This window comes from Vibrio sp. B1Z05 (assembly GCF_052955985.1).
Map to the genome: position 1 here is coordinate 634384 of NZ_CP130464.1, position 57671 is coordinate 692054.

The 57671-nt window shown below is 42.9% G+C and carries 32 protein-coding genes; 16 read left to right on the plus strand and 16 right to left on the minus strand.

The genetic code is table 11. The features are described from left to right. Positions 1 to 262: 262 nt before the first annotated feature. The 4 genes from QV280_RS15730 to QV280_RS15745 all read right to left on the minus strand — a co-directional run bounded on the left by QV280_RS15730 (position 263) and on the right by QV280_RS15745 (position 4782). Positions 263 to 1279 (minus strand): DUF6929 family protein, encoded by a 1017-nt coding sequence (locus QV280_RS15730; RefSeq protein WP_152819997.1) that lies wholly within the window; start codon positions 1277 to 1279, stop codon positions 263 to 265. A gap of 697 nt (positions 1280 to 1976) precedes the next feature. Continuing rightward, positions 1977 to 3008 carry an HlyD family secretion protein gene (locus tag QV280_RS15735; protein ID WP_152819998.1) on the minus strand — a complete coding sequence of 344 codons (1032 nt, stop codon included), beginning with the start codon at positions 3006 to 3008 and terminating at the stop codon, positions 1977 to 1979. Positions 3009 to 3011: 3 nt separating this feature from the next. After that, positions 3012 to 3584, minus strand: coding sequence for a magnesium transporter (locus QV280_RS15740; RefSeq protein WP_253912526.1), 573 nt, complete (start codon positions 3582 to 3584; stop codon positions 3012 to 3014). A gap of 226 nt (positions 3585 to 3810) precedes the next feature. Then, entirely contained in the window at positions 3811 to 4782 is a 972-nt protein-coding gene (locus QV280_RS15745; RefSeq protein WP_023403960.1) for a polysaccharide lyase family 7 protein, read from the minus strand. 384 nt (positions 4783 to 5166) lie between these two features. On the opposite strand from QV280_RS15745, the gene QV280_RS15750 reads away from it, so the two are divergent. The 3 genes from QV280_RS15750 (at position 5167) to QV280_RS15760 (ending at position 9438) form a co-directional block, all read left to right on the plus strand. Then, positions 5167 to 5547, plus strand: coding sequence for a DUF2750 domain-containing protein (locus QV280_RS15750; protein WP_152819999.1), 381 nt, complete (start codon positions 5167 to 5169; stop codon positions 5545 to 5547). A gap of 216 nt (positions 5548 to 5763) precedes the next feature. Further along, on the plus strand, positions 5764 to 7644 hold the full coding sequence (locus QV280_RS15755; protein ID WP_152820000.1) for a polysaccharide lyase family 7 protein: 1881 nt from the start codon (positions 5764 to 5766) through the stop codon (positions 7642 to 7644). A 228-nt stretch (positions 7645 to 7872) separates the two neighbouring features. Further along, positions 7873 to 9438 (plus strand): polysaccharide lyase family 7 protein, encoded by a 1566-nt coding sequence (locus tag QV280_RS15760; protein WP_023403957.1) that lies wholly within the window; start codon positions 7873 to 7875, stop codon positions 9436 to 9438. Positions 9439 to 9674: 236 nt separating this feature from the next. Here the strand turns inward: QV280_RS15760 and QV280_RS15765 are convergent, their stop codons facing one another. Continuing rightward, complete coding sequence (locus QV280_RS15765; protein WP_152820001.1) at positions 9675 to 10565, minus strand: LysR family transcriptional regulator; 891 nt, start codon at positions 10563 to 10565, stop codon at positions 9675 to 9677. A gap of 166 nt (positions 10566 to 10731) precedes the next feature. Between QV280_RS15765 and QV280_RS15770 the strand changes: the two genes are divergently transcribed. Beyond that, positions 10732 to 11544, plus strand: coding sequence for an SDR family NAD(P)-dependent oxidoreductase (locus QV280_RS15770; RefSeq protein WP_152820002.1), 813 nt, complete (start codon positions 10732 to 10734; stop codon positions 11542 to 11544). Between the two features lie 211 nt (positions 11545 to 11755). After that, positions 11756 to 12631, plus strand: a complete 876-nt coding sequence (locus QV280_RS15775) for a radical SAM protein (RefSeq protein WP_152820003.1) — start codon at positions 11756 to 11758, stop codon at positions 12629 to 12631. An 85-nt stretch (positions 12632 to 12716) separates the two neighbouring features. On the opposite strand, the gene QV280_RS15780 is transcribed toward QV280_RS15775, so the two are convergent. Beyond that, on the minus strand, positions 12717 to 13553 hold the full coding sequence (locus QV280_RS15780) for an MOSC domain-containing protein (protein WP_367869546.1): 837 nt from the start codon (positions 13551 to 13553) through the stop codon (positions 12717 to 12719). A gap of 315 nt (positions 13554 to 13868) precedes the next feature. Between QV280_RS15780 and pyrC the strand changes: the two genes are divergently transcribed. Next, entirely contained in the window at positions 13869 to 14900 is a 1032-nt protein-coding gene (gene pyrC, locus QV280_RS15785; protein ID WP_152820004.1) for a dihydroorotase, read from the plus strand. 71 nt (positions 14901 to 14971) lie between these two features. On the opposite strand, the gene glpK is transcribed toward pyrC, so the two are convergent. Further along, positions 14972 to 16486 carry a glycerol kinase GlpK gene (gene glpK / locus QV280_RS15790; RefSeq protein WP_152820005.1) on the minus strand — a complete coding sequence of 505 codons (1515 nt, stop codon included), beginning with the start codon at positions 16484 to 16486 and terminating at the stop codon, positions 14972 to 14974. Positions 16487 to 16947: 461 nt separating this feature from the next. Here glpK and glgC point away from each other — a divergent pair, with 461 nt between their 5' ends. After that, positions 16948 to 18165: a glucose-1-phosphate adenylyltransferase gene (gene glgC, locus QV280_RS15795; protein WP_152820006.1), complete on the plus strand. Its 1218-nt coding sequence runs from the start codon at positions 16948 to 16950 to the stop codon at positions 18163 to 18165. Positions 18166 to 18185: 20 nt separating this feature from the next. On the opposite strand, the gene QV280_RS15800 is transcribed toward glgC, so the two are convergent. Further along, positions 18186 to 18539 (minus strand): DUF3024 domain-containing protein, encoded by a 354-nt coding sequence (locus QV280_RS15800; protein WP_023403092.1) that lies wholly within the window; start codon positions 18537 to 18539, stop codon positions 18186 to 18188. 155 nt (positions 18540 to 18694) lie between these two features. Here QV280_RS15800 and QV280_RS15805 point away from each other — a divergent pair, with 155 nt between their 5' ends. Continuing rightward, entirely contained in the window at positions 18695 to 19516 is an 822-nt protein-coding gene (locus tag QV280_RS15805; RefSeq protein ID WP_023403091.1) for a phosphate ABC transporter substrate-binding protein, read from the plus strand. A gap of 79 nt (positions 19517 to 19595) precedes the next feature. Here the strand turns inward: QV280_RS15805 and QV280_RS15810 are convergent, their stop codons facing one another. The 3 genes from QV280_RS15810 to QV280_RS15820 form a co-directional block, all read right to left on the minus strand. Then, positions 19596 to 20282, minus strand: coding sequence for a MaoC family dehydratase (locus tag QV280_RS15810; protein ID WP_023403090.1), 687 nt, complete (start codon positions 20280 to 20282; stop codon positions 19596 to 19598). Positions 20283 to 20685: 403 nt separating this feature from the next. After that, a complete protein-coding gene (locus tag QV280_RS15815; RefSeq protein WP_152820007.1) occupies positions 20686 to 23046 on the minus strand; it encodes a Lon protease family protein in 2361 nt (786 codons plus the stop codon). Positions 23047 to 23241: 195 nt separating this feature from the next. Further along, the gene (locus QV280_RS15820) at positions 23242 to 42975 is read right to left on the minus strand and encodes a retention module-containing protein (RefSeq protein ID WP_253912527.1); all 19734 of its coding nucleotides are present in this window, start codon (positions 42973 to 42975) and stop codon (positions 23242 to 23244) included. Between the two features lie 533 nt (positions 42976 to 43508). Here QV280_RS15820 and QV280_RS15825 point away from each other — a divergent pair. Continuing rightward, positions 43509 to 43736 carry a hypothetical protein gene (locus QV280_RS15825; RefSeq protein ID WP_023403087.1) on the plus strand — a complete coding sequence of 76 codons (228 nt, stop codon included), beginning with the start codon at positions 43509 to 43511 and terminating at the stop codon, positions 43734 to 43736. Between the two features lie 105 nt (positions 43737 to 43841). On the opposite strand, the gene QV280_RS15830 is transcribed toward QV280_RS15825, so the two are convergent. Continuing rightward, positions 43842 to 45335 carry a DASS family sodium-coupled anion symporter gene (locus QV280_RS15830; protein ID WP_367869547.1) on the minus strand — a complete coding sequence of 498 codons (1494 nt, stop codon included), beginning with the start codon at positions 45333 to 45335 and terminating at the stop codon, positions 43842 to 43844. 431 nt (positions 45336 to 45766) lie between these two features. Here QV280_RS15830 and QV280_RS15835 point away from each other — a divergent pair, with 431 nt between their 5' ends. Next, positions 45767 to 46066 carry an isoamylase early set domain-containing protein gene (locus tag QV280_RS15835; RefSeq protein WP_261824343.1) on the plus strand — a complete coding sequence of 100 codons (300 nt, stop codon included), beginning with the start codon at positions 45767 to 45769 and terminating at the stop codon, positions 46064 to 46066. A 107-nt stretch (positions 46067 to 46173) separates the two neighbouring features. Here the strand turns inward: QV280_RS15835 and QV280_RS15840 are convergent, their stop codons facing one another. The 3 genes from QV280_RS15840 to QV280_RS15850 form a co-directional block, all read right to left on the minus strand. Beyond that, on the minus strand, positions 46174 to 47466 hold the full coding sequence (locus QV280_RS15840) for a cytochrome-c peroxidase (protein ID WP_152820008.1): 1293 nt from the start codon (positions 47464 to 47466) through the stop codon (positions 46174 to 46176). A 121-nt stretch (positions 47467 to 47587) separates the two neighbouring features. After that, a complete protein-coding gene (locus QV280_RS15845; protein WP_152820824.1) occupies positions 47588 to 48331 on the minus strand; it encodes a sulfite exporter TauE/SafE family protein in 744 nt (247 codons plus the stop codon). A 257-nt stretch (positions 48332 to 48588) separates the two neighbouring features. Next, positions 48589 to 49149, minus strand: a complete 561-nt coding sequence (locus QV280_RS15850; protein ID WP_152820009.1) for a hypothetical protein — start codon at positions 49147 to 49149, stop codon at positions 48589 to 48591. 360 nt (positions 49150 to 49509) lie between these two features. Between QV280_RS15850 and QV280_RS15855 the strand changes: the two genes are divergently transcribed. Then, complete coding sequence (locus tag QV280_RS15855) at positions 49510 to 50418, plus strand: dienelactone hydrolase family protein (RefSeq protein WP_152820010.1); 909 nt, start codon at positions 49510 to 49512, stop codon at positions 50416 to 50418. Positions 50419 to 50577: 159 nt separating this feature from the next. Here the strand turns inward: QV280_RS15855 and QV280_RS15860 are convergent, their stop codons facing one another. Further along, a complete protein-coding gene (locus tag QV280_RS15860; RefSeq protein WP_152820011.1) occupies positions 50578 to 51582 on the minus strand; it encodes an extracellular solute-binding protein in 1005 nt (334 codons plus the stop codon). Positions 51583 to 51859: 277 nt separating this feature from the next. On the opposite strand from QV280_RS15860, the gene QV280_RS15865 reads away from it, so the two are divergent. The 5 genes from QV280_RS15865 (at position 51860) to QV280_RS15885 (ending at position 57522) form a co-directional block, all read left to right on the plus strand. Next, positions 51860 to 52957, plus strand: coding sequence for an ROK family protein (locus QV280_RS15865; protein ID WP_152820012.1), 1098 nt, complete (start codon positions 51860 to 51862; stop codon positions 52955 to 52957). Between the two features lie 154 nt (positions 52958 to 53111). Beyond that, positions 53112 to 54119: an ABC transporter ATP-binding protein gene (locus tag QV280_RS15870; RefSeq protein ID WP_152820013.1), complete on the plus strand. Its 1008-nt coding sequence runs from the start codon at positions 53112 to 53114 to the stop codon at positions 54117 to 54119. Beyond that, a complete protein-coding gene (locus QV280_RS15875) occupies positions 54116 to 55855 on the plus strand; it encodes an ABC transporter permease (RefSeq protein WP_152820014.1) in 1740 nt (579 codons plus the stop codon). The genes QV280_RS15870 and QV280_RS15875 overlap by 4 nt, the downstream gene beginning before the upstream one ends. Positions 55856 to 55922: 67 nt before the next feature. Continuing rightward, the gene (locus QV280_RS15880; protein WP_152820015.1) at positions 55923 to 56645 is read left to right on the plus strand and encodes an inositol monophosphatase family protein; all 723 of its coding nucleotides are present in this window, start codon (positions 55923 to 55925) and stop codon (positions 56643 to 56645) included. A 34-nt stretch (positions 56646 to 56679) separates the two neighbouring features. After that, on the plus strand, positions 56680 to 57522 hold the full coding sequence (locus tag QV280_RS15885; protein ID WP_152820016.1) for a glycerophosphodiester phosphodiesterase: 843 nt from the start codon (positions 56680 to 56682) through the stop codon (positions 57520 to 57522). Positions 57523 to 57671 lie beyond the last annotated feature (149 nt).

Below are 57671 nucleotides of genomic sequence, written 5' to 3' on the forward strand. Positions count from 1 at the left end.
TTAGATGAGTTGAATTCGGATAGTTTACTGTCTAGCAAACTCACCTTAATAAGGTTTGAATCGATACTGTGGCAGATTTACAGCTTTTCCAAGATAAAATGTTGAGTCCACAACCGTGTAGGGCCAGAACATCACGCATAATAGAGCGTTTCCAGTTCTTATTTGAAATAGATTTATTGGAAGGATTAAACTTTTTTACAAACAAAAAAATGAAAGCCTGATGAGTCTCCTCATCAGGCTTTATCGTTCTACTCGCTAAAAATTATAAAGCGGCAGGCTTATGGATAGTGAAGGTAAAGAACTGGCTTGTACCATTGTCATTATCGCTCACTACGTAACCCGATGCTTGCTCGCTAGTTTGCTCAGCAACCGCAATAGATTCCGCTTTCGTGATCACTGGTTTGCCAGCATTTTGTATCAACTGGCTATATGGCGTAAGATCAAGACTCTCTTTATTGTTAAGTGCATCGATAGGTAGCACACCAACAAAACTGCCTTGGATCTCACCATCATTAACGCTACTTGAATTATTACCTTCAACCGAAGCTGTATAAATCAAGCTGTTACTACTTTGCCAAAAATCAGCACCAGATAAGCACGCTTGCACACCGTTGATGCTAGGCAATGTAATTTCCACAACATCCAACGAAGGAATATTATCGATCTTACCTTGCAGATAATTCAACATATCAGCAGTTTTCATTGTGAAGATTGCATTCTTACCTTCATTACCACGGTTGAAAATGTAAGTTTCATCTGCAGAATTCGCAATGCCTTCAATGTTTATTTTTTCTTCGTCTGTGAAACCCGCAGCACTGTGTAAATCAGTATAGAATTGAGACAGCGATAACTTGATGTTATCCCCGCCATCAGCTGGGATTAGATACGCATTTTCACGTAACACTTTTTTGCTGCCAGAACCAACCACAAAGTAATAAGGTTGATTGTTGTAATTTAGCAGCGTCATTGACTCGAAATCAGGTTTTGTTGCGTGAGCTACGCGATTGTCTTGATTGACTGGGAAGTTGTCGATAAGCGCTTTGCTATCAATAGAAAAGTCATCAGCCACATCAAATAACCATGGTGAGTCATCACCTGAAACAATAATTTTACTATTGTTTACCACCATTGCAGAACCAGAAGAGAGATTTGGGTTGATGGTGGAATTGCCGATCACAAAGTCAAATGACTCTGTTTGCGCTGGAGTTTGAGAGCAGCCACTAACAGCAATAGCAACAGCGCTTAGAAGGCTCGCTGCGACATAGTTTCTTGTTTTCATTTTATTGTTTACGTCCATGATATTTAAGAACTTTTAATATATACCCCACTAACAGCTCTTACAGTAATGGAAACAAAGATTGTGTAGATCACGACTTTTCAACGTTGGCGCTTAAGGTTTTTTCCTTGCTTAGTCGCACTACATATCAATGGGGTCAGGTCTTGAATTTTGCAAAGAAAAAAGATGTTTCCCACATTCCTATCATTAAAAAATGATAGGTCATACATGAGCTTGTGATAGCAAGCTTAGGGGCAATTTCGAGTGAGACTCTGACGACCAATCAGCAACGGATAATTTAGAATGACGCGAAAAATCATTCCAAATACTTGCGTTTGTAATAACATTTGGCAGAACACATTTACTACAGTTCCCTACACAAACAATGCAAATAGTCGCAAGTTATGGGAATCAGCACTTATTCATATGTACATATCGATGGGGTCAGGTCTTGAATTTTGCAAAGAGAAAAGATGTTTCCTGCATTCCTATCATTACAAATGATTGCCCATGTATAAGCTTGTGATAGCAAGTTTTAGCGCGGAAATTAATTTGCAAACATACCCCTCCCCACCAATCGGTAAAGAAAGCATAGATTCGATAAATCCATGCTTTCTTTCAGTGCATCTACTTAATCTTAGATACTAACCATTACAATGAGTGTTACACCTTTAGAGGTTCAACATGCGATGACCTGTTATTACATGGCTGACAAGTAGGCTTTATACGCCTTTAACCGCACGGTCGCAGCGCCAATGATATCCATAAAGCCAAGCATTGGGTGCGGTTTTTCCGCTGACACCCAGCCAGAGCCTGTCGAACCAATTGGAATGTTATACCCTTGCGGCTCTTCAAATTCGATGACAATGGTACGCCCGTGGGAATTCATATTGTTACCTACGTGCTGTCTAACATGTTGGCTACCCTGACGCACTTGCACTTGCGCTTCACCAGTGCCGGTAGTCACACTATGCACTCGTCCGCGGAAAATCTCCCCAGGATAAGCGTCCACATAGAACTCAGCAAACTGACCTTTTTTAATACCTCGATAAGTTTGATCTGGGATTCTCATCTCAACAAACTTTTTCTCGGTGGAATACAAATGCATGTTACCGGTGCGAGTACCGCTGGTAATGTTGGTGATCGACAACTGCCCATCAAATGGCGCACGTACTTCACGGCGCTCATGTTCCCATTTGGCGGTCGCCATTTGTGCTTCAATATTCATGATCTGCGCATGTGCGGCGGCGATGTTCGCTTCTGCGGTTTCGATGCGCGTGCGAGTGTCGTCTCTCTCCGACTCTTGCGCAAAATCTTTTAGCTTTTCTAAACGCTGCAGAGTTTTTCTATCGTTTTGTTGCTGGCGTCTCAAAGACAAAATTTCAGCTTCACTGGCCTTTTTCTGTGCCTGCAAGCTATCCATTTTGGATTCGGTATCTTCCGAGCGAAGGGTGTAAATAAGATCGCCCTTTTTCACCATCTGGTTATGAGTGACATACACCTCATCCACTTCTTGTCCAAGTAACGGGCTTAAGACCGCATGTGGCGCTTTCACCGTAGTACTATCGGTTAAATCTGCTGGTGACCAAAAACGGTGCGCAACAAATAACGCGGTGGCAATCAACATGCCTGTGCCCACCATTAAGGTGGCATTGCGTAACGTCCATTTAATAAAGCCTATCTTGACTAAAATCCAACATATAAGAATGTAAGGCAACATAATCTCTTTCATTGCTTACTCTCCTGACTTTTCATTTTGCATTGACGTTTGTGCTTGTGCTTGTGCTTGTGTTTGCATTGAAGTTTGCGCAGGCATGTTCTTTGAGCTAGCCGTGCCGTTACGAATAATTTTAGAAATGGATTCACCAATCACATCCCAACGGGTAAAGGCGATGATGACAGCTAATACCCACCACGCTTTATTGATGAACAAACCACAAAGAGAAAGAGCAAATACGATTTGAGTATGCGCACTCGACATATTCGAGGCTTTATGTACTGCAATTTCATGCAATTGCCACAATAAATACAGCACGTAAATGATCACAGAGACAGTGACGAAAAAGACAAATCCCATAAACACTTCTGAGTCTAATAATTTGACTATGTTTGGAAGCCCATTACTAAAATATTCTGCGGGTAAGTCCGTGCCATGAATGGCACCTAGATGAGACAAAGCAACCGACGCTCCGCCGATAACGGCAAACACCATAATGGCTTTAACAATATAAGTAACAACAGACAGAGCGCTCCTTGCGAGTTTTCTCCCAAGACCGTCACTGGTAGGAGGTAAGGATGCATCAGACATTGATTTTCGCTTCTTAGTTGTGAGTTCCCAGTCATCTTAATAGAAGGATTCAATGATTGTGGAATATGCCATATTCCTAAAAAGTGCTAGGCAAAAAAAATCCCTTACATAAGTAAGGGATTTGAATCTCTAAAACGAGTTTAAAACATGGTCAAAACATAGCTAAAACACAGTTAAAACATCGTTAAATCATAAACATAACCGCAAGTTGCGAGTGATGTTCTGATTAGTGAGTTACGTTAAGCTTGTAGAAAGTCGCTTGTGCGTAGTCGTCTGCATCGCCTGTTTTGTTTTGGTTGTAAACGCCCGCTTTAAAGTACATGTATTGACCGCCTTCACCGAAGCCACTCTCAGACATGTCGACTGTTTTAACAAGGTCTTTTTTACCATCACGCATGATAGTTACAGAAAGCTCGTTACCTTTAACTTGGATACGGTAGCTGAATTTCTCGTTAAGTTTGATACCGTCTGTAGGCTCTGTTGGTGTTGCATCTTGGTGCCAGTAATCAGGTAGTGAGTTACCGATGATGTTGTGCCAAGTTTCTTTACCAAACGCTTTACGTGGTTCGTGCGCAAAGTAGATAGAACCAGTTTCGTTTTGTGGCAATTTACGGTAGTACAAACGAATTGGTTCGTTGTTGTTTGAGTGGATTTGACCGATGATCACACGACCAACCTGCCAGTTTTTACCTGTAGTTGTTACGTGGTTAACGGCTAGAGTTGCTTCTAGAGTACCGTCAACACCGCCAGCTACTTTTTGGTCTGCTTGAGGAGCCGTTGAGAATACCCAGTTGTTACCGCCAACACCTTTCGTTTTGTATTGAGTGTTACCACGGCGAATCATTTCACGTAATTCTGAACGAGTATAAGTAGTGTTTTTAGATGTTTTAGCACCTTTTACTGGCGCTTTAAATACCATGCCACCATCTTCTGCCAAGTAGAAGTAATTCGCATCAGAGTAACCTGCTGCTAATTCTTTTTCTTTAATTTGGTCAGATTTGCCATCGCCATCAGAATCGATAGGCACACTTACTGTCCAACCTAGTAGGTCAAAGTTGTCTGAAGGCGCTTTAGTTTTTGGCGCATTGTTAGGCGCTACATTTGAACATGCAGTCATTGTCAGCGCAGCGACTAAGGCAACAGCACCGAAAACCGCTTTCTTGCCTTTAGAAGTACCCAATGTTTTTAAACTCATCATTGTATTTACACTCTATGTAATATTGTATTACCAAGAATGTTACCACTGATGTCAGGCTATGACCTCTTGTAAATCTGTGATTTGGATCATATTTTGAAGAGTAAAGCTAGCTATCAAACCCATATACATTCAAGTTTTAAATATTTACATTTCAATAAATAAGTAATTTGTATGATTAATATGCACATGCGTTATTTCATCGATTTACTCAATATTCGACATATTTAACGTTAAATGTGTTCCAAGGGCTATAAATTAGCCAATATATTGTCGGCTTTGATTATACTATTTAGTTTCTTAGGATCGGGACTGGATATAAAAATACAACAGCAATAAAAATCGCTATAATACCCGTCATCAACATCATGCTTATCAAGGGCTTTTATGACACAGTCAAACACACCTAATGTTCCAAATGATCCATCAGAACGTTTTAATCTTTTTTTTAAAGCGGCTGCAACCGATAAAAAAATCTGGTTGCTAATTGATGAGCACGGTAGCGTGATGCTCAATACCGAAGATGAGGAATGTGTTCCTGTCTGGCCATCCGAAGAGCATGCATTGATGTGGGCTACTGGTGAATGGGAAGGTTTCACCGCCGAGCCTATCTCTATTGCCAAATGGAAAAGCCGTTGGACGCATGGCTTAGAAGATGACGAGCTTTCGTTGGTGGTTTTTCCTGATCAAGACGGCGAAGGTATTGTGCTCTACCCAGATGAATTTGAAATGGAATTGACTAAACGCGAAGCTAAACTTAAAAAATAACCTCGCCTTTCCTCTTATACTAATACAACATCATTCTATAAATGCGCTTCATTATTAATAATGAGGCGCATTTTTATTTGTTTCTTTCTTGCATCACGATCGCATTTTTAATAACAACTGCATGCATGAGCTCACAGTTTCTATGACACCAATTTGACATAAAATATGACAAATCCGATGCTTTGCTTTTAATATTTTAATTAATTCAAAGTAATAATGATTAAAACACTCTTAGTTTTAGCCTTAGCCGCAATCATTAGCGGATGTGGCAGCAGTGACGATTCTTCTCAACCACCCGCTGTGGACCCAAACCCTCCCGGTGACGTTGATCCGACCCCACCAGATTCAGATGATGGTGATGATAACGACGACAATGATAATGACGACGGCAACGGCGGAGATAACGGCGGTGATAACGACAACGGAAGTGGCGACGAGGGCGATGATGACAGCAGTGACGATCATATCGCGCCCTATGACCTCACCAAATTCCAACCAATCCTGTCTAACTCAGATCTGCAAATGTCCGATCCTAAAGGCGCCGAATCTAATAAAGAGAGCATTATAAAAGACGGTAACTTCCACGGTTACTTTGACGACTATTTTTACGCAGAGCAAAGCTCGCAAAATTTAGTATTCAAAATGTCTAATTACCTCATGCGCAGTGAAGTTCGCGAGCTAGAAAATTTTGACGTTGATGCCGAGGGCATTAAACGCACTTTATATGCAGAAGTCAGCCTTCCTAATATAGAGCAAGCCATGTCTAACTCTTCTTCAAGCAGAGACCAAATGACATTCTTGCAAATCCATAACAAAGGCACCGCAAGTGATGGCACAGGCTACATCCCTCACCCATTGCTAAGAGTGGTGTACGAAACCGAACGTGATGGTAACTATGGCCATTATTGGGCGGTCATCAAAAATAACGCTGTTGATTGTAAAGGCGACGCTGCGATACCAGATGACGCTCGCTGTGATGATGCTTATGATCATATCGATCTCGGTGAAGCCAATACCGACCAATTTACCGAATTCCAATTGGCGATACAAAGCAGTCGTCTTTCTATTCGAGTAAATGGTATTGAAAAAGCGGATCTGGATATCGACTACTGGGCGCACTTACTAAGCTACTTTAAAGCCGGCGTTTATAACCAGTTTGAAAACGGTGAATCTGAAGCTCACTTTAAATCTCTAAAAGTCATTGAACAGCAAGTGGATACCGACACCGAGACCACTTACCAATGGAACATCGACGAATGGAAAATCACCATTCCTGCCAGTAAAGACGATTGGTACGGCGAAGGTGGCAGTAGCGCAGCAGAACTGTTCCCTGCCCGTTGTGGTTATTCTGACCGAGATGAACTGGCTAACGATGAAGACATTTATCACGCCGATCAGGACATGACCTACTTCTCCGTGGAAAACGGTCGCATGCACTTTCGAGCAGATATGGGCTACGGTTCAACAACAGAAAACTCAAGCTACATTCGCTCTGAATTACGTGAGCTTTATATGAGTGATGAAGACACCACTTGTAGCAGCAGTAATGAAGATTCGAGCTGGTATCTTGACGATGACAGAACTGGCGCATCTACGCACACGCTTAAAGCACTATTAAGAGTTGAAGAGCATCCTGATCTAAGCCAACCAAAAGTTATTCTAGGGCAAATTCACGGCTGGAAAATCAGTCAAGCCTTAGTCAAATTATTGTGGGAAGGTGACAATCGACCAGTGCGAGTCATTTTAAATGATGACTATGAAACAAATAACTCAAGCTGCGGTCACTGTGAACCGTTTAGCGTTGATCTGGGCACATATAAAGCAGGAGAAGAATGGGGTTACACCATTCGCGCCAATCAAGAAGGTATCTATCTTGCAACCTATGATGCAGATGGCGGCAATTTGAAGTCGCATACCATCCCTTGGGGCGAAGAGTATGTTGATAATGACGGTGATAAAGTGGTTTTGTCTGCGGATTGGGCATCTCCAGATATCGCTTTTTACTTCAAAGCTGGCATATACCCGCAATTTTCACCTAATTATTCTGGTGAAATTTTCGACGTTAGCTTTAGTTACTTAGACATAGATCACTATTAGAAACACTCAAGTCGATCTTGATCGCACTTATTAATACATCTTTACATTTGTATTATTAAATTATGTATTATTTACAACACAGAACGAATGACGAACATCGTTCTATCTAGATTTAAAAGATATAGAAATCATCAAGTCGTATTTTCTATATCAAAAACAAATGCAGTTAGTAACTGTTTTATATTACAAATAATATCGTTGGTTTATACAACATTAGGTGAATGGTAAATGAAACATATATATCTAAAAAGCTTGTTAGCAACTTCTGTCTTATTAGCAGTAGGCTGTACTTCAGCACCTTCAGCTCCAAAATTTGACAACAACAAAGAGACAGGCGTAGCACTTCTTACTCCAGTTGCTATCACAGCAAGTAGCCACGATGGTAACGGTCCTGACCGTTTATTCGACCAAGACTTAACTACTCGTTGGTCTTCAGCTGGTGACGGCGAGTCAGCAACATTAGACTACGGTTCAGTTCACGAATTTGACGCAGTTCAAGCGGCATTCAGTAAAGGTAATGAGCGTCAAACTCGCTTTGATATCCAAGTATCTGTTGACGGTGAAAACTGGACAACTGTACTAAAAGACCAAATCAGTTCTGGTCAAGCAATTGGTTTAGAGCGCTTCCAGTTCGCACCAGCTGTTAAAGCACGTTACGTAAAATACGTAGGTCACGGTAACACTAAAAACGGTTGGAACAGTGTAACTGAACTAGCTGCTGTTAACTGTAACATCAACGCATGTCCTGCTAACCAAATCATTACTCCAGCAGTTGTTGCTGCAGAGAAGTCAATGATTGCTGAAATGAAAGCAGCAGAGAAAGCACGTAAAGAAGCACGTAAAGACCTTCGTAAAGGTAACTTCGGCGAAAAAGCAGTTTACCCTTGTGAAACTACAGTAACATGTCTACGTACTGAGCTTCCTCCAACACCTGCTCTACCAGCAACACCTCTAGCAGGTAATGCACCAAGTGAAAACTTTGACATGTCGTACTGGTACCTATCTCAACCATTCGACCATGACAAAAACGGCAAACCTGATGATGTTTCTGAGTGGGACCTAGCAAACGGTTACCAACACCCAGAAGTATTCTACACAGCTGACGACGGCGGCATGGTATTCCGCGCTTACGTTAAAGGTGTTCGTACTTCAGAAAACACTAAATACGCTCGTACTGAGCTACGTGAAATGCTACGTCGTGGTGACAAATCTATCCGTACTCAAGGCGTGAACAAAAACAACTGGGTATTCTCAAGTGCTCCAGAAGCTGACCTAAAAGCAGCTGGCGGCATCGATGGTGTTCTAAACGCAACACTGAAAATCGACCACGCTACTACTACTGGTAATGCTAACGAAGTAGGTCGCTTTATCATTGGTCAAATCCACGATAAAAACGATGAGCCAATTCGTCTTTACTACCGTAAACTTCCAAACCAAGCAACTGGTGCGGTTTACTTTGCTCACGAAAGCCAAGGCGCAACTAAAGAAGATTTCTACCCTCTAGTGGGTGATATGACTGCTGAAGTTGGTGATACTGGTATTGCTCTAGGTGAAGTGTTCAGCTACCAAATCAAAGTTGTGGGTAACACTATGACTGTTACTCTATCTCGTGAAGGCCATGACGACGTAGTTCAAGTTGTTGACATGACTAACAGTGGTTACGACGAAGGCGGCCGTTACATGTACTTCAAAGCCGGTGTTTACAACCAAAACATCAGCGGCGACCTAGATGATTACGCTCAAGCTACTTTCTACAAACTTGACGCATCTCACGACCAATACAAAGCTAAATAATATTTATCTTCGTATAATCTGAAATATTAATGCCGCTCACAATGTGAGCGGCATTTTTTTATTCTATCCACACTAAATAATATACAAGCCCTTTCACGGTCCAAGGTTTAATAATAAAACCTCAAATCACAGATAACTATCTGTGTGGTTATATACAGGAATCGATATTCATATTTCATTGGCTATTTACGTATTATATTTCTTACAATTAACCGTGATAACAGCCATATTATATCTCAATCCCAATATGGCGGATTTCCATAAAACTGAGCAATATAATCAATAAACACGCGCACTTTGGGAGCTAATTGTTTTGAACTGGGGTAAACAACCCAAATGGCAGAGTCATCCACTAATGGATAATCCGCTAACACTTGCACTAGACGCCCATCATTTAAATGTTCATACGCAATCCAAGTGGCGCACATGGCAATCCCCATGCCATTTACCGCAGCATCACGCACCGCTTCCCCATGATCCACCTTGATTTTTCCTTTTACTTTGACGCTAACAGGACCATCGCTTTGTTGAAAAACCCAAGATTCTAGCCCTGCATGATTGATGCACATATGTTGGTATAGATCGGATGGCGTTTGTGGCGTGCCATGTTCAGCAATATAGTCAGGAGATGCGCACATAATGCGTTTGTCGGTGGCGATTTTTTTCGCTATCAATGTTGAGTCTTTCAATTCGGCATTGCGAATGGCTAAATCAAAGCCTCCATCAATGAGATCAATCATGGAATCCGTTAAACGAATATCAACTGATAAGTCAGGATACTGTGCTAAAAAACCTTTTAACGGCGAAATTAAGTGCATTCGGCCAAAAGACGCAGGAGCTGTAATCCTCAATGTGCCTTTTGGGCACACCTTGCCTGAGCCAACCGTCGCTTGCGCCGCATCGACATTGTCGATAATTTCTTGAGCATAAGGCAGTAAGGTTTGCCCTTCTTCGGTTAAAGAAACTTTACGAGTTGTACGATGAATTAAACGAGCGCCCATGCTTTGTTCAAGTTTACTAATGTGCATACTGGCAACAGGTGCGGATAAGCCCAACTCCTTACCTGCAAGACTGATGTTGTGAGTAGAGGCGATCCGCACGAACAATCTCAGATGATCGATATTCATTTAAGCTAATCTCTTAATTTCAATTTATTATTAGCAGTATAGTGATGAATACTAGTGATAAGCACCCTTAGGCGCAAATCAGTTTTAAGTTTTTATTAATAATCAAAAGCACCTATTGTTTAGTATGATTAAAACTTAACACACCCTAATTTGCGGAGAGTCGCTCATGAAAAAAACCATTCTAATAACAGGTTCAACCGATGGCATTGGCTTTGAAACGGCTAAAAAGCTGGTGGCGGATGGACACAATGTGTTGATTCATGGTCGTAACAAGCAAAAACTGGCTAAAGTACAAGCAGCATTATCTGAACTATCGGAAACTGGCAGTATTGAAAGTTATCTTGGCGATCTTTCTAATCTCGAAGACACAAAGGCGCTCGCAAACGCCATTAAGCAAAAACATCAACATCTGGACGTACTCATCAACAACGCTGGCGTTTATAACGTACCAACAATTACCACTTCAGAAAATTTAGACACTCGTTTTGTGGTAAATACCATAGCGCCATACCTATTAACTCAATCACTTTTGAACCTATTTGACCCAACAGGGCGCATCGTAAACCTCTCTTCTGCCGCGCAAGCACCGGTTAATCTAAACGCTTTAGTCAGTGCTGACGCACACGAAAGCGATGGTGCTGTATACGCTCAAAGCAAATTAGCCATTACTATGTGGTCTGCTGATCTTGCGCTTAAATTAAAAGAGCGTGGGCCTAGCGTTGTCGCAGTCAATCCAGCCTCATTTCTTGGCAGTAAATTGGTAAAAGAAGCGTATGGCGTTACGGGCAATGACCTGAGTATTGGCGCAGATATTTTGTATCGCGCAGCTCTATCAGAGGAGTTTGCTAACGCATCAGGTTTGTATTTTGACAATGATATTGGTCGCTTCGCATCGCCTCATCCACATGCCAGTGATACTCAAAAAAATGCACAATTGGTCGCGGTAATTAAAAAACTATTAACCGATAAATTAAAGTAATCTCCTACTCTTATTACAAAAACAACGAGCCTAGCTTTGCCCCGCACCTTTGCCCTGTATAGCTAGGCTTTTTCTATCCACTGCATCATTAATAAACCTTATTATTAATAAATTCTTAATTCTGATTAAGGATAAATCGCCATTATCAATCTCATGCCACACAGTTAAGCTTACCCACCTCAACAATCACTAAAATCTAAAAAGGCTTAACATGCATTACGAAGGTAAAATCTATCGCCCTTGGATGGAAGCTGACAGTATTCTCATTCAAACCACCCTAGGTTGCAGCAATAATCAATGCACCTTTTGCACTATGTTCGATGACAAAAGATTCAAAGTTCGTGAACTTGACGACATATTCAAAGACATTGCCGAAGCTCGTCGCCTGTACCCTAAAGTGGAATCCATCTTTCTAATTGATGGTAATGTCATGGCAATGCGCACCGAAAAGTTAATCGCGATTCTCGATCAAATAAAAGTGACTTTTCCTGAGCTTAAAAACTTGGCTCTGTATTCGGGATTCAATGACTTCCGCCGCAAGAGTATTTCTGAATTAAAAGAGATCCGCTCTGCCGGATTAACTACCGCCTACTCTGGCCTTGAGTCGGGTGACCCTATTGTGCTGGAACGCATTAAAAAAGGAATGACCCGTGAACATGCGATTAAAGGCATGGAAATGGCAAGAGAAGCAGATATCAAAGTATTAGCGTCATTCATTTTTGGTCTAGGTGGCCGTGAGCGTTCAAAAGAACATGCGATCAACACCACCAGCTTACTGAACATCATGCGCCCTGATGCGATTGCACCTATGGCGCTGGCCATTCAACCGGGCAGTGAATTAGAGCAAGAACTGCATAATGGGCAATTTAGTCTACCCAGCCCATTACAAATTTTGGAAGAAGAAAAATACCTATTGGAAAATATGGATGATTTCCCTTGTTTCTATTGGGGCGATCACGGCAACAATATCGCTAGCATGCGTGGTGAGTGGCCTGCCGCCCGCCAACCGTTTTTGGAGCATATTAACAAGCACATTAGCTTAAACCCGATGACCAAGAAAAACGTCATTGAGACCTATGCTTGGTAACATGCTTTAGTAAACGAAAGCAATAAACAAAAACCGCTTTAACACTACAAAGCGGTTTTGTTTTCACGCTCAACTTACGAATAATCTATCCGCGCGTATCTGTATAAGTAATAGCAGTGCGGGTTTCTAGCACTCGAAGCTCATCCCCTACTTCAATCACACCCTCATTGAGTGCAATCAAATTCATGCCAAAGAAAATCGCCCCTTTTTCGTCGGCTCTAAATTTAGCTAAGGTTGCAGTGGGCTCTTTGGCAGCCATTTTTTCGCCTGTCTTTGGATCAACTGAGGTTAATACACAGCGCTGACATGCCTTGCCTACTTTAAATTCTACCTCGCCAATGGCGATTTTTTCCCAGCTGTCTTCGGCAAAAGGTGGTACACCCTCTATCACCAAGTTGGTGCGAAACTGCGACATTGATTGTGGATGTGAAGCACTGCGGTTTAACTCATCCAGAGAACCTTGAGAGATCACCAATAACGGATAGCCGTCGGCAAAGCTGACTTTAGTTGCCAGTTTTTCACGATAGCGATTAGATTCTTCACCGCAATACAATAGCAATGCTGGCGTACCTAATACGTTACTAAACCACTGGTTAGCGGTGTCTGTGGTGGTATAAGCGAAAAAGCGATCGCTCCAGATTTTACATTCGAACTCGTTACGTTCCAGATCTGATATAGACAAATGCAGGTCTTGTGCATTGGGAGCACTCAGCAAAATACCATCTGGCAGTAGCGTGCTTTTAATCGTCACCATCTTAGGGTACTTACGTGCGGTAATCATGCGACCCGCCGTATCAGTCACCACAAAACGACGGTCAAAACTGATTCCTTCTAAACCAACATAAGCTCTGGATTGTGCAATGCCAGATGTTGATTTTACCGGAAATATATTAATACCCGATAATTGAGCTAAATCCTTCACTTTATACCTCTAACTCTCTCAATGTTAATGCAATCTTATTGCATTTTCGCTATCATTTGCCCGCATTTAAGTAATCGTTTGCTTGGCGTGATAACCATACCACATTCTCGGTTTCTTCTTATACCAATCACACTAAGTAAGTGATCAGAGCTAGCGCAGGAAAAATGCTCGAGAACAAGGCAGAATTTTCGATAAGTAGTTATTCTACAATCAAAAATTCTAACGCCGTTATCGAGCATTTTAACAAGCTAGAATGACCAGTTATTTAGTACGATTGGTATTACACCTTTAGACTTTTTTGGCGGGAGCACAACTATGACCAACTTAACCATTACACGCCCAGATGATTGGCATGTACACCTTCGTGATGGTGATGTACTAAAAGATACAGTAAAAGACATTAGTCGCTACAATGGTCGCGCTTTAGTTATGCCAAATACCGTTCCGCCAACGATCAACACCGAACAAGCTATCGCTTACCTTGAGCGTATCAATGCACATAATCATAGCGATACTTTTAAGCCGTTAATGTCGCTTTATTTGACAGACAACACCAGCAAAGAAGATATCCAACAAGCAAAAGCATCAGGTCAAGTTGTTGCATGTAAATTGTACCCGGCAGGTGCAACCACTAACTCGGATTCTGGCGTAACTGACGCTAAGAAAATCTACCCTGTGTTAGAAGAGATGGAAAAACAAGGTATCCTACTGCTGATTCACGGTGAAGTGACTACGCACGATGTTGATATCTTTGACCGCGAAAAACAGTTCTTAGACACAGTATTAGCGCCTATCGTCAACGATTTCCCTAATCTAAAAATTGTCGTTGAGCACATTACGACTGCTGACGCGGTTGAGTTTGTACAAAATGCCAATGACAACGTTGCCGCAACCATTACTGCGCACCACTTGATGTATAACCGTAACCACATGTTAGTGGGAGGCATTCGTCCGCACTTCTACTGCTTGCCAATTCTAAAGCGCAACAGCCATCAAAAAGCATTAGTTGCTGCAGCAACCAGCGGTAGTAAGAAATTCTTCCTTGGTACGGACTCTGCGCCACACGCTAAAGGTCGCAAAGAAACCGCTTGTGGTTGTGCGGGTTCATACACAGCCCACGCATCATTAGAACTTTACGCAGAAGTATTTGAAGCCGAAGGCAAACTAGAGCACCTAGAAGCATTTGCTAGCCATAATGGCCCTGACTTCTACAATCTGCCACGCAACAGCGATACCGTGACTTTAGTAAAAGAAGAGTGGGCAGTAGCCGAAACTATGCCATTTGGTAGCGACATCGTCGTGCCAATTAAAGGCGGTGAAACCATCTCTTGGAAAGTAGAAGCTTAATTAACTAGTAGCTAGTTAATTACAAAGGGTTGCTGATTAAGCAACCCTTTTTCGTTTTACACTCTGCGCTATTATTCTTCGTCCTGCAAAGAACTCCACATTTGCGCGCACTTGATCGCTCGTTGCCAGCCTGCGTAGCGTTTAGTACGTTTTTCACTGTCACAAAGTGGGTGATAACGCGTTTCTATTTCAGAGCGAGCTTCCAGTTCGGATAAATCCTTCCAATAGCCAACACTTAACCCCGCTAAGAAAGCGGCGCCCAATGCCGTGACTTCGGTCAATTGCGGGCGTTGCACTTCGCAATTTAACAAGTCTGATTGAAACTGCATTAAGAAATTATTTCGCGCCGCTCCCCCATCCACACGTAAACTACTTAGCTCTATACAAGAGTCGGCTTGCATGGCATGAATGACATCATAAGTTTGATAAGCAATACTTTCTAAAGTAGCGCGCACGATATGCTCGGCACTGGTGCCACGCGTGAGCCCTACCATAGTGCCACGAGCGTACGGGTCCCAGTACGGTGCGCCTAGACCAGTGAAAGCAGGCACAACGTATACGCCATCAGAGGAATCCACCTTGTTGGCGTAATATTCAGAATCTTTAGATTCATTAAGCAGTCGCAATTCGTCTCTTAGCCACTGAATAGAGGCTCCTGCCATAAATACGGCCCCTTCAAGGGCATAACAAGGCTTTCCTTCGGCGTCGCAAGCCAAGGTGGTAAGCAAGCCGTGTTGCGAGTCCACCTTTTGCGAGCCAGTGTTCATCAATAGGAAACAGCCAGTACCGTACGTGTTTTTTACCTGACCTGGATTGACACATCGATGCCCAAACAATGAGGCTTGTTGATCGCCTGCAATGCCCGCCACTGGAATTCGTATCTCGCTATTTTCACCAATACAGGTTTCACCAAACAAACTCGACGATGGTTTAACTTCTGGAAGCATAGATTTTGGAATATCCAGCAATTTAAGAATGTTCTCATCCCACTGCATGGTATTGATATTAAACATCATAGTGCGAGAGGCATTGGTGTGATCGGTGGCGTGCACTTTACCGTGAGTCAGCTTCCACAATAACCAAGTGTCTACCGTACCGAATAGCAATTTATCATCGTCGGCTAGGACTCTTGCACCTGCTACATTGTCTAAAATCCATTTGATTTTACTGGCGGAAAAATACGGGTCTAAAACCAAACCTGTCGCGGTTTTTATGTACTCTTCCCAGCCTTGCTCTCTTAGCTCTTTGCACAATTGACTGGTGCGGCGACATTGCCAAACAATGGCGTTATAAATAGGTTTGCCGGTCTCTTTGTGCCATACAATGGTGGTTTCACGTTGATTGGTAATGCCAATTCCTGCGACATCTTCTGGCGTAATAGAAAGCTTATCTAATACATCAATTAATGTGGAACGTTGCGATGAATAGATTTCCATCGGATCGTGCTCAACCCAACCTGCTTGCGGATAATACTGAGTAAATTCTCGTTGTGATTGAGCAACAATATTGGCTTGTGAGTCAAACACTACCGCACGAGAACTGGTAGTGCCTTGGTCTAAGGCGACAATGTAAGAGCCTGTGGCCATAGTTAATATCCTACTTAATTCGATTCAAAGAAATCATACCAATCACACTAAGTAAGTGATCAGAACTAGCGCAGGAAAAATGCTCGAGAACAAGGCAGAATTTTTCGATAAGTAGTTATTCTACAATCAAAAATTCTAACGCCGTTATCGAGCATTTTAACAAGCTAGAATGACCAGTTATTTAGTACGATTGGTATCATACTCAACATTATGGCAATTACGTGAGTGTCGAGATCGAGTTTTGCACTAAAAAAACGCTTAAATTGTCATTTGAGGCGCGGTAGCTCATAGTGTTTATTCTACTTATTGCACTAAATTAGTTCAGGTGCACCAAATAGCGCCACATAGTGGTGCAAAAGCACGCTACACAAGAGCAAAACCCCTATTAAACAATAGATTGGTTTTTGGAACAGTTTTTGCTTATTAAACTTAGTACCCAAAAATAACAAGGAAGTGTCGTCATGCAAGATACATTAACCGTCATTTTAGCCGGAGGCATGGGTTCTCGACTTGCACCCTTAACTCAAGACCGTGCCAAGCCAGCGGTTCCCTTTGGCGGAAAATACCGCATTATCGATTTCACGCTCAGTAACTGCCTACATTCTGGGCTACGTCGCTTATTGGTTCTGACTCAATATAAATCTCACTCTCTACAAAAACATTTGCGTGACGGATGGTCCATTTTCAATCCAGAGCTGGGTGAGTACATCACCGCAGTTCCCCCACAAATGCGCAAAGGTGACGCTTGGTACGAAGGAACGGCCGACGCTATCTATCAAAACCTGTGGCTACTATCGCGCAGTGAAGCTAAGCACGTGGTGGTGCTGTCTGGTGACCATATTTATCGTATGGACTACCAACCTATGTTAAAGCAACATAAGAAAACCAATGCTGCGTTAACGATCGCTTGCATGGAAGTTCCTGCCCAAGAAGCTAGCGCCTTTGGTGTGGTAGGTGCAGAAGCAGACGGACGCATTGTATCCTTTTTGGAAAAGCCTGCCGATCCGCCAACTCTTGCGGATAACCCAAACAAAAGTTTGGTTTCCATGGGCATTTATATTTTCTCAATGGAAGCTTTGGTAGAGGCGTTAGAGGCGGACGCTGATATTGATACGTCCAGCCATGACTTTGGACACGACATCATCCCTAAGCTTATCGACGCTAAAGGGGTTTACGCTTACCGATTTGGCTCTGAAGAAGGCCGAGTGTCGCAAGACGTATATTGGCGTGATGTAGGTACGGTTGACTCGTTTTATCAAGCCAATATGGATTTACTTGATCCGGTTCCGCCTATCGATCTTTATCAAGATGATTGGGGTATTCGCTCTTACGAACAGCAACGACCACCATCAAGAACCGTCCCCTCTGTCACGGGAAATCAAGGTATCTCTATTAACTCCATCGTTGCCAATGGCGTGGTGATTAGCGGCGGCTCGGTACAACGTTCCATTTTATCGTCCAACGTTAAAGTCAGCGATGGCGCCACCATAATGAACAGCATCTTGTTTGATGATGTTAAAATTGGCGAGCATTGCGAACTAAGAAACTGCATTATCGATAAGCATGTCACCGTACCTGATGGCACCAAAATTGGTTATGACATACAAGCTGACAGAGAACGATTTACTATTTCCGAGCAAGGTATTGTCGTCGTCCCGGAAGGCTATCACTTCGGATAATTCGGTGCACTAAACGCGCCTTACCAAATCAAACCTTGGGGATCATTCTCCACCTCCGCAATCAGTTGGTGGAGCTGGTTTCCAAGGGTTTCGATTGCTGGATGTGTATGCCAACCTTCAAACATGTCGTGTTGATCTCGATGCGCTATTAATAACGTCCACGCCTTGTCACGAATGAGAATTTTCGCCACCAAATAGCGATGATCGGCTTGTTTAGAATCTAACTTAAATCGAGTGTGGTAAAACTCAATACCCGTATCGGACAATTCAAATTCAGCCTTACTCAGTTCAACACACACATTGTGATTACGCGAGCAACACGCATCACTGGCCAGTTTGATTATTTGCCGTTGCTCCATTTCAGATAGCTTCATGGTGTACCTCATAATTTGACGTTGCACACTTGCTGACAAAAACACCAAACAATCGCATAAAAATGTTACGCATTGGTCATTTAGTGTCACTAATTTGTAATACAATCGTCTTACTCTGTGCAATATCTGTAATTATAGTTTGAAGAAGGATGAATATGTTTAGAGTAATTATCACGGCAATGGTCTGCCTGATACTGAGTATAGCGAACGTACACGCAGCTCAAGTGAATATCAGTGGTTCTACCTCGGTAGCGCGAGTGATGGATATTTTAGCCGAGAATTTTAACAACACGCATAAAGATACTTATATCGCAGTGCAAGGTGTTGGCTCTACAGCAGGGATTTCTTTAGTTAAGAATAATGTCGCTGAAATTGGTATGAGCTCTCGACTATTAACCGAAAGAGAGTATCAAGACGATTTAGTGGTCTTGCCTTTTGCCTACGACGGTTTAGCCGTTGTTGTGAACCAACAAAACAGTGTCGATAATATTACCCGTGAACAACTCTTTAAAATTTATACGGGCAAAATTACCAACTGGAAAGAGATTGGCGGAGCCGATCGTCCCATTGCTGTGGTGACTAGAGAAACGTCTTCAGGTTCTCGTTACGCATTTGAAGACCAAGTTGGCCTAACTCGCGTGCTAAACGACCGCCGTGTTTCAACTATTAGTCAAACAAGCTTAGTGGTTAGTACCAATAGCATGATGAAAACCTTGATCAGCTACAACCCGCAAGCGATCGGATTTATTAGCATGGGGTCTATTGACGCTTCTGTTAAACCACTCAACTTTGACGGTGTTGTGCCAAATTCGGTTAACTTACTGAACAAGAGTTACGAACTAGCGCGTCCTTTTTTGATCTTCCATCATAAAGATCTAAAAGACGAAGCAGCATTGCAGTTTGCCAAGTACGTTACCTCTAAAGAAGCCAGCGCTATTATTGAAAATCAGGGCTATACCGCTCATTTAAATAAATAACGCTAGCTGTATTAGTACATATAAAAATGGCCAAAGCTAAGCTTTGGCCATTTTTGATAATCTGTTGTTACGCTATCGATTAAAAGTATAAACGAATCACCGATTCAGCCACACAAGCAGGACGACGTACGCCTTCAATCTCCACTTTCAGTTCACGAGTGATCTCAAGACCTTTTTGAATAGGCGTCACTTTCACTAAACTGCTACGAGCGCGAATGTTGCTCCCTACACGAACAGGATAAGGGAAGCGAACACTGTTCATCCCCATATTAACGGTCACTTTAGCGGTAGGAAACAAAGGTTTCTCAGGATCAACAGCATCTGACAAACGAGGCAGTAGTGCCAAAGTAAGAAAACCGTGCGCAATAGTCGATTTAAAAGGAGACTCTTGCTGTGCTTTTTCTGGATCGGTATGGATCCACTGCATATCTTCAGTCACTCGACCAAACGCATCGACACGTTCTTGATCAATGCTAAACCAGCTTCCCACGTGCAACTCTTCGCCAATTTTTTGCGATAGCTCTAAATACAGCGCTTCCGCCTCAGGCTTCATCTCGATGATGTCTTGAGTGGGATTAGCTACTTCTTCATTTACTGCCGGCTTTTGAAAATCTTTCCCCCACGCGCGAAAAATGTGCTGTGCATGGGCACGGCTCACTAATTCACTCCAATACTCTCTAAGAGAAGGGGACATCTTATCCATAAACTCCATATGATGTCTCGAAAGAGATCCTCGTTTGTGTTTAAGAATATCAACAACTTTCATGCACGCTCCAGTGAAGCTTTGGGTAGCTATAGGGGCTCGATTTTGAACTAAATCACATTTTAACTCAACATGTGAATGTTGCCTCATGGCAAATTAGTAAGAAAAATCAAGATTTCACCTCTAATTATGCACAATTTCCGAGCATTAATGAAATATTTTATACATATTGACGCATATCGATAACACTAAACATTTGTTTTAACGCGAATAAATGTACCTTTAGTGTAACAACTCGTTTTGATACTTAAACCTCACTGTTTAAAAACGCCATCACAAAATTAACGGTCTCAAAAAGTGATCATCAATATTGACATCGCCTTAAAACCACAACTAATGTCGCCAAAATCACAGCCTATTTGGGTAACTTTGTGGTTAAAATCCATGATTAGGCAAAAACTACGAATTATTTACGCAACGCATTTAATTTGGCTTGAGCAATGCCATAAATGGTATCAATCGGATAACTGCCTTCATCACTAGGTGTGCCCGCCTCTTTACCGGTAAATAATTTAATCGCATCAGAGACATGCTCTATTGCCCAAATATGAAATTCCCCTTTATCAACCGCCTGTAAAATATCGGCGCGTAACATCAAATTATGTACATTGGATTGCGGAATTATCACGCCTTGGGTTGGCTTGCGTCCCTTAATTTTACATACGTCAAAAAAGCCTTCTATTTTCTCATTCACTCCACCGATGGGCTGCGCTTCACCAAACTGATTCATTGAACCCGTAATCGCAATATCCTGCCGATTTGCTTGTTTTGAAAAGGCAGAAACCACAGCACAAAACTCAGCCATACTGGCGCTATCACCATCTACGCCGCCATAAGACTGCTCAAAGGTAATATTAGTCGTTAAGGGTATTTTAGCGGTTTTACCAAAAACCGACGAAAGATAGGCGGTTAATATCATCACCCCTTTGGAGTGAATACTGCCTCCAAGATCAACATTACGTTCAATATCAATCACTTCACCACTACCAAAAGAGGTGGTCGCGGTAATACGGTTAGGCGCACCAAACATATGATCACTAGTGCTAAGTACAGAAAGTGCATTAACTTGCCCAATAGCGTCACCTTGGACACGAATTAAGGTAGTGCCATTGACAAAGGTTTCCATGACATTTTCTTGCAGGCGACTGACCCTAGAAAGTTGATTTAACAATGCTTTCTCAACATGAGTAGCACGTATAATGTTTGCCTTGGCACTTCTGGCAATGTAGTTTGCTTCACGTAATAGGTTAGCCGTATTGGCTGAATGCAAGGAGATCTTATTTTGATCTGCGGCCATTCGTGAGCAGTGTTCGATAATGCGCGCAATGGCTTTTTTATCGCAATGCAGCAGTTTATTGTCGTGCACTATGCTGGAGATAAATCGACAATAGTGCAGCTCTGAGTCACGATCTCGTTTCATTTCATCTTCAAAATCGGCAGTAACTCTAAATAGCTCAGCAGATTCTGAATCGTAATGCTGCAATAATTGATAAGTTCGATAATCACCAAACAAAATAATTTTGACATCTAAAGGGATTGGCTCAGGATCAAGCGATACTGCACCTGTCATTGTGACCTGCTTCTCTAGCGCCGTTAAGCTGAGTTCTTTAGAGCGCAAAGCACGTTTTAATCCATCCCACACATAAGGCTGTTCAAGCACTTTCACCGCATCCATCAGCAGCACGCCGCCATTAGCTTTATGCAAAGCCCCTGCCCTGATTAATGAGAAATCGGTGAACACGGTACCTTTGAAAGTGGCCGTTTCTACATAGCCAAACAGTGAATGATAGTTTGGACTCTCTTCAATGATGATCGGTAGCTCATCTTTAGGCTGCGAAACAATCACATTGACTTTATAACGACGCGGCAGCTTTTTATCTAAAGATGCGGTGGCAATTTCACCTTGTTCATCGCCTTCTTCGAGGAAAATATCCACATTTTCGACGATATCAGCTTGAAGATCGGCTAAATGCTGTTTCACCTCGCTATGTTTTTTATATTTAGCTTTTAATGCTTTGATAAAGTGCCCAATAACACCTAACGTCACATCCGCATTCAACTTCTGAATTTTATCGGTAAATTGCTCTTCCCATTCCGTAAGATCGCGAATGATGTGCCGTAGAGACACTTCAAGAGTATCAATGGTTTTATCAAACTTTGCTTGTGTCTTTTTATCCAATAACTCGAAGGAAGCTTCGGTGTACGGTTCCTCTCCATCCAGCGCGACAAATTGATAATCACCTTGCGCAGTGATGGTGAGACTGACGCTCTCTTCTTTGGCTTTTTTGGTTAATGCTTCAAGGGCGGTCGCTTGCTTAGTCGCTAATTGGTTTTTTAAACGATCTGCACGCGAGAAATACATTTCGTTATCAAAAGCCAGTGGAATCGCCTTTAATAACTTGGTCATTAATTTATCGATATCCGTGCGCAAACTTTGCCCTATACCACGAGGCACTTTTAGCACTTTTGGTACGCGTATATCTTCAAAATTGGCGACATAGCACCAATCGTATAATTGGTGCTGATCAAAGGGATGACGCTTTAGGTATCGCAGTATCATGGTGCGCTTACCCAAACCATTGCGGCCAATGGCATAAATGTTGTAGCCTTTTTCACGAATTGACATGGCAAATTCGACCGCTGATTGCGCTCGCTCTTGGCCTACAATTTCATCAATCGGTGGAATGTCTTTGGTTGATTTGCTAGAGAGCAGATTTAAGTCAGCATCACGATAAAGCGCTGCAGAGGGTAAAGAAGATATAGCCATAGTCACCTCAATGTGAGAAATGGTGAATGATTACTGTCAGTGTAATGCCCAACGAGAGCCCCAAATGTACGACACGTAAGATGTACGAGACCTAAAATGTGATACACCAAACTATTGGTTATCAATACCTTACAGTTTGGTGCTCACATGCCAACATTAACAATCAAAGTATGTACTAAATGACATAGCTTGACTCTAATTGCCGTCGTATTTAAAGACTTGGTTCTCAAACATTGCGGTCAGTAAGTCTTTGTCTGGATCGCTTCCATAGTTCAATTGGTCGTTTAACCCTTTGATCAGTATAGATTGTGATTCAGTGTCTGAGCTGACTTCTATCTGCACATCATCACTATTTTCAACTATAGCGGCCGTTAAATTCTGATTGTTATCAAAATCGACTAGCAATTCATCCAGGGTTGCGCCCGATTCAAGCTCATCTAACACTCCTACTAAATCAATCTGATCGCCGTCGGCAAGATTAAAGTCGGTGATCACATCCAACTGACTATCATCCACCTCTTCCCAGACAAACATATCCGCGCCATCTCCGCCTGTTAAAATATCAGAGCCAAGACCGCCAATAAGAGTATCGTTCCCCTCTCCGCCAATCAGCTCATCATCAAAGTCCGAGCCTATCAGTCTTGAGCTTTGGTCATCGTCCACCAGCGTACTGGCACTTGTGGCGAGCGAGGCGTCCAAATCACTGCCATCACTAACCAGTGTAACGGCGTAGCTTATCGCACTCGACTCAGCGGTGAGCATTGGATCACTTTCCGTAGAAACGGCCACCACATCAAAATTGACAGCTGACGATGGCAGTACTAGTGGATCAACCTGTACTACGACCGCATCGCTAAGCGCCGCAGCATCTAATACCCAACTGCCGGTGGTGTTTCCAACCAACACACTGCCATTTGCCGATTGGATCGTCAGCGCGCTATCCAGACCTCGCACCTCAATCGATAAGGTTTCACTTGCGTCAGTCAGTGCCGCCATTAACCCTAATAAAGGTACCCCTCTTGCAGCCAGCGCCGACTCTGAGATCACCGTATTCAAGCTACGTTGATTTTCGCTATTTAGAGTCAATGTTGGCGCATTCGCAACTGGGGTAATATTGATGGTCACGACATCACTGTCTTGAGCATGTGTTCCTGCATCGTCAAAGATTCCATTATCACGGGTGACTATGGTTAATTCGGCGTTATTACTGTATTGCGCACTGGTGTAGAAAACACCTTGCAAGGCATCGGTTTGCGCCAAGACTGCATTCACTTCATCAATTGGCCCACTCAACGTCACTGATGAGGAGTCGTTATCAATGATAGTCACAGCAGAGCTTGTCGTGACTATATTGATAGTGCCAAGATCAACGTTCAGCACTACCTCAATGTCTGCATTGGCATTACTGCCCACATAGTCCACGTCAGAAACTTGAATACCTTCTACTTTAGTGGTGCCCCCCTCATCAACGGTAATATCGCTTGGTAAGGTAGTGATTGGGTCGTCATTGACCGCAGAAACTTCAATATCAAACTCTTTGGTTTGCGATTTAGGGTCGTTAACTACCCCAAAGTTGCCGTTATCTTCAACCAGTACCGTCGTTTTGACGCTGCCAGAGCTATTGCTCTGCGGGGCAAAATTAATGCCGTTGGCTAAGGCGGCATTTATCTGCGAAATCGTACCGGAAATTTCAACACTGTTAACAGGCAATGTCGCCGTCACGATAGTGATGCCATAAGTTGTTTCTACGTCAGAAAGGAACGAAAGCTGGCCTGAATCCACATCAATGGTGACATTGTAAATGGCGTCTGGCGCCTGCGTTTCATCAACATCAGAAATTTGAATATTGGTGATCAGCAGATCGCTATCTTCATCCGTAGTAAGAGTCGGTAAATCAGAAATATCAGGGGTATCATTTAGCGCATTTACCGTGATATCAAACGACTCTGTCGCTGTTAACGCCCCGCCACTGCCGGCATTGCCGCCATCGCTGACCGTAACGGTGGCCGAAACCGTGCCGGTATAATCACTGGATGGGTTAAACAGTAGACCTGAGCTCAGCAAAGTATTCACATCATCAGCCAGTCCAGTAATCACAATCTGGTTATTGGTGATCTGTATTTGACCTGGGAATGCCGTTTTATCGACAGCATCAAAATCCAATTGACCATCTGTTACCTCAATAGTGACCACATAATCGGTTGTGGCATCGTCCGCAAGATCAGGATCATCGATTTGAATGCCCGATATACGCACGCTCGCATCTTCATCAGTGGTGACATCACTTGCACCAGTGATAATAGGTTCATCGTTGACTGGCGACACCACGACATCAAAGGTCACTTGATTGGTATTTGATGTACTTGAATCACCTGCATCAACAATGCCACCATTTGCGCCATCATTTACCGTAACCGTTACAGGTAATGTACCAGTGACGTCTGTTTCTGGGGTAAATTGAACGCCAGTTGCCAGTGCTGTATTGATATCCGCGAGCGTTCCCGTTAGCACTATCAATGAGCCCGTGGCAGGCGTAACGACTACCCCAGTAGGTGCTGAACTAAAGCTGAAGTTACCTGCACCTGCATCCACCTCTAAAGTAACGCTAAACTGGGTTGTTGGTGATTCGCTTTGATCGATATCGCTGATTTGGATGGAATCAATCAGCACAGTCCCTTCTTCATCAACCGCCTCATCGGCAATAGCCACAAACAGAGGCTGATCGTTTTCAGGTTGTACAGTGATGATAAAGTCTGCGCTGTTTTCATTCGGTTCTGCCACAATGCCAAAGTTGCCACCATCGTCAACAAAAATGCTCGCTTTGACATCACCATTGAAGTTGCTGTCAGGGTTAAAGCGAACACCGTCTTGCAAGGCCGCGTTAATATTGGCGATTGTGCCTTCGACAGTAATAGAAGTCGCAGCTGTATCGGATGTAGGGGTGAGTTGCACCCCAAACAAGGTTTCTGCGCCATCTTGGAAATTCAATAAGCCACTTTCAACACTTATAATGAAGGTATAAATAGCGTCAGGATCATCCACTTCATCAACGTCCGAAATGCTTAGGTTATCAATGATATATTCATTGTCTTCGATAGCATCTATGGGCGTGACGCCACCAAACAGTGGTTGGTCATTGGCTTCTTGTATGGTCAAGTCCACCACTTGCTCTGTGATGGCGGCAGGATTGGTGTATTCCACGCCATTGACGTCATATTCGACAGATTGAACCTGAATCTTGATTTGTGAAGGATTCCAGTTGGTGGCGTTGTTATCGCCAGAGTTGAAGAAAATACTCTCTAACTGTTGAGCATTAATATCTAAAGTCCAACTGCCATCACCGTTGTCGACAAAACTTGTGCCATCAAGTAAGCGAATGCTTGCACCATCTGGCACATCCAGTACCGTAACCCGCAATGTCTCTGGGGCACTCTCTTCATTCACTATGCCCGCAAGAGAGTACTCATCATCAATAATCTGCGCATTAATTTTTATCTCAATGTCTTCACTTTCGATGCCAGAAACCGAATCAACAATTGCAGTATCAACCTCATCCGCAACAGGGTTAACCACCAAAGTAAAACTAGCGTTGTGCTCCACTGGAACGCCGAGTAACTTTTCTTGAGTAAAGGCAACAATGCCTAAATCAACGATGCCACTAAATTGCTCCGCAGGCGTAATTTCCAAATCCGCAAAGGAAACGCTAGTGACTGATGGGTTGTTTAACTGAATGGTCCAGAATCCATCACCATTGTTTTTAACGGTAAATCCGTCTGGATCAGAGGCACTTGACGAGCTGACCAGAAAATCATCAGGCACTCCCGATATACGTAACGAAACAAACTCTTCCGAACCGTCGTTATCTTTTAACGAAATAGTAAATGGTGTGCCCTGAATTTGGTCTAAGAAAATAGGCGTATCTTCATTACCGGTAATCACAATCTTGTTGGAGCGGTCACCACCCTCAACAATAATGTCATCAACCACAGGGGTCACTTCAAAGGAAAGCTCACCGCTAAAGGCTACGTCTGCATCAGTATTGGATGGATGGTCGTAAAGTGGCGTTTGATCAAAATCAGTGATATCTCTGAGCGTGCCAGAAATGGTTAACTCAACAAGGTTATCGTTATCACCCGTAGGGAAATTCTCGGCCGGTTTAAACTGCACATCTTGCAGGAAATCTTCGATTGCGGTTGGATCACTTGCATCAAAGGTCATGGTGAATGAACTCACTTCATTCCCATCAGGGTCAATCAATACACCTTCACTTGGGTCTTTAAGGGCGATAGTCACTGTTTGATAGTGCTCTGCACCTCGTTCCACCGCGCTATCAATATCAGTAGATTCAACACCAATTTGTAAATGAATCACACCATCTTCGTAGGCAATATCATCTTGATATACTTCAGTGCCACCTTCAGCAATAGGGACAAAATCCGCATCCAATCCACTAGTACCTTTAACGGCGATACTGAGTGTTTGTGAAGTCTCCACCACCGGAGAAATTGCCACCGGAATTGTAAGATCAAAATATCGTTCATCACCGGATTTGGTGTCTGTGGTCACCGCTCTAAAATCAAGAAGTGCATCACCGGCATAATCTTGTGGTGGAACCAATACCAGATTATCTAAACCTAGAACATTACCGTTTTCGTCTATGTTGCCTTTAAACACATAATCTGCGGTAGTGTAATCAAATTCCGCGCCCGCTATCGTAAATCCTTGTAAATCCGCCTGCGCAAAAACTAAGGTTAACAAATCGGCGACATCATCTTTATCCGCCGTTGTGGCAAGAATGTCCTTGCTCATCAATTGTTGGCCTAGGTTAATATTGGTATCTTCTATGCCAATGATGATGTCGTCAGATTCGGTTTTCACCTCTAACTCGGCAGCAAATGAATCGTTTACGACCACATCCTCAGGGAAGCGTAAGGTAACATCGGTTCGTTTTTGAACGCGCGCACTTTGTTCGCCCTCTTCACCTTTGTCATACACCAACGCAGTAAAAGTAATGGTGATATTAGAAAACGCATCGTCGCCGTCCCCTGCAATTTTTAACCCGCTAGGAGCAACAATGGTGAAGTCATCTTCGTCGGTAACAACCCATTTACCATCCCCGTTATTTAGTGCGCCGATGATGACCAATTGATCCAGAATATCTTGCTCTAGCGTTCCGAAATCAACCACCAATTCTTCGACGATTTCATCTGGATTTTGCGCTAATGCCTGCTCTTCCTCTGGGGTTAAGATAGCGCTAGGATCTGCGGCTAATTTATCTAATGCGTCTTGCTCAATTTGCGTAATATCTAAATCAGTAAAGTTAACGCTGTACGCATCATCTTTTGCTTCATTGATGGTGAAGTTAATCATACCATTGGCATCAGCAACAATTGGGTTTGCCGCATCGCCAGTGACTTGGTTAGCTAAATCAGTGACCGATAAATTGGCGTCACTTTCCACCACAGGACGCACCACCACATCCACCGTACCATTAATGATGGCCGTTGCTGTACTTTCAAACTCAGCTTGACCGTCGGTGAACTCGTAGTCGTCTTCTGAAACTTCAATGGTCACGCTGAGTTGGAAGTCAGTACTGTCATCGGCAGGCGGTTTTACTTCCACAATACCTGAACCACTAAGCAGTGCACGTAAACCGTTGCTTTCAGAAATGATAATTCGCCCGTCAGCTGCAACCGTTGTGATTACGCCGTCAATTCTCACTTCAGAACCGGCAGGAAAACCCGACAGTGTGACTAATTTAATCACCTCATCAGAGTCAGGATAATCCGCATCTGAAGGGTGCCAATCAATTTCAATAAAGCTGTCTTCGTTGCCTGTAGAAGTGCGCTGATACCCATCTTTGGCATCAATCACTGGCTGAACCTTGATGAAAATATCACCTTCAATGATCTTGGTATCACCATCACTTTCGGTAACAACTAAAGTTGCCTTAAGATCGATATTGCCGGTAAATGAAGGAATAGGTCTTAAAATGATACCTGTATCAACGCCCGCTTCGGTAAGGTTCGCTTGATAAATTGGCCCACCTGACGAGTCATAACCAACAAACAACAGGTCAACTTCGTTGTTCTCGCTATCAAGTACTTTTACGCCATCGGGAATATTGGAAATCAAAACCGTCACTGATTCGGAATCATCTAACGGCGTATCGGCAAGCTCTCCACTAAACACTTTAAAGTTCAATGGCACGTCGCTATTTTCATCGATTAACGTTTCAACACCTACCGCATTTCCTTCGCCATCTAAAATTGGGTGCCACGTATCGCCCAGTCCATCTATATTAATGGTTGGAAAATCTGCGACGCCTTTAAGATCAACCACCAACTGTCGAGAATCTATAATTTTATCATTGCTGACCGTAACAGACGTACCTGTACCTGTGGTCTCATCAATGTTTTCCAGTTGCTGGGCAAAGTCTCGAATAATCCCTACCACCGTCATATTAAAATCGACGTTACTGTTTAAGTAAGGGGTAAACTGCACTTGCGAAAGCATGTCATAAGGGATTTCGTATACCCCAGTGGAGATCTCAGTGATCGGGTTATCCGCAGGGTCTCCAAGCCAAGTTAACGTGGCTAAGTTGCCATTGCTGTCTGCTAGCCCAGAAATTTGCACCAATAATTGCTCTGAACCGTCAAGATCTTGGCTTGGGCTAAGCTTAATATGTTGATCTAAAGTGGTGGTGGTATCTTCTTCTAACTGAATACGGGTAAGTACCATAGCGCCGTCATCCGCGATTGGATTGACCTTGATGCTAAAGAAGCGCTCTTCAGAGCGAGCTTCAGGTACTAAAGCGTTAGCATCGGATTCAGTGGTAATAGCGACCACTTTTACAGAAATGGTGCCACTCCAGTTCTCAGTTGGATTCACCGTGACCTTACCAATATCATCAGCAGAGATAACAAACAATCCAAAGCCATTAGGCGTTTGCACTACGCCATCGATCAACAGTTGATGGCCTAGTTCTTCAACAAAGCTCACTTCATAGGTAATGGTTTCAGAGCCGTCTTGGTCTTGGGTTTGCGCCAAGATTTGTAAAATCGCATCGTCACCATCTTCATCGACCGTAACTTCGAAATTACCCGCTGATGGCTCCCATGTTGCGGAATCGGCAATGGCTTTTACCTCAACGGCTAAGCTGCCATCTAACGTTTCGCTAAGGGCATTATTTCGATACACCTCAACACTGATGTCATAAGAATAATCAGTGCCTTCTGAACCTTGATTTCGCGCCGGAACAAAGAATAAATTCTCCACATTCCAGTTTTCATTATCTAGCGTTGATACCATCAGCTGATCTTTACTGAGGGTCACTTCTGAGCCATTAACGGTCAGCGCTACATAATTAATGCCGTTGAAGTAATAAAAATCACCTTCTGTGGCATCTACCCCTTTTACTGTAATCGCGCCAAGCTCTTCGTTATTATCAAAATCGTCTGTGTTAACACTGATATTGACCTTGATTGGCGCATCACCTACAGGAAGATTATCCTGAGCGTTAGTGTCATTTTGAGTGACGCTTCGACCTGCATCTTCACTGCCACTTGCTCCAGTTGAAGTGATTTGTGAAGTAATATCATCCACTTGGATATTGATTGCTTTGGTACTGGTATCGCCATCGCCATCGGTTGCTGTCACTTGTACATCAATGACAACAGAGTCTCCTGTTTGCTTAACGTCATCCTCTGCGGTGAATCGGATTCGCCCATCAGGGTTAACCTCTAATACCCCCATCAGAGAGTCTGCATCAATCGGATTAGCAGGATCGCTACCGTCGCTATACAAATTAAAGCTTTGGAAACCGCCGCTAGGATCAATGGAGATAACCGTACTGCCAATTTGAATCTGGGTTAATGCCCCATCATCTGCGCCTTCAGTTTCGAGGCCGCTCTGTTTCAACACATTAATAGTTGAAGCAGCATCTCCCTCAGTCACGGTAAAGGATTTTTCAATCACCTCTGGCACATCATCCACCACGCTGACCACTAAGTCTTTGGTTGGAGAATTATCCCCATCCATATCTTGCACATAGATAGGCAATACAATGTTAACGGTATCAGCAGAATCTGGATTGGTATCAGGACCAGAGATTGGGTGATCAATGGCTCGTATTAACTCAAAATCAAATTGGCCAAAGTCAGAACTGGTTAAGTCGTTGTTGATTTGGATAGACAGAATGTCCAGCTGTTGACCATTTACCGATGCTACGCCCATATAGCCGCCGGCAACCACAATAAAGGTGATCGGTTGGCCTTGATACGTCAGTGCGACAGTACCGCTACCATCGGCAAAAGTGGCGCTCACATTGGCGGTATCTAAATAAAAGGCTTCAACATCGTCACTGCCTTGTAGGTAAGTGACGCTTGAACTAGCACTCTCTAGGTTCGCATCAGGATCTTTACCGCCTTGGATTGGTGGCACGCCTGTATCACCTTGGTCGATACTACTCTCCGCCAGTGTCACTGCCGGCACAACATTCACTTGAGGATCAGTGCCATCGGCAATCTTGACGTTGATTTCAGCGGTTGAGACATCCCCATCCGTATCGGTCGCATTCACAATCAAGGTAAGGTCGTTAATATCCAAAGCGGTATTGTCTTGCTCAAGAGCTTGCAATTGCTCAATGGAATAAGATCCGTCTAAGTTGATGCTTGCCACCAGCACTACATCACTGGTGTCGCCCGCAATATGCACGGTAAAAGTGGTGCCATCTCCGCTTAACAGTAAGCCAACCGCCTGGTTGTTACTGAGCAGTGACCCCCACGCCAAATCTGTACTCAATGAAGCATCAAATTTTACTGTCGCAACCGTATCAATCCCCTTAACTAAATCGACACTGCCCGTGACAGGAGCTGCATCTGGGTCAAGAATGAGGTTCTCATCGACAGCCGTCACTTGGTCGTCCGAGTTTGGATCGGTACCATCTTCTATGTTGATGCTGATCTCTTTAGTGACTGTGTCATTGTCGCTATCGGTAGCTTCAACGGTGACACCTAAGCGATTAAAATCATCCGAGGCAACTTGGTCTAACGCTTGCAGCTGCTCAAAGCTGTATTTGCCATCGAGACCGATAGTGCCGACAAATACAGGGGTTAAATTAGTGTCATCGGTCACTAGACTAAAGGTTTGTCCGTCTGCACTAATCACAACTTTAGTGTCAATGCCGTTGGAGGTTAATCCATCCCACGCAGATTGCTGACTGCTACTTAATGAGAACACCACCGAGGCTATCGCATCGGCCCCTTGGGTTAACCCCACATCGCCAGTGACTGGGAAATCTACTCCGCCAGTAATATTATTTTCATTCCATTGCAGAGAGATAGCGGCATCGGTGAAAGTAAGATCATCACCATCGTCGATTCTCACTCTGGCATTCACACTGGTCACATCACCATCGGTATCGGTAGCATCCACATTCAAGTTTAAAATGTATCTATCATTGCTTGCCGTTTGGTCAATTGCTTGGATTTGATCGACCACATAGGTGCCGTCCTGATTAAGCTTAATGGTCAACACTGACGTGTTCGGTGCTTCACTGAGTGAAAGCGTGATCAGAGTATTATCTTCGGTGATCGTATATTCAGTCTCTTTACCATTACTGGTTAACGCCCCTAATTGATTCAATTGACCATTTGCCAAATTAAACGCAAGGTTAACCAGTGCGTCACTACCATCGGTGAGATCTAAATCCCCAATAGATGGCGTAGCATCAAGGGAATTATCATTGATGCGCACCGTAGAGGCCGTCAGCCCAATATCTGCGCCATCTTCGATTTCCAGTACGATCTCACTGAGTGTTTCATCGTTATCGGCATCAATCGCGCTCACCCCTACTGAAAGCTCAAGCAGATCGTTAGCAGCAGTCTGATCAATGGCAGCAAATTGTTCAATATTGTAGTTACCCGCAATATCCATGCTCATCGACAATACCAAAGTAGTGCCATCAAACACTTCAATTGAACGTTCACTCACCACCAAGCTGGTTGCACGTCCGTTACTGGTAATGGATTGCCACTGGGTTTGTTGCGCCGCATCAAGCACAAAGTCTAAACTGGCGAGCACGTCAGCACCCAAAGTCAGACCTATGTCCCCTTCTATTGGCTGTGTATCTGTGCCTCTTTCATCTTCATTCCAGCCCTCAGTCACATCACTTGACTTAATATCAGTGCCGTCGTCAATGGTGACAGTAATGGTTGAATTTGCAGTATCACCATCGGTATCGGTAAATACCACACCTGCACTAAGTGAAGTTTCATCACCGCCACTGTTGGCTTGGTCAACGGCGAGGAATTGCTCCAACTTAAAAGTGCCGTCACTATTGAGGGTCAGTTGCAGAGCCACCACACCAGCCGAACGTACAATTAAGGCTTGGTCTGTTTGTTCTAGCGTTGTGGATTGACCATTAACGGTAATGGCTTGCCACGCCGTTAGCTGCGCAGTCGTTAAGCTGATCACCGCACTATCAATGGCATCACTGCCTTGATAATTCAGATCCCCTTCCACCTCATAGCCTGCAACGCCAATATCGTCCTCATCCCAAGCAAGGTTGGCATCATCAGACTCAATCACACTGCCATCAGTAATGGTAATATCAATCACAGAAGGCGGCCTGTTGGTGATAGGATCAATATTGTCGTCACCATCACTGTCTGCCACCACCACATCAAACACTAAATTGGTTTTATCTGTTGCGTCCTGATCAAGTGGTCGTTTTTGCTCAATGGAATAAGAGCCATCGTCTTTTAAGGTCACCACTAACACATCTTGGCCTGATTGGCTGACCACTATGCTTTTATCTGTCACGACAACGTCTGTGGCTAAGTCATTGCTTGTTAAGTTTTCCAATGCGCTGCGCTGGTCTGTGGTCAATTCAAAGCGGACACTGCTGATATCATCACTGCCAGTCACAAGATTTAGATCAGAGAAAATAGGGAAAGCGACACCAATATCGTCTTCATTCCACGCTTGTGTATCGCTACTTAGCACTGGATCGTCACCATCAGAAATAGTCAGCGCTATTTTTGCTCCTACTGGTTCAGTTTGATCGTCACTGTCTTCAACAAAAATAGGAATATTGAGTATTAACTTCTCTAAACTTTCATGATCAAGTGCTTGGAATTGAGTGACTCGGTAGTTCCCTTCAAGGTCGAGAATTTCAACTTCCAGAACTTTGTTAGTTGGATCATTGCCAATATAAACAGTAATTAAGGTGTTACCTGGCAAGTTATTATTCGGGCTATTGGTCACCGCTACGCTAGTGGCTAAGTCGTTACTGACCAATCCGCTCCATTCAACGGCTGTTTCAATGCTATCGCCAAACGTCACCGCAATGATTTCATCTGTACCTTGGGTAATCACAAAGCTTTCGTAAAAAGTTTGCTCACCGGAAATCTCGACAATATCAATCGCACCATCCAATACCACGGGATCCGCGCCATCAGAAATGTTCAGTTTTAGCGTGCCCGTATCCACATCCAAATCGGTATCAGTCACCACCACATCAAGCTCAAGGGCTAACGGCCCATCAACGGGTTGGTCAACCGCGTCGTATTCGGTAATGGTGTAGGTACCATCGGCAGCAATCTTCACCACTAGCACCAATTGCGAAAGATCACCGTCTTTATAGACAGTAATCTCTGTTTTATCGGTGTTAATGCTTAAGTTTGTGGGTTGACCGTCACTGGTAATGGAGCTCCAAGGAGAATCGTCCGCTAAATCAGCAAATTTAACACTAGCGATATCATCAATGCCTTTATTGATGGTCATAGTGCCAGTAAAAGATGATCCGTCGATCACTTCGACAAAATTCAATGTGGCGTCCAGTATTTCGGGATCAATACCGTCTGTGATCTTAAGTTTTATGTCTGCGCTATCACTATCACCATCAAAATCGGTGGCAATCACACTCACCGAGAGCTCATTGACGTTGCTGGTCACATCTTGGTCAAGAGGCAAGTTTTGCTTAACGCTAAAACTGCCGTCATCGGCAAGAACCAACTGTAATACCACCGCATCTGAGCCATCGGCTAAAATCACCGACAAAGTATTGCCGCTTATGCTTACCGAGGTGGCAGCGCCATTACTGGTGAGGTTGTTCCAGGCATCTACTGCAATGGAACTGGCGTCCAATTGATAGGTTTCAATAGAATCACTAGCCGGAGTAAAGACAATTTGCTGATCGCTGATTTCAAGCGGCAAACCCTCTTCTTTGAAATTGACATTGATATCCGAGCCAACAGGATTACCCGCATCATTGATTTTGATGTTGATGTTGGCTGTGCCACTGTCACCGTCTGAATCTTTCGCCAACACTGGCAGTATGAGATCAGTAAGATTGGAAAGCGCGTCTTGTTCTATCGGTTTAAACTGAGTGACAACATATTCGCCATCATCATCAATGGTCACTTCAAGTACTTTCTGATCTGGGTCGCCATCAACAATAACTGTTAGCGTTTTATTGCTATTGGATAGCACTACCTCTGTTGCTAAGCCTTCGCTAAGCAATCCATTCCATGTAGCATCTAACGCCACGTCTGGATTGAAACTCAAGCTCTGGATATCTTCACTACCCGCAACAAAATCAATCTGCCCGCTATCGGATTGCACGCCAGAAATTTCGTTGAGAATAATCTCACTATTGCTACCGCTTGGATCAGTACCGTCTGTGACCTTAACGCTTATGGTTGCAGAGCTCACATCTAAATCGCTGTCTTTGACATCAACGCTAATACTTAACTCGGTTAAATTATTGATGTCTTGATCAAGGGGCTCTCTCAAATCGATGCTGTACAAACCATCAATACCAACGATCACTTTCATCACTACCGTACCATCGGCAAGTGATACGGTTAAAGTGTCGTTGATGCTGCTTTGATGGGTGGATGATAAAGCAACATTAGTAGCAAGGCCGTTACTGGTGAGGTCTTGCCAAGGGCTATCTAGTGCAACCACATCTTCGTTAATCGCAATACTGACCACAGCATCACTGCCTGCATCTAATGATAAATCGCCGGCAAATGGCTGCTTGGTCACATCACCAATATCATTTTCCAACAGATCGGCAATATCATTTACGATGACGGGGTCAGTACCATCACTAATGGAGAAAGAAATCGGTGCGCGCGTGACATCACCATCGGTATCGGTAACCGCAACCCCCACATCTAACACTAAGGTATCGGGATTGAGTGCGTCGTTTTCATCTTGGTCAATGGCGGCTAACTGATTGAGCGTATAGGTGCCGTCTGTATCGACCGAAATCACCAACACATCATCACCGCCCAAGGTGGTCACAGTAATGCCTGTATCAGTAATGGTTAAAACGGTTGCTTCACCATTGCTGGTAATACTTTGCCACGCGCTAAGTTGCTCAGGTGAGAGTTCCAATACCACGCTCGAAATTGCGTCACTGCCTTGGTAACCCAAACTGCCCGTAATTGGCAGCACCAGTGCATCACCAATGCTGTCTTCATTCCACAGCGCTTCATCAACAGAGAGCGCAAATTCATCGCCATCATTGATGGTGATATCAATAGTGGTCGCGACCACATCTAAGTCAGTATCGGTAACGGCAACGCCCACTTGCAATGCATTTACATCTGCCGTTTGGTCTAGCGCTTGCAGTTGAGTGACCGTATAAGAGCCTGAAATATCGATAGTTAAAGTTAATACAGGCGTACCATCGGTCAGTTGTACGGTCAAACCATTGCTAGAGATAACAAGTTGCGTGTCTTGCCCATTGCTAGTTAATGATTCCCACGCCGTTTGTTGCGCGTCGCTAAGAGTAAACTCGACCGATTTAATGGCATCACTGCCTTTTTGCAAATTAATGCTACCAGTATCGGTTGCCGTATTAATGGCAACCCCATCTTCATCCAATGAAATACTGCTGGCCTCGACAGTGGCATCGTCGCCATCGGTGATCTTAATACTGATATTTGCCGAGTTTGAATCTTGGTCGTAATCGGTGGCAATCACAGGCACTAACAGTTCACTCATATCACTGGCAGCAAACTGATCAAGAGCGGCGTTTTGCACTAAGGAATAACTGCCATCATCGGCAAGTGTCAGCACTAGAACATCCACGCCACTTGAGGTAGATAACGTTAGAACTTTACCCGTTGCATCCAATGTTAAGTCGGTGGCTACGCCATTGCTGGTCAATGCGCCCCATATAGCATCACTTTCAACGCTGTCATCAATGACTAAGGTTTCTACAGCATCACTGCCAGGGGTAAACAAGATATTTCCGGTATTAGTTTGGCCACTTTCACCGGTTTCAATGTAGGCGATTGGGCTTAGCGGCGCGGAAGGTGCAATATTATCCGTAATATTAATAGTAATGTTTGCCGTACCAGAATCTCCTTCAGAGTCACTGGCGATAACGGGCAGTATGAGCTTGGTCAGATCGGTCGTTGAGTCTTGTTCAATTGGCTTAGATTGAGTGACAAGGTAATTCCCCTCGTTATCAATCACTACTTTTAATACTTCAGCCCCAGATGTCGAAGATACAACTAGAGTTTTGCTGTCCGTTAATGTAACCGTCACCCCTTCGCCGTTGGTTTGTAACCCGTTCCACACTGAATCTAAAACCACGTCAGGATCAAAAGAGATATCGGCAATATCTTCACTGCCTGCGCTAAAGACGATTTGGTTGCCTTCGCTAACAACGCCTGTGGTTTCTTGCAAATTGACTATGCTGTCCACGCCACTAGGATCCGCGCCGTCATTCACAGTCACAATAATATTTGCTTGCGAGCTATCACCATCGGCGTCGTTTGCCGAAACAGGCAGCGACAAAGTAACAGAATCACCGCTTAATTGATCTATAGGCTCAAACAATTCAATGCTGTATGTGCCATCAATGTTGACGATGATTTTTAGTACCGGAGCGTCGTTATCGGTGCGGCTAATAAGCAAGGTGTCATCCACATTCAGCTGATTTGTCGATGACAGTTCTAAGGTAACACCATTGCCATTACTGGTAATGGATGTCCAGTCCAAGTTGGTCAATACCGAATCATCAATCACGACTGATTCAACTAAATCCGTCCCTTTGACTAAACCAAGATCCCCAGGTTGGGGTTGAATATCAGGGTCGCCAATTTGGTCTTCTTCCACAGTGATGCTGTCATTGACAATGCTCGGATCTGCGCCATCGGTGACGGGAACCGATATGGTCGTTGAAGTCACGTCGCCATCGGTATCGGTCGCATCAACTTGCAGAGTTAAATCATTCACATTGCTGTCAACGTCTTGCTCTAATGCGCGCAATTGTTGAATGCTATAGCTACCATCAAAGTTAATAGTGGTGGTCAGCACAATTGCCGTTTCATCCCCTTGCAGATGTACAATCAGCGTTGTGCCGTCATCACTGAGTTTGACTTCTGTGGCTTGATTGTCACTGCGAAGCGCAAGCCAAGTGGCATCTTGTTCCACACTGGCGTTAAACACCACACTGGCAAAATCGTCCACACCATCGGTCAGGCCAATATTGCCTGTTTTGGCCACCTGATCGGGGTCATTGATGTCATTTTCATCCAGTGGCGTACTCACGCTAGCCGTTGAAGTTGGATCAACACCATCATTGATAGTAATGCTAATCACAGAGCTATCATCATCTTGATCCGCATCAGTTGCGGTTACCGTCACCGACAATAGGTTTTGGTTGGAAGCAGGTTGGTCGATAGGCAAAAATTGCGTAACTGAATACTGCCCATCCAAACCAATTTCCAGCTTTAATACTTCGGTACCGTCATCTAAGGTCAACAATAATTGCCCCGATGCCACCTCTAAGGTGGTTGCTTGACCGTTGCTTTCAATATTGGACCATGCTGCCAATTCAGCATCTGTTAAGGTAACGTTCATCGATTCTATGACGTCACTGCCAACCACTAAGCCCACATTTCCTGTCGCTGCGGTTGGCGTATCAGTCGCGTCATCAAACAATTCAACATTCGCATTGACGATAACAGGGTCGTCCCCATCCTCTATCTGCAAAGAAATGTCGGTAAAGACTGAATCATTATCGGTATCGGTGACAATCACAGGCAAGGTTAATGAGATAGAATCAGTGCCATTATGTTCCAACGCCTGATATTGAGTGACAGTGTAACTACCATCTGCATTGATGGTGGCTTCCAGTACTAAATTACTGCTGTCACCTGACACATAGACAACCAGATTATTGCCAGTAACACTGACCTCTAGACTGCTATTGTTGCTTAACAGCCCTGTCCAATCAGTATCGTTTTCAATGCTGGTTTTATCAAACACCACACTAAATACATCGTCACTTCCCTGCTGCACATTTACTGTGCCCGAGACAGTGATCTCTTGACCTGTTTCGGTGATCAATGGCGCAGTGCTCGGCGTGACAGTGGCATTGTCACCATCGGTGATTTCAATCCTGATATTGGCAATTTGCGGTTCGCTGTCTAACGCATCGGTATCAAATACGTCCACTCTTAGATCCAATAGCAAAGTCTCTAACACGCTATGATCTAAGGCTTGAAATTGTGTGACTCTAAAGTTGCCCGCCAGATCTTCCAGTTCAACTTCAAGCACTTTATTGCTGGTATCGCCGGTAACATACAGTGTCAGTAAAGTGTCATTGTTGCTTAAAGAAAAACTCAGTGGTAAATCATTACTCACCAAACCATCCCAAATAGGATCTGCGTTTAACGCATCAACATTAAATACCACAGTCTCAATCGGGTCATCAGCCACCACAATTAAAAATTGATCGTAAAAACTTTGTTCCGTGGCTTTTTCAGTGAAGGCGATGGTTTTATCGCTCACCACTGGCGGAGCACCATCTATGATGGTTAAGGCGATATTGGCATTGGCAGTATCTTGGTCGGTATCCGTGACGAGCACAGGAATGTCGAGCAAGATAGAATCGGTCGTCGGATCTTGGTCTATCGGTTTGGACTGCACCACAGTATAAGTGCCGTCTAGCGCAATACTCACGTTGAGCACTTGCACTTCATTGTTGCCAGCATCGAGATAATAAACGGTCAACGCATTTCCATCGACGCGAATCTCTGTGTCCAAATCACCGCTAGTAATACCTAACCAGTTAGGGTCATTAATGATTTCAGGGTCAATCACCACAGTATCTATGGCATCCGAACCCTTAGTAATCACTACTTGAGCCGAAACGGTTCTCACTATTTCGCCAAGTTCGATATATTGAATGCTACTGTTAGCAGCCTGTGGATCGGCGCCATCGGTGATGTTAATCGAAACCACGTTTGAGGCAGTATCACCATCATAATCAGTGGCTAATACATTGATAGGTAACACTAATAAATTATCAGATAGATCGCCGGCACTTGGGTGATCAAGCCCTGCGTTTTGCACAATACTGTAACTGCCGTCAACGCCAATGCTGACAATAAGCACGTCTTGAGTGGCGGTTGATACGGTTAATACAGTGCCGTCACTGGACAAACTAACGCTGGTCTCTTCGCCATTAGAAGTCAGATCGGCCCAAATTGGCGCCACAATGCTTGAGGGTAAAAATTGCACCGTTTCGATGGCATCACTAAACACCGAAAAATCAATTTGACCTTGATTGGCTTGCCCAACACTGCCCGTTTCGGTGTAACTCACCTCGCTTGGGTCACCTGTTGGACTGATGTTATCACGCACGGTAATAGTGATGTTTTGAGTCACTGAATCGCCATCGGTATCAGTGGCGGTGGTAGGAATAATCAGATTTAATACATCCGTATCTTGCTCAATAGCGCGATACTGAGTCAGCGTATATTTACCCGTATTATCAATAGTGACTAGCAAGACTGGATCGCCATTGACGGTATTGACTTGAATGGTTTTATTATCCACAAACGTTACTGAGGTTTGCTCACCGTTACTTACGATACCTTGCCACGTGGCGTCATCCACCACACTCGCTTCAAAAGAAATATCGGCAATTTTGTCACTGCCTTGAGTGAAAACAATCTCACGAGAGGTGCTAAATTCGTCTTCGATTTCAATGTAATCAAGCAAACTATCTTGACCGGTTGGATCGCTGCCATCGGCAATCTCCAAAGAGATGGTTTCTTGTTTGCTATCACCATCGGTATCAACAGCTATCACAGGGACATCAAGAGAAGTCAGGTTTTGGCTATCTTGGTCTAGGGCTTGTTTTAGATAGACTTGATAGGTGCCGTCTACATTGACGATAACTTCTAAAACCACGCTGGTCGGATCGCTTTCTAGATACACCACCAGCTTATCTTTAACTAAATCCCCAACGCCGTTTTGTTGAACTGTGGATTCTTCAAGGCGCAAGCCTGTTGCTTCGCCATTGGACGTTAATTGGTTCCATGCACTATCAAGCAGTACTGAAGGTGCAATAATAATGGACTCAACATCATCACTGCCTTGAATAAGACCAATGTCACCGGAAGAAGATGGCGAAGTGATTCCGATTTCGTCCTCATTAGCGGTTGGCGCAATCACGCTATTGATGCTTAAGTCATTACCGTCGGTTAAACCTAAAGTTAAAAAGCCTTTGCTAATGTCACCATCGTTGTCGGTCACTGTGACAGGCAGAGCAACGCTTAAGGTTTCTAGGCTGTTTTGTTCTATGGCTTGAAAAGCTTCTAACGAATAACCGCCGTTACGATCTAACGTAATTTCAAACACTTTACTCGATGGGTCGTCACGCAATACCACCGTCAAGGTAGTACCATCGTCACTGAGCTGTACTTGAGTTTGTGAATTATTCGACAGCAATCCATCAAATAAGGCCAAACTCTGTGCATCAAACACCACGCTATCTAAGCCATCACTTCCCAGCTGATACAACTCACCAGAAATAACGTTAACACTGGCCCCGTTAGATTCTACTTCATCTGAAACAACCGCATCGATAAGGGCGTTGTCTCCATCGGATACCACTACACTAAACTGCACCGGGTCGATAAGTTCAAAGCCACTGATATCCTCACCAGTAATGGCAAAGTTAACACTGAGCTGATCATTAGCAATAGAGACATACTGACCGTTCACATCCAGATGGTCGATAGGCTGTGAAACTAAGGTCGTCACGCTTAACTCGATACCACTATCGAGTACGGTTTCAGCAATGGTAAAAGAGATCACTTCTAACCCATTAAGCGTACCTACCAGCGCATTTAGCCCCTCATCGTAGACAAAACTCACCGCCTCACCGCCTGAGGTAATATGAGCATTTAGCTCTGCCAGTACCGCGTCTACATCAACGGGAACAACGGTAAATGTATCCGGATCTAAGGCAAAAGTAGCTTGTTCGACAACGACACTACCTACTGTCGTTTGCGGATACGTAGCAGCCGTTAACGACCCCTCAGCAAGAGCAGTATTAATCTCACCACCACCATCGGCAAAATTGATAGTTAAACCATCGTCTTCTACATCTTCAACCTCAATTAATACGCCATCGGTTTCAAACAGTGTTTCTGGTCGAGTTTCAACGTGATCCATATCGACACTAACAAAACCGCCGTTTGCAGAATTTTGTGCATCGACGTTATGTCCTGCTGCCAAAGTATCCAGTATCTCAGCCGGATCTTCTCCACGAGAGATCGCTTCTTGAACCGCAGCAATATCTTGCTCGTTATATTGAGAGGGGTGATCTTGTAACTCGAGAGATGAGCGTAAATCTGATGATGCGAGAACTGATGATTGTTCTGGGCCTACGCTAGCCACACATACTGCGCAGTTTTGATTGAAGATTTCGGCCTTAGCGCCATATTGCACCATGACTTTGGCATCTTCACCTATCAACAACACATCCCCTTTTTGGAGCGTGTCGCCTTTTTGAATTTGTTTTGCCGGGCTAGATGCGTTGATGACGACCGAATTGCCCAATGCTTCTATAACAGATACATCCGTGATCAGTATTTGCTCTTTCATAACCTACATCCTTGTCTTCTGCCTGAATAATCCATCATCGAGGCAGTACTCCACAATACAACTGTGTTGTTATAGCACTTCACTTACATCACATTTTAACAATCAAAAAATAATATAAAACCCTTTATTGAACATTTAGTTAACATTTTTGTATTTAAATCATTTTAGCGACCCGCACCCTCGCATATAAATGCGCAACAGGGATATTTTCACTCATAACATGAATAAAAAGCACTGGGATTTTGTACGAAATCAACTAAAGAATGTGTCATAAATGTAATTGAATATTTTATGCTTAAGAAATCTCTTACTCATAATTTTGTAGAATCAAAATATATACTCACGATATAAAATTCTGATGTTTTACTAATATAGGTGGAGTAAATATTATTTACCATGCTTATTAACTGATATATGAGATGATTATATTAAAATTAAGATTTGATCGAGCTCAAAAATTAGTCACTAACAGCTATACCTAGAAAGTAGTAAGGAGTAATATGACTGCGGCTTCATAAAAGGAGGTTTTTAGCATGAATAAAGACTCATTCGGCATCTGCATTAATAGTGCCATGCTTAAGAAAAATGAGCGTACAACATTCACTCATGTTCGCGCCTATCAGGCAGATGATTCTGGGCTAGATTTTAGAGTGTTACTTGCAATCCCACAGATCACGGGAAAAGAACTGTTAAACACCATGCAGCACTCGCGAAATTTAGTTTGGCGAGCGACCTATCAATGTAATTGTGAATATGAGTAATAATGAATGTACTACTGCTCAAAAAACTAAACGCCAGTGATCCCCCACTGGCGTTTTATGTTTTTTAGAGCGTCAGATATAAAATCTATAGGCTAAATCAAGCCATTACAGACCTAATATTGACCACCAAAGCATGCCTGTTGACATGAATACAACCGCCGAACTGATAGCAATCACCAAACCAATTTTCATCCACTCCGCACTAGTATGATAACCATAACCCATCATGATAGGGTTACGAGCGTGAGAATAGGTAGATAGGTTACAACCTACGTTTGTGATACCTGCAACAGCTAAAACAGCAATGATTGGTGAAACACCCAATGTCATCAACGCGCCAATCACTACAGGGCCTAACGCCATTACTTTTGCAGTGCCAGACGCAAATAGATACGCACTAATCAGATAAAGAGCCATCATTGCCATTAAAAATAGTGTTGGTGACGCACCCACCATGCCGGTTTTCAATGCATGAGCAACGCTGTGCCCTACCCAAGTAGAAAATCCAGTACCTTTTAAATTGTTCGCCATACCCATCAGAGTGGCAAACCAAAAGAACGTATCCCAAGCTGCAGAGTTATTTTTAACATCATTCCAGCTAAGCACATTGGTAATGATTAATACTGACAAACCAATAAACGCCGCTACTGTGGTGTACATACCAAATGGTTTTGTCACCCACATAATGATCATAGCGATAAAGGTGCCGAGCAAGATCCATTCTGGCGCCGTTGTGCTTTTTAGTTTCGCCAGTTCTTGTTTAGCAAACTCAGGCGCTTTTGGCGTCTCTTTAGTTGCAGGAGAAATGGTTTTATACAGAACAAAAGGAATGCTGATCAATAATGCTAAAGCCGGAACCAATAGATATTCAGACCAAGTGGCAAAATCTAAAGTCACTCCCGCTACGCTCAATGCAATCCCCACCAAGGCCGCATTGCCCGCAAAGCCTGTGCTAAAGCCAACTGCGGATGCATCATTCATCGCAGACGATGATGAAATCAGAAATTGACCTAATTTCTTGTCGTCTTTATCAATAACTTTTGCCAAAGAATCAGCAATTGGAGCCATGATACTGGCACGCGCTGTATTTGAAGGTGTACCCGGTGCAATTAAGAAATCGGCAACGCCAAGGCAATACGCTACTCGTAAAGTCGATTGACCAAACTTACTCAGAAGCAGCAATGCAATACGCTCACCCAATCCTGTAGTGGCAAATGCTTTCGCCAGTAAAGTGGCAATAACAATAAGCCAAATCAGAGGATGATTGAAATCGCGCAAAGCAATCGTCAATGCACCTTTAGAAGAGCCCGCACCCGTAGGATCAAGTAGAATAAAAGCCGTCAGCCCAACTAGCGCAGTTGCCCCTGTCGGTAATACGTTACAAATAATACCTGCGATGGTGGCAATAAAGACGATTGCCGTATGATACGCCGTTACATTCAATCCACTTGGTGGTTGCACTTGCCATAAAATTACAGCGACTATTGCTATTATTATTAATGGGATTAGTTCTTTTATTCGGGTCATACTATTACCTGATTTACCGGTGAAGGCGACAATATAGATAGCGCCTTGTAGTTGCGTTTCGCTGTTGAGCACAGAACATATCCCTTCGTAATAAGGGCATAAACTGGCACTGACAAAGTTTTGTTAGAAAATTAACAATGCAACTATAAACCATACGTAATTGTTTGAGATCGAAAAATAGGACGCATAGTTGCATACTTAAATTTCACTGCAAAAAGTAAATTTGCGACAAGCCCCCTAGCAATTTAACGGCGCTATTTTACGAAGAACTCCCCCCTTTTTTCATCATACAAGGCGACTCAAATAAACTGTGATGATGAGCACGTGGCATTTGCGGTTCTAGCTTATAAATATGACAAAACGACAGCATCAGTTACAAAACAGTCACCGTGAGTTACAGATTGTTAAAGATAACTTATAAAAATACAAAAAAACTTGAAGTTCATATTTTAATCAATGAAAATTGAGTAAGCATTGATTTACATATATAAGGAATATCAACCGTGCTGAAAAAACGATTTTTCAAGACTAAGGATGAAGTTGAAGTAACGTTCGAGTGGCCAAAATCTGCAGAGCAATCTATTGCTATTGCTGGTGATTTTACTGATTGGCAACCTGTTGCCATGAAATACAGCAAAGCAAAGAAGGCGTTCAACTTTAAAACTCGTTTTCCAAAAAATGAACAATTCCAATTTCGCTACTTGATTGACGGTGAAATTTGGGAAAACGACCCTAAAGCTGATGCTTACGTACCCAACGACTGTGGTACAGATAACAGCATGCTCTCTACTGCTGAAGCATAACTGTTGTTGCTAACCAAATACTATAAAGGCTTAGTCTGCGACTAAGCCTTTTGTTTTATTGCGTTCAAATTAACAATGAAAATAAAAACCCCTGATACCTGCCAATATTATTGCTCTACAAAAGGATTACTGTATTTTTCATCGCTCAGCATGCTTTGATCGGTCAGCGTATCTAAAAACGCGATTAAAGCTAACTTCTCTTCATCCGTAAAATCAAATCGAATAGGCTCATCATCACTGCCTAACAATGGGCTCAATAAATTCTCATGCTTTTGAATACCGGTACTGTAGTGTTCAATCACTTCATCTAAATCTGCAAACCGACCATCATGCATATAGGGCGCTCTCACCGAAATATTACGCAAAGATGGGACTTTAAATTTACCTTCATCCTTTCTTAGTAAAGTCGTTTCAGCAACACCCAGATCATCCGTTGATACAAGATCAAGCCCATTATTTGTGGCAATGGTGGTCGCTAACTCCTCATTTTCAAGCGGAACAACACCGACAAAGGCTTCGGATATATGACATCCTGCGCAATTGACCATGTCGCCATTTCGAGTTTCTTGCGGTAAGAAAAATAACGCTTTGCCCAGATTTTCCTGCTCAGTAAATTGAGGGAAATCTCTTATTGGTGAGCTTACATCTTGCCTAGCAATATCATACTTTGCCGTGGTACTGACCATGCTCCTAATAAACTGAGCTAATGCTCGTGAGATTCTGTCACTTGAAATGGTCGGATCGCCAAAGGCATCTTCAAATAATGCAGGATAATAATCCTGATTTCCGACAATCTCTTCTAACTCCGCTAACACCAGCCCCATTTCTACAGGATCTTGAAAAGGCATCAACGCTTGTTCTTCTAATGAATCCGCCCTTTCATCCCAAAAAAACTTTCCTGAATAGTAAAATGTGGCATTGGTTAATCCCATAGAGTGTCTTCTGGTTTCACCGCCAGCAAAACCCACACTTAATACTTTAGGATCGGAGAAACCATTTTCTTGAATATGGCATGAAGCGCACGAAACGGTTCCATTCGCCGACAGTTTTATGTCGTAAAACAACACTCTGCCTAACGTTGCTCCCGCATCCGTAGTTAAGTTGTGATCGGGCTGATTATCCATATCGATAGCCGCGCGCTGAAACTGAAAGCCCGCTGGAAAATCGTTCACCAAATAATGTTCGGGAAGCTCGATATTGGAGTAATTAAAATGAGTTTCAGGCAAGTTAAGTGCTGATGATGGGCTAGTTTCAGGAGTAGTTTCAGGGCTTGTAGGGACTTCAGGATCGGCAGCTTCTCCGCTACTACCGCTGTCACTTCCACCGTCACTATTACACGCCGTTAAGCATAGGGCTGCTAGTAAGATAACTAACGTATTTTTAGTACTTATTGTTGGCATAATTAGCAATAACTTTAATCCATTAATTCATATGCCAGTTTAGCATACCCAGATGAAAACCTTCGATGATGATAAACCTGATTAAAATCCAGCTTGTTTATGTGTTGGCTTATATCTTTGTTTACAAATAGGTACTGTAGAAAAAATAGCAAGTAATAGACACGCTGATCACCACCACAATATTTTTAACCCATATCTGCGGTAAACGCCTCGATACATGCGCCGCATAATATCCTCCCACCAAGGTACCGACTAACACCACCATAGTGGCCGGCCAATCAATCGCGCCTTGTAGCATAAAAATGACAATCGCAGTTAAAGAAACACCACAAGAGATCAACAGCTTAACCCCATTCATGGTGTTAATGTCTCGATAACCCGCAATCACCAAAAAACTCAGAGAAATAATGCCTAGTCCAGCATTAAAAAATCCGCCATAGGTAGCAATAATCAATAGCCCACACCAAATCGAAACTTGTCCTATTTTAGAGGCGTGTTTATATCTAGCGGCTAACGTCTGCAAAAATCGATTAAATTGAGGACCAACAATAAACAGCACAGTGGCGAACAATAATAGCCAAGGGATCACTTTTAAAAAGGTGTGCTCTTCGACACGCATCAGCGACCACGCCCCTAACCCTCCACCAATAATACTGAGCAGTACGATCTTAGGTAAATTGGCGCGATCTTTTTTAATGTCTTCTTTAAAAGCATAAGCGCCGCTCAAATATCCCGCTGTCGACGCCAAAGTGTTACTGGCGTTTGCCATGATCGGCGGCACACCACTGAGCATTAACGCAGGAAAAGTGACAAAACTGCCTCCACCGGCAATGGAGTTCATCACGCCGCCCACAACACCTGCCATAAACAGCAAAACAAATTCCAAAATTCCCACTTAAATGCCTTTTTATAAAATGATATCTGATAACACTATAGTGCTATCAATGCTGAGTGCGTCATATAGCAATGTATACAACGATAAAAATGGAGTATAGAAAGGCGGTTAATACGCAGTCAGTCCACAAAGTAAAGTGTACTCATAAGCTCAGCGACTGCGCGTGGTTATTTGTAATAAAAAGTATTCAGTTATCTTTAATTCTCAAGCTAAAGGGATAATGAACGCTAGCATCGTACCCACTTTTTCTTTGCATTTTTACAACGCTTGATTTTTTGTGCTGCAGTAAGAGTTGTGATTGCTTTGCCAAAATCGGATTTCGATAGCCCTAAGTGCTTCTGAAAATTAGGATCTAAACTGCGGGGAGAGGTTAACGCTTTCAGCATCTTATCTTCTGGTGATTGAACTTTAGGCAAGTTTGGCTTAACAAGCGGAACCACCGTTTGCTCTTTGGTTCTAATACTCTGACATGCTGAACCTAGCTGCTCACACTGAAATTCAAACGCAGATATTAAGCTTTCGTCATTGCTGTATAACTCAAAATGAGTTGATCCCAATTGTCGCTTATCTAAAGCTGACAACACCCTCGACAGATAAGCAACAATATAAAAATCCGCTTGATTTGACCCATTAGGATAATCATCTAAAAACAAATACAGCGACTTTTCACACACCAATTTAACTGAGTGAGATTTAGAAAAAACAAACACCTTATCTACTACAGAAGCCGTAAGTTTTTCCAATGCTTTTAATCCAACATTTTCAGCATCAACAAAGATCATTTTCATAGTTAATCAAGCTCCATTTGTTTAACAACAAGTAACAATGGCGTGGTTTACGAACAAATTTAATGACGTTTCACCATTTTACAGAAGTAGATATCAGCGAGAAGCAAGCAGATCACAAGTATATGATTTGTAACAATACAGCGGATGTTGTAGGCGCTTCTATCCAATACACTCAGCAAGAAATATTATGTCTAGAAATGGGGCCTAAACATGGGGCCTCACAAGCGCTGTGCCAGAGTTTTGTTTTACTGTCATCGAGATATGGTGCTTTGTTGTCACAAACATTTTAAATATTATTGAGCGATCGTTCAATTTTCTACTATAGTTATTTGGTTTAACAACTCACAACAAGGAAAAGTTATGAATCAAAATCCCGAATCTCAATCAACAGCAACTAGAACGATTCCTCAAGAAGCATTTGATTGGTATGACGAATATGCACACGGCCTAATTGATCGCAGAGAATTTATGGCTCGCCTATCTGGACTGGCCGTACTTGGCTTAACCATGACAACATTAACTTCTGCGCTGATTCCTAACTACGCCAAAGCAGAACAAGTCTCTTTTAATGACCCTTCCATTAAAGCCACCTACGAGAAGTTCCCATCCCCTAAAGGTCATGGAGAAGGCCAAGGTTACTTAGTCGTGCCAAAAGAGATCGATGGCAAGTTACCAGTTGTATTGGTTATCCATGAAAATAGAGGCCTAAATCCATACATCAAAGACGTTGCAAGACGACTCGCGGCCGCAGGTTTTATTGCATTTGCACCCGATGCGCTTTATTCCCTTGGCGGGTATCCGGGCAATGATGATGAAGGCCGAGTGATGCAAAAATCTCAATCAAAAGAGCGAATTGAAGAAGACTTTATCGCCGCTGCCAACTTTTTGAAAACTCATGACAAAAGCAGCGGAAAACTAGGCGCAGTCGGATTCTGCTTTGGCGGCTATATCGTCAATATGTTAGCTGCCGTAATGCCAGATGAGCTAGATGCAGGCGTCCCTTTTTACGGCACACCCGCCGCACCTGATTTAAGAAAGAATGTAAAAGGCCCCCTGCTCATCCAATTTGCCGGCATCGACAAACGTGTAAATGCAACGTGGCCCGACTATGAAGCCGAACTCAAAAAGATTAACGCAGAATACACCGCCTACATATACGATGGCGTAAACCACGGCTTCCACAACGACTCAACAGGCCGATATGCTAAAGAAGAAGCGGAATTAGCTTGGTCTCGCACGCTTGAGTTCTTTACTAAGCAGCTTTCTTAGGGATAATTGTGCCTAGATAGGTTGGACTCAGAGACGTGTTGGTGCGAATTTGCGTAACACGTCTTTGCTTTTTCTTGATGGACTAATGCACGAAATACATCAAGGATACACTCACCATCAATTTTTTGGTGAGTGTATATCAATTGCGTTGTTAGAGGTTTACATGACATCTAATTGGATATTCTCAATCCATTCATTTTGATTGCGAGTCACAAACTCCCAGTCGATATCTTGTACATCGAACATTGTCGCATAAGTCTTTATAGTTTCATTTGATAACTCAATCGCAGCGGGGTGTGCTGGTGTTTGATTAAATTTATTTGCGTATGCTGCCATAAAATCTGCAGAGCCAAACCAATCCACGAATGTTTGAGCTGTCTCAAGGTTTGACGTTCCTTTAATTATCCCTATACCTTCAGCAACAACAGGCGTCCCTTCGGTTGGGTTCACATAAGCCATGTTAATACCATTCGCACTCGCATTATTGAGAATACCACCAAACCAATTAACAACGATTGGTGTATCACCTGAAGCAACCTTGCGCCAATACTCCGTGCCTTCAGCCAACGCACCAGCATTATCATACATATCACGCATATGGTCCCAAGCATCATCGTTAAGCTGCTCGCCATTACGGAATTGGTAAAGTACCCCAGAAAGGTACGTACGGGTCGTTTGTGAAGTCAATCCACCAATCACGAATTTTTCAGCATAGCTTTCCTTTACCAAATCTAGCCATGAGCTAGGCGCCTCATCTGCTGATATAACATCGGCGTTATAAGCAATGACAATCGGTGTTTGCCAGAACATATGGAAATTCGCATCTTTATCTTTATAGGCAGCAGGTAAACCTACAGCCCATGAAGGTGTATATTCTTGTAGAAGGCCATTAGCTTTAAGGCTATACATACCAGTTTGCACTAAACCAAGAACAACATCAGCCTGGCGATTGTTACGCTCTGCGATTAATCTGTCATGCAATTCACCACCACCACCACCGAGAAATCGAACATCGATACCAGTCGCTTTCTTGGCTTGCGCAGCAATAAAGTCACCACGCTCCCCCTCAGCCTGTGGTGAATAGATAACAAGCGATTGTGCGAAGACTGGTAGCGAACACAATACTGCTAGTGCGCTAATAGTAACTTGATTTTTTATTTTCATATGTAGTCTCTTAGATGCTTAGGATTGTGTTTTTTGAACACTAAGAAGACTAACGATTGAAAGTGACACTAAAATTACATTGTGTAATTTATTTGATTTAACCCAAAAATATAACTCTCAATCCCATTACTTATAAAAGAATGGTTTTGTACAAAAAGCACTAAAAACTGAAAATACAGTAATTTACAAATAGAATACAAAATGAAATTTTTAAATAAAAACATGCTTTATCTGTGTTAGATTTCTATCAATATATGTTACTTACTTTAAGAGACACATGCTTAGTCAAAACGAAAAAGAACTTTTTAACTTAATCGCAGAGTATGAAAGTGTTTCTCGAGTTACACTTGCCCAAAAGTCAGGCCTGACAGGTGCTTCAGTCACTCGAATTACGAAAGGATTAATGGAAAAGTCGCTCATTGAAGAATGCGGTAAGGTATACGGCTCACGCGGACAACCTAGCATCCTACTCAAACTAAAAACTGATGGTCGGCACTCATTTGGAATCAACTTTTCCAAACGAGCAATTAACCTTAACCTTATTAATCTTGGGGGGGAAACAGTATGCAGTTTACACGAAGAACTTAGTCAAGCATCTGTAGACGAGATTGGTCAGCAAGCTGCTAGGTTATCGGCAGACATATTAGCCAAACATCCTCATATCAAAAAAAACGACATTATAGGCTATGGGATCTCATTACCAGGCAATTTCTCGCCCGCCCCCAGAAAGTTATTACAACATGCCCTTTTCCCAGCACTCGCTAATTGCGATATTGATTCCGCTTTTGATGAATACCTTGAATATCCTTACTGGACTGAAAACGATGCAACCGCTGCGGCGATTGCTGTCAAACAAGCCCACCCTGACTGGCATAACTTTTGCTTCGTGCACTTGGGTTATGGCCTCGGTGGTGGTTTATATATTAATGGTAAGCCCTATGTAGGTGCTCATGGTAATGCTGGTGCATTCGGTGTGTTTTTTCCTTATGACAGAGCACGTCCGTCGATTTCAGATTTGATAAAGTACTTAGCTGATAATAATATATATATCCATGATTTAAGTGATCTTAATCAGCTAGATATTACATCACTTACTGTACAACTATGGTTGGAAAGAGCCGCCCAACAACTCGCAACAGCATTTCTTAATATTGCTCGTTGCTTTGATCCTCCGCGCATTGTCCTTGGCGGTCAGCTACCAGATACTCTTATCGTCCTACTTGCAGAGCGTATACAAAAAATCCTTCCTCACATGTGTCAAACAGTTGCGCATGCATTTTCTGGAGCACTCCCAGATATTGAAACAGCTAGTAATCAATCAGGTGAAAGAGGTAGTGCCTGGATTCCAATGAGTAAGATATTCTTTTCAAGTTAATAACTTAATCCAATACCACACGTTCATCTTTTCAGATAAATAATAGCAATGACAAATAAATTACTTATGGTAATTTATTTGTCATCTTTGTTCGTTACACTTACTCGCTATCACTAATAGGCTATTAATCTACTGCATAGGCAGAGTAACCATCATGATCAAACTTGAAAATATCGTCGTTAAATATGGTGATAAAACGGTTATTGACAACCTAAATCTATCAATTCAATCCAATTCTTTCTTTACCCTACTAGGCGCATCTGGCTGTGGAAAATCAACACTACTCAAGCTAATCGCAGGCTTTATTAAGCCTGTCCAAGGGAGAATATTGATTAATGGTAAGGACGTCACCAACCTATCTGTTGAAGATCGTGATATTGGGATCGTATTCCAAAATTATGCGCTCTTCCCTCATCTGACGGTATTTGAAAATGTGGCTTTTGGATTGAAAGTAAAACGTATGAGTAAAATTAATATTCAAGAGCAAGCCAATAAAATACTGAAAATGGTCGGTATTAAAGAATACGCGCAGAAAAAACCTACCGAACTATCGGGTGGTCAACAACAACGTGTTGCTATCGCACGCTCTCTTATTCTAAATCCTTCTATTTTATTAATGGATGAACCGCTATCAAATCTTGACGCAAAGCTTCGTATTACGATGCGTAATGAAATAAAGCGTCTACAAAAGGAATTTGGCTTTACTACTATCTTTGTGACTCACGATCAAGAAGAAGCTATGTCGATGTCTGACAATATCGCTGTTCTTCATAAAGGAGCAGTAGAGCAAGTCGGCACACCTAGTGCGATTTATGAAACACCGAAAACGCCTTATGTCTGTGATTTTATCGGTGAATCTCATCCAATCAACGGCGAATTACAAACCTTGATTTCTACTGAACTTGGAGACAACTGTTTTATTCGCCCTGAAAGAATTATTATCTCAAGCAATCAGCCTACGCATTCTGATTTCTGTGTGATGGCCACCATCTTCGATATTGTTTATAAAGGATTAACAACAAGCTGCCAGGTAAAAGTTGGTAGTAATACAGAGCTTTCGGTTATTGCTCCAAGTTATCAACTCCCCAATATTTCAATCGGGCAAGAGATCTATATCGGTTTCAACAAGACTGATGTCATTAAAACTGAGGTTTCTAAATGACGGCAGTAATAATGAAGACAATACTAACAAAGTTTCCAGCCAATAAAGGAAGACAATTATCCAACTTTATTTTCTGGGGGATCCTCAGCGTCACAATTGCGTGGGTAACATATGTTTTATTTCTCTACCCTATCTGGGAAATAGTTAAAATCTCGTTTATTAAAAACGGTGAATTCTCTCTTTCTTCTGTAGAGAGAGCCTTTGGCTCTCGTCGTGTTATAGAGAGCATCAGTAATACGTTGAGAATGTCTCTCTATACCGTCATTACCGTAAATATAATCGGTATCTTTCAAGTTGCTGTTATCGATTATTTTAAAGTACGTGGGGCATGGTTACTCAAATTAGCGTTCTTAACCCCGTTGGTTTACTCCTCTGTTGCTTTGGTTACAGGCTATAACTTCATCTATTCCTCAACTGGTGTCATAACCAAAATTTCTGCTTTTATTTTTCCATTTATCGATGTTAATTGGTTTAAAGGTGAATATGCCGTTCTATTCGTTCATACCTTCTCTATGACCACGATGCATATGCTATTTATGCGAGCAGCGATTAAGAAGATCGACTTTTCAATAATTCAAGCGGCACAAAGCTTAGGAATGGGGCCAATATCCACTCTTGTCAAAGTTGTCCTTCCCGTCCTTAAGCCCACCATATTTGCCGTCACACTATTAGTATTACTCGGTGCGATGTCATCATTTGCAGCACCAGTCATCTTAGGAGGACGCGATTTCCATATGATCAACTCAATTATTCTCCTAATGGCACAGATAGGTCGTACTGATATTGCAACGCTATTATCGTTAATACTTGGAATAACCTCCCTCGCTCTATTAATGCTAATGCGCCATTCAGAACAAAAAGGAACTTACTATTCTATATCAAAGACAAGAGAACGACTTCAAAAGGTCACTATCAGTAACAGAGTAGCCAATATCACCATTCATTTAACAGCTTATCTACTGCTTGTGATTTATTTAGCACCAGTATTATTAGTCGTATTGTTTTCCTTTGCACCAAGTGCAAATATTTTAACTGAAACAATCCCTTCGAGTTTTACCTTAGAAAACTACAGAAACGTACTATCAGGTGGTCAAGCATTTGTACCGCTGTGGAATAGCATTAAATTAGGCGTCTACGCCTCAATCGCGGCCATCAGTTTCTCGGTGCTATGTACTTATCTCATGCATAAGCACAACACGTGGTGGTCAAAGGTGCTAGAAATGGTGCTCTACATTCCATGGTTCATGCCTGCAACAATGTTGGCCATGGGACTTATCGTTTCTTACGATAGCCCAAAACTTGCCATGTTTAATCAAGTACTAGTTGGATCTTACTGGATTCTCCCTATTGCGATGGCAGTTAGTATGATTCCCTTCATGGTGCGCATGCTTGGCTCTGCATTTATGTCGATGGATCCCAACCTTGATGATGCAGCTAAGTCATTAGGCGCTTCCACACTCTATACAATTCGACGGGTCACACTACCATTACTTTCTCCCGTGATTATTTTAGTCTCTGCTTTATCCTTTCAAGGCTCACTGAGTGACTACAACTTAGCTGTGATGCTCTACAACGTTGACAATTATCCTTTGGGCATAGCACTCATGCAGGCAGCTTCTGCAATGGGACCCGAGCAAGTCGCAACATCCATGGTTTACATAGTCATACTTATGCTTATCTGCAGCGTTATAACCGGCATCGCTAACTATTACGGCCTCGATAAACATAATTGCTAATAAGCACTGTAATAAATAAGACCAATCACTAAAAAATTAACGTCTTTCTAGACGCTACGAGAAACCTATGAATAACGCAGCACGTTTAAAATCAATTACGGCTATCGCGAATACCCTAGGGGATATCGCACTACAACGTCAAAATCAGCGTCATGAGATGCTGATCTTCAAAAGTGAAAGAGATTTTGCCTCTAATGTCGACCTTGAAATCGAAAGCCTTGCTCGAGAAATGATTGAAGATACCTTTCCTGGTGAGAAAGTCGTTGGTGAAGAAAATGGCGGTGACGCTAGTGGAAGCTATTGGATCATAGACCCAATTGATGGCACTACAAATTATTTACGAGAGCATCCTTACTGGGCAGTTTCAATCGCATGGATTGAAGATGACGTAGCGAATATCGGAGTCATTGCGATGCCTGGATTAAAAGAAACATTAAGTGGAGGAAAGCATTGTGGGGTTTTTCTTAATAACCAATTGGTTGCTACAGAAAAAATTATAGTTCAACCACCCAAGTTGATGGCCATTGGCCGTAATGGAGTTTGGCCAGCAGACAATCGTTTCACGTTAGAAAATAACCTCGAATCTGACGGGTACATGTTAATGACCACGGGGTGCTGTGCAGTTGCTTGTGCATTTACTATTTTAGGTCGCCTTGATGGATATCACGAAAACCATATCAGTTTATGGGACTGTGCGGCAGGCATCGCAATTGGCGAGCAAGCACAACTCAAAATTCAGCTCCAACGTCAACAACTAGAATGCACCGAGTTCTCTATTACTCGCTCCTAAAGCAAAAAACATTATTTATTTGGAACCATATAACATGAAAAAATTACCTCGCTTTGTTGGTCATCGTGGTACCCGAGAGCAACGCCCAGAGAACACTAAAGAAGCGTTTGACTATGTCTATGCGCTAAAACCTGCATTTGAAGCGTTAGGAAGCTCAGTATCATTTGAATTTGATGTTCGTTTAACCAAGGATAACATCCCTGTATTGATTCATGACGAATCACTTTGGCGAACAGCTGGCATCTTAACCTTAGTAAGCGAACTCACCTATCTTGAGATGAAGGCAATCTCGTTCAATGATCATATGAAGTACCACCCAGGAACTTTAATTACACTAGCAGAGATGTTCGATTACTACCCTGATGTAGTGTTTGATGCTGAGATTAAAGAAAAAGGCGAACGTGGTATTCTATTAGCTGACATTTTTATAGCACTAATCAATCAATACGATGCTGCGCATCGTATGATCATGCATATCCCTTGTATCGAAACATCAATGTATGCCCTTGAACATTTTCCTAAGGGGTGTCGTTTTGAATTACCAGGCTCACTCATTGAGGACTTCCAAACAAAGGTATACCACGGAAACCCGACAGCAAAATCTGAAGGCTACCATCAAATGTGCATGGAATTTCGTGGAATGATTAGCAATGAAGTCATCGATTATGTACAGCCTAAATTTGTTGAAAATGCCCGTAATCTAGGATATCCCATTGTCACTTTTTGGGAGAACCGCAGTGTATCTTACGTTGATGAAGATATCCTACACAGAGCAGTTAAATTAGGCGTTGATAGTGTCATCGTCGATGATGTTCTTCAAACGCTTAAAGTCTTTGCAAATATCGTCGCTTCAGATAATGCAACTAACCCCAAGTAAAAAAATGACTTGGCGCTGAATTTCATCTTTATTTTGATTAATGGCCTACAATAAACTGGCTGCATTTTCACAAATTTTGATAACGCAGGTCGCCGTATATTAAAGGTCTCGTTTGGTCTATATACAAAAAGAAGCTATCAACGACCAAC

What these genes read in the sequence shown, in the direction of transcription:
- QV280_RS15860 (WP_152820011.1), bottom strand. Translation starts at nt 51,582, where the DNA reads ATGAAAATAAAAAATCAAGTTACTATTAGCGCACTAGCAGTATTGTGT.
- QV280_RS15810 (WP_023403090.1), bottom strand. Translation starts at nt 20,282, where the DNA reads ATGAAAGTTGTTGATATTCTTAAACACAAACGAGGATCTCTTTCGAGA.
- QV280_RS15775 (WP_152820003.1), top strand. Translation starts at nt 11,756, where the DNA reads ATGCATTACGAAGGTAAAATCTATCGCCCTTGGATGGAAGCTGACAGT.
- QV280_RS15850 (WP_152820009.1), bottom strand. Translation starts at nt 49,149, where the DNA reads ATGAAAATGATCTTTGTTGATGCTGAAAATGTTGGATTAAAAGCATTG.
- QV280_RS15735 (WP_152819998.1), bottom strand. Translation starts at nt 3,008, where the DNA reads ATGAAAGAGATTATGTTGCCTTACATTCTTATATGTTGGATTTTAGTC.
- QV280_RS15820 (WP_253912527.1), bottom strand. Translation starts at nt 42,975, where the DNA reads ATGAAAGAGCAAATACTGATCACGGATGTATCTGTTATAGAAGCATTG.
- QV280_RS15885 (WP_152820016.1), top strand. Translation starts at nt 56,680, where the DNA reads ATGAAAAAATTACCTCGCTTTGTTGGTCATCGTGGTACCCGAGAGCAA.
- QV280_RS15845 (WP_152820824.1), bottom strand. Translation starts at nt 48,331, where the DNA reads ATGGCAGGTGTTGTGGGCGGCGTGATGAACTCCATTGCCGGTGGAGGC.
- QV280_RS15740 (WP_253912526.1), bottom strand. Translation starts at nt 3,584, where the DNA reads ATGTCTGATGCATCCTTACCTCCTACCAGTGACGGTCTTGGGAGAAAA.
- QV280_RS15855 (WP_152820010.1), top strand. Translation starts at nt 49,510, where the DNA reads ATGAATCAAAATCCCGAATCTCAATCAACAGCAACTAGAACGATTCCT.
- pyrC (WP_152820004.1), top strand. Translation starts at nt 13,869, where the DNA reads ATGACCAACTTAACCATTACACGCCCAGATGATTGGCATGTACACCTT.
- QV280_RS15880 (WP_152820015.1), top strand. Translation starts at nt 55,923, where the DNA reads ATGAATAACGCAGCACGTTTAAAATCAATTACGGCTATCGCGAATACC.
- QV280_RS15770 (WP_152820002.1), top strand. Translation starts at nt 10,732, where the DNA reads ATGAAAAAAACCATTCTAATAACAGGTTCAACCGATGGCATTGGCTTT.
- QV280_RS15840 (WP_152820008.1), bottom strand. Translation starts at nt 47,466, where the DNA reads ATGCCAACAATAAGTACTAAAAATACGTTAGTTATCTTACTAGCAGCC.
- glgC (WP_152820006.1), top strand. Translation starts at nt 16,948, where the DNA reads ATGCAAGATACATTAACCGTCATTTTAGCCGGAGGCATGGGTTCTCGA.
- QV280_RS15875 (WP_152820014.1), top strand. Translation starts at nt 54,116, where the DNA reads ATGACGGCAGTAATAATGAAGACAATACTAACAAAGTTTCCAGCCAAT.
- QV280_RS15815 (WP_152820007.1), bottom strand. Translation starts at nt 23,046, where the DNA reads ATGGCTATATCTTCTTTACCCTCTGCAGCGCTTTATCGTGATGCTGAC.
- QV280_RS15755 (WP_152820000.1), top strand. Translation starts at nt 5,764, where the DNA reads ATGATTAAAACACTCTTAGTTTTAGCCTTAGCCGCAATCATTAGCGGA.
- QV280_RS15800 (WP_023403092.1), bottom strand. Translation starts at nt 18,539, where the DNA reads ATGAAGCTATCTGAAATGGAGCAACGGCAAATAATCAAACTGGCCAGT.
- QV280_RS15760 (WP_023403957.1), top strand. Translation starts at nt 7,873, where the DNA reads ATGAAACATATATATCTAAAAAGCTTGTTAGCAACTTCTGTCTTATTA.
- QV280_RS15805 (WP_023403091.1), top strand. Translation starts at nt 18,695, where the DNA reads ATGTTTAGAGTAATTATCACGGCAATGGTCTGCCTGATACTGAGTATA.
- QV280_RS15765 (WP_152820001.1), bottom strand. Translation starts at nt 10,565, where the DNA reads ATGAATATCGATCATCTGAGATTGTTCGTGCGGATCGCCTCTACTCAC.
- QV280_RS15825 (WP_023403087.1), top strand. Translation starts at nt 43,509, where the DNA reads ATGAATAAAGACTCATTCGGCATCTGCATTAATAGTGCCATGCTTAAG.
- QV280_RS15745 (WP_023403960.1), bottom strand. Translation starts at nt 4,782, where the DNA reads ATGATGAGTTTAAAAACATTGGGTACTTCTAAAGGCAAGAAAGCGGTT.
- QV280_RS15865 (WP_152820012.1), top strand. Translation starts at nt 51,860, where the DNA reads ATGCTTAGTCAAAACGAAAAAGAACTTTTTAACTTAATCGCAGAGTAT.
- QV280_RS15870 (WP_152820013.1), top strand. Translation starts at nt 53,112, where the DNA reads ATGATCAAACTTGAAAATATCGTCGTTAAATATGGTGATAAAACGGTT.
- glpK (WP_152820005.1), bottom strand. Translation starts at nt 16,486, where the DNA reads ATGGCCACAGGCTCTTACATTGTCGCCTTAGACCAAGGCACTACCAGT.
- QV280_RS15730 (WP_152819997.1), bottom strand. Translation starts at nt 1,279, where the DNA reads ATGAAAACAAGAAACTATGTCGCAGCGAGCCTTCTAAGCGCTGTTGCT.
- QV280_RS15750 (WP_152819999.1), top strand. Translation starts at nt 5,167, where the DNA reads ATGACACAGTCAAACACACCTAATGTTCCAAATGATCCATCAGAACGT.